The 57,671-nt window shown below is 47.7% G+C and carries 40 protein-coding genes (1 of these 40 cut by a window edge); 10 read left to right on the forward strand and 30 right to left on the reverse strand.

Annotated elements, in window-relative coordinates:
* Nucleotides 1-191: 191 nt before the first annotated feature.
* From X919_RS0107730 to X919_RS0107740, 3 genes are all read right to left on the reverse strand, one after another.
* Nucleotides 192-2,183, reverse strand: a complete 1,992-nt coding sequence (locus tag X919_RS0107730) for a glucosamine-6-phosphate deaminase (protein WP_028899620.1) — start codon at nt 2,181-2,183, stop codon at nt 192-194.
* A 33-nt stretch (nt 2,184-2,216) separates the two neighbouring features.
* Nucleotides 2,217-3,002, reverse strand: coding sequence for a glucosamine-6-phosphate deaminase (gene nagB / locus X919_RS0107735; RefSeq protein WP_028899621.1), 786 nt, complete (start codon nt 3,000-3,002; stop codon nt 2,217-2,219).
* A gap of 227 nt (nt 3,003-3,229) precedes the next feature.
* Nucleotides 3,230-3,994 (reverse strand): nitroreductase family protein, encoded by a 765-nt coding sequence (locus tag X919_RS0107740; RefSeq protein WP_028899622.1) that lies wholly within the window; start codon nt 3,992-3,994, stop codon nt 3,230-3,232.
* A 119-nt stretch (nt 3,995-4,113) separates the two neighbouring features.
* Here X919_RS0107740 and X919_RS0107745 point away from each other — a divergent pair, with 119 nt between their 5' ends.
* The gene (locus X919_RS0107745; protein ID WP_028899623.1) at nt 4,114-4,605 is read left to right on the forward strand and encodes an exonuclease domain-containing protein; all 492 of its coding nucleotides are present in this window, start codon (nt 4,114-4,116) and stop codon (nt 4,603-4,605) included.
* A gap of 144 nt (nt 4,606-4,749) precedes the next feature.
* On the opposite strand, the gene X919_RS0107750 is transcribed toward X919_RS0107745, so the two are convergent.
* The 4 genes from X919_RS0107750 to X919_RS0107765 form a co-directional block, all read right to left on the reverse strand.
* Nucleotides 4,750-5,607 carry an enoyl-ACP reductase FabI gene (locus tag X919_RS0107750; protein ID WP_028899624.1) on the reverse strand — a complete coding sequence of 286 codons (858 nt, stop codon included), beginning with the start codon at nt 5,605-5,607 and terminating at the stop codon, nt 4,750-4,752.
* Nucleotides 5,608-5,698: 91 nt separating this feature from the next.
* Nucleotides 5,699-6,328: a uridine kinase gene (gene udk / locus X919_RS0107755; RefSeq protein WP_028899625.1), complete on the reverse strand. Its 630-nt coding sequence runs from the start codon at nt 6,326-6,328 to the stop codon at nt 5,699-5,701.
* A gap of 45 nt (nt 6,329-6,373) precedes the next feature.
* On the reverse strand, nt 6,374-6,979 hold the full coding sequence (locus X919_RS0107760) for a uracil-DNA glycosylase family protein (protein WP_051502464.1): 606 nt from the start codon (nt 6,977-6,979) through the stop codon (nt 6,374-6,376).
* Complete coding sequence (locus X919_RS0107765) at nt 6,976-8,019, reverse strand: endonuclease/exonuclease/phosphatase family protein (RefSeq protein WP_028899627.1); 1,044 nt, start codon at nt 8,017-8,019, stop codon at nt 6,976-6,978. Before X919_RS0107765 ends, X919_RS0107760 begins: the two co-directional genes overlap by 4 nt.
* A 426-nt stretch (nt 8,020-8,445) precedes the next feature.
* Between X919_RS0107765 and X919_RS15665 the strand changes: the two genes are divergently transcribed.
* A complete protein-coding gene (locus X919_RS15665; RefSeq protein ID WP_155949700.1) occupies nt 8,446-9,540 on the forward strand; it encodes a DUF6261 family protein in 1,095 nt (364 codons plus the stop codon).
* 111 nt (nt 9,541-9,651) lie between these two features.
* Here the strand turns inward: X919_RS15665 and X919_RS0107775 are convergent, their stop codons facing one another.
* The 9 genes from X919_RS0107775 to X919_RS0107825 all read right to left on the reverse strand — a co-directional run bounded on the left by X919_RS0107775 (nt 9,652) and on the right by X919_RS0107825 (nt 23,184).
* The gene (locus tag X919_RS0107775; RefSeq protein WP_028899628.1) at nt 9,652-11,109 is read right to left on the reverse strand and encodes a TrkH family potassium uptake protein; all 1,458 of its coding nucleotides are present in this window, start codon (nt 11,107-11,109) and stop codon (nt 9,652-9,654) included.
* The gene (trkA, locus tag X919_RS0107780; RefSeq protein WP_028899629.1) at nt 11,106-12,452 is read right to left on the reverse strand and encodes a Trk system potassium transporter TrkA; all 1,347 of its coding nucleotides are present in this window, start codon (nt 12,450-12,452) and stop codon (nt 11,106-11,108) included. The genes X919_RS0107775 and trkA overlap by 4 nt, the downstream gene beginning before the upstream one ends.
* A complete protein-coding gene (gene dxs, locus X919_RS0107785) occupies nt 12,449-14,329 on the reverse strand; it encodes a 1-deoxy-D-xylulose-5-phosphate synthase (protein WP_028899630.1) in 1,881 nt (626 codons plus the stop codon). The genes trkA and dxs overlap by 4 nt, the downstream gene beginning before the upstream one ends.
* Nucleotides 14,330-14,481: 152 nt before the next feature.
* Nucleotides 14,482-15,177 (reverse strand): HAD family hydrolase, encoded by a 696-nt coding sequence (locus X919_RS0107790; RefSeq protein ID WP_028899631.1) that lies wholly within the window; start codon nt 15,175-15,177, stop codon nt 14,482-14,484.
* Between the two features lie 7 nt (nt 15,178-15,184).
* The gene (locus tag X919_RS0107795) at nt 15,185-16,438 is read right to left on the reverse strand and encodes a CobW family GTP-binding protein (RefSeq protein ID WP_028899632.1); all 1,254 of its coding nucleotides are present in this window, start codon (nt 16,436-16,438) and stop codon (nt 15,185-15,187) included.
* Nucleotides 16,439-16,525: 87 nt separating this feature from the next.
* Complete coding sequence (locus X919_RS0107800) at nt 16,526-18,052, reverse strand: ComEC/Rec2 family competence protein (RefSeq protein WP_051502466.1); 1,527 nt, start codon at nt 18,050-18,052, stop codon at nt 16,526-16,528.
* Complete coding sequence (locus X919_RS0107805) at nt 18,052-19,653, reverse strand: RagB/SusD family nutrient uptake outer membrane protein (protein WP_028899634.1); 1,602 nt, start codon at nt 19,651-19,653, stop codon at nt 18,052-18,054. Before X919_RS0107805 ends, X919_RS0107800 begins: the two co-directional genes overlap by 1 nt.
* A 5-nt stretch (nt 19,654-19,658) precedes the next feature.
* Complete coding sequence (locus X919_RS0107810) at nt 19,659-22,394, reverse strand: SusC/RagA family TonB-linked outer membrane protein (protein ID WP_028899635.1); 2,736 nt, start codon at nt 22,392-22,394, stop codon at nt 19,659-19,661.
* 382 nt (nt 22,395-22,776) lie between these two features.
* Complete coding sequence (locus X919_RS0107825; RefSeq protein ID WP_028899637.1) at nt 22,777-23,184, reverse strand: FMN-binding protein; 408 nt, start codon at nt 23,182-23,184, stop codon at nt 22,777-22,779.
* Nucleotides 23,185-23,391: 207 nt separating this feature from the next.
* On the opposite strand from X919_RS0107825, the gene ruvA reads away from it, so the two are divergent.
* The 5 genes from ruvA to X919_RS0107855 all read left to right on the forward strand — a co-directional run bounded on the left by ruvA (nt 23,392) and on the right by X919_RS0107855 (nt 34,082).
* Nucleotides 23,392-24,009, forward strand: coding sequence for a Holliday junction branch migration protein RuvA (gene ruvA, locus X919_RS0107830; protein ID WP_028899638.1), 618 nt, complete (start codon nt 23,392-23,394; stop codon nt 24,007-24,009).
* 55 nt (nt 24,010-24,064) lie between these two features.
* On the forward strand, nt 24,065-31,498 hold the full coding sequence (sprA, locus tag X919_RS0107835; RefSeq protein WP_051502467.1) for a T9SS outer membrane translocon Sov/SprA: 7,434 nt from the start codon (nt 24,065-24,067) through the stop codon (nt 31,496-31,498).
* A 12-nt stretch (nt 31,499-31,510) separates the two neighbouring features.
* Entirely contained in the window at nt 31,511-32,089 is a 579-nt protein-coding gene (locus X919_RS0107840; protein WP_028899640.1) for a GNAT family N-acetyltransferase, read from the forward strand.
* A 304-nt stretch (nt 32,090-32,393) separates the two neighbouring features.
* A complete protein-coding gene (locus tag X919_RS16115; protein ID WP_253270116.1) occupies nt 32,394-32,681 on the forward strand; it encodes a hypothetical protein in 288 nt (95 codons plus the stop codon).
* Between the two features lie 222 nt (nt 32,682-32,903).
* The gene (locus X919_RS0107855; protein WP_028899642.1) at nt 32,904-34,082 is read left to right on the forward strand and encodes a DUF6261 family protein; all 1,179 of its coding nucleotides are present in this window, start codon (nt 32,904-32,906) and stop codon (nt 34,080-34,082) included.
* Between the two features lie 123 nt (nt 34,083-34,205).
* Here X919_RS0107855 and mutY read toward each other — a convergent pair whose 3' ends face one another.
* A complete protein-coding gene (gene mutY, locus X919_RS0107860; RefSeq protein ID WP_028899643.1) occupies nt 34,206-35,210 on the reverse strand; it encodes an A/G-specific adenine glycosylase in 1,005 nt (334 codons plus the stop codon).
* Nucleotides 35,211-35,302: 92 nt separating this feature from the next.
* Here mutY and X919_RS0107865 point away from each other — a divergent pair, with 92 nt between their 5' ends.
* Together X919_RS0107865 and X919_RS0107870 are read left to right on the forward strand one after the other, a co-directional pair.
* Nucleotides 35,303-37,498 carry a helix-turn-helix domain-containing protein gene (locus X919_RS0107865; protein ID WP_028899644.1) on the forward strand — a complete coding sequence of 732 codons (2,196 nt, stop codon included), beginning with the start codon at nt 35,303-35,305 and terminating at the stop codon, nt 37,496-37,498.
* A gap of 11 nt (nt 37,499-37,509) precedes the next feature.
* A complete protein-coding gene (locus X919_RS0107870; RefSeq protein ID WP_028899645.1) occupies nt 37,510-37,911 on the forward strand; it encodes a hypothetical protein in 402 nt (133 codons plus the stop codon).
* Here the strand turns inward: X919_RS0107870 and dacB are convergent.
* The 3 genes from dacB to X919_RS0107885 all read right to left on the reverse strand — a co-directional run bounded on the left by dacB (nt 37,904) and on the right by X919_RS0107885 (nt 41,429).
* The gene (gene dacB, locus X919_RS0107875) at nt 37,904-39,166 is read right to left on the reverse strand and encodes a D-alanyl-D-alanine carboxypeptidase/D-alanyl-D-alanine endopeptidase (RefSeq protein ID WP_028899646.1); all 1,263 of its coding nucleotides are present in this window, start codon (nt 39,164-39,166) and stop codon (nt 37,904-37,906) included. The two genes, X919_RS0107870 and dacB, sit on opposite strands and share 8 nt — an antisense overlap.
* The gene (locus tag X919_RS0107880; RefSeq protein ID WP_028899647.1) at nt 39,163-39,552 is read right to left on the reverse strand and encodes a PH domain-containing protein; all 390 of its coding nucleotides are present in this window, start codon (nt 39,550-39,552) and stop codon (nt 39,163-39,165) included. The genes dacB and X919_RS0107880 overlap by 4 nt, the downstream gene beginning before the upstream one ends.
* An 83-nt stretch (nt 39,553-39,635) precedes the next feature.
* Nucleotides 39,636-41,429 carry an aminopeptidase P family protein gene (locus X919_RS0107885; protein WP_172642722.1) on the reverse strand — a complete coding sequence of 598 codons (1,794 nt, stop codon included), beginning with the start codon at nt 41,427-41,429 and terminating at the stop codon, nt 39,636-39,638.
* A 160-nt stretch (nt 41,430-41,589) separates the two neighbouring features.
* On the opposite strand from X919_RS0107885, the gene X919_RS0107890 reads away from it, so the two are divergent.
* On the forward strand, nt 41,590-42,582 hold the full coding sequence (locus X919_RS0107890) for a malate dehydrogenase (protein WP_028899649.1): 993 nt from the start codon (nt 41,590-41,592) through the stop codon (nt 42,580-42,582).
* Between the two features lie 698 nt (nt 42,583-43,280).
* On the opposite strand, the gene X919_RS0107900 is transcribed toward X919_RS0107890, so the two are convergent.
* The 10 genes from X919_RS0107900 to X919_RS0107955 all read right to left on the reverse strand — a co-directional run.
* Nucleotides 43,281-44,246, reverse strand: a complete 966-nt coding sequence (locus X919_RS0107900) for a hypothetical protein (protein WP_028899650.1) — start codon at nt 44,244-44,246, stop codon at nt 43,281-43,283.
* A gap of 104 nt (nt 44,247-44,350) precedes the next feature.
* Nucleotides 44,351-45,535, reverse strand: coding sequence for a uracil-DNA glycosylase family protein (locus X919_RS0107905; RefSeq protein ID WP_028899651.1), 1,185 nt, complete (start codon nt 45,533-45,535; stop codon nt 44,351-44,353).
* Nucleotides 45,536-45,979: 444 nt separating this feature from the next.
* Nucleotides 45,980-47,008, reverse strand: a complete 1,029-nt coding sequence (locus X919_RS0107915; RefSeq protein ID WP_028899653.1) for a threonine aldolase family protein — start codon at nt 47,006-47,008, stop codon at nt 45,980-45,982.
* A 416-nt stretch (nt 47,009-47,424) separates the two neighbouring features.
* Nucleotides 47,425-48,249 (reverse strand): N-acetylmuramic acid 6-phosphate etherase, encoded by an 825-nt coding sequence (gene murQ, locus X919_RS0107920; RefSeq protein ID WP_004379822.1) that lies wholly within the window; start codon nt 48,247-48,249, stop codon nt 47,425-47,427.
* 5 nt (nt 48,250-48,254) lie between these two features.
* Nucleotides 48,255-49,100 (reverse strand): BadF/BadG/BcrA/BcrD ATPase family protein, encoded by an 846-nt coding sequence (locus tag X919_RS0107925; protein ID WP_028899654.1) that lies wholly within the window; start codon nt 49,098-49,100, stop codon nt 48,255-48,257.
* Complete coding sequence (locus X919_RS0107930; protein ID WP_028899655.1) at nt 49,097-50,248, reverse strand: acyltransferase family protein; 1,152 nt, start codon at nt 50,246-50,248, stop codon at nt 49,097-49,099. The genes X919_RS0107925 and X919_RS0107930 overlap by 4 nt, the downstream gene beginning before the upstream one ends.
* Nucleotides 50,249-50,253: 5 nt before the next feature.
* Nucleotides 50,254-51,477, reverse strand: a complete 1,224-nt coding sequence (locus X919_RS0107935; RefSeq protein WP_028899656.1) for an exo-beta-N-acetylmuramidase NamZ family protein — start codon at nt 51,475-51,477, stop codon at nt 50,254-50,256.
* On the reverse strand, nt 51,478-52,818 hold the full coding sequence (locus X919_RS0107940; RefSeq protein ID WP_028899657.1) for an MFS transporter: 1,341 nt from the start codon (nt 52,816-52,818) through the stop codon (nt 51,478-51,480).
* 89 nt (nt 52,819-52,907) lie between these two features.
* A complete protein-coding gene (locus X919_RS0107945; protein WP_028899658.1) occupies nt 52,908-54,392 on the reverse strand; it encodes a glycosyltransferase family 2 protein in 1,485 nt (494 codons plus the stop codon).
* A 244-nt stretch (nt 54,393-54,636) separates the two neighbouring features.
* Nucleotides 54,637-57,671, reverse strand: partial view of a golvesin C-terminal-like domain-containing protein gene (locus X919_RS0107955; RefSeq protein WP_028899659.1) — the 3' portion only. 31 nt of this gene lie beyond the right edge of the window; 3,035 of the gene's 3,066 nt are visible here — the last part of the coding sequence; the start codon falls outside the window, past its right edge; its stop codon occupies nt 54,637-54,639.

A 57,671-nucleotide genomic window follows, 5' to 3' on the forward strand; every position in this document is an offset into this window, starting at 1 on the left:
TCGTTTGGGTTGGCGCGAGCATAAAGTTATGCCAGCGCTTCCTCGTTTGGGTTGATAAAAGCATAAAGTTATGCCAGCCGTTCCTCGAACAGGTTTATAAAACCACTTGCGAGTGGACTAACAGCTGGATTTAGGGTAAACAAAAACTGCCCTGCTGATGTAAAAATCAAGCAGGGCAGCAGTGGATTTGCTTATAAAAGTTTGTATTCTACAAAGGCTTCCATCGCTTCGTAGCAAGCTAAGCCCAATTTGTCGTAGAGCTCGGCTGTTCCGCGATTGCGATCTTCGGCGCGTTGCCAGAATAGGCGTTCGTCATTGCCCAAGAACGGTGCGCTCTCCATTTGCGATTGGTGCTTGAGGATGGAATTTCGCTTTGCACGAAGTTCTTCGGGGCTCATCGGCACGCACATTTCAATGTTCTCGATTTCCCACTCAGCCCATGCGCCGCGATACATCCACACGCGGCAGTCTTTGAGCCATTCGGCCTTTGCATTTTTCTCTAAATCCAAAGCGGCTAAGACGGCATCGGTGCATTTCTTGTGAGTTCCGTGTGGGTCGGCTAAGTCGCCGGCTACATAAATCTGATGGGGTTTCACTTCTTGCAAGAACTTTCTTACAATCTGCACATCCTTTTCGGTCATAGGATTTTTTTCGATTTTGCCACTCTCATAGAAAGGCAGGTCGAGGAAATGCACATGGTCTAATGGAATGTGGTTGAAGGTGCAGGCTGTGCGCGCTTCGCCTCTTCTGATTAAACCTTTGAGCGTGAGGACGTCTCTGGTGTCTAAATCGCCCTCCTTCTTGTTCTTGAAGAAGTTTTTAATCTCGTTGTATTTCTCAGAGATGGCCTTGTCCTTTGAATTGCCGAAGAGTTGGTTGAAACCGTTGATGAAGTGCATGAAACGTGTTACTTCTTCGTCGCCTACGGCGATGTTGCCACTGGTTTCATAGGCAATGTGCACATCGTGCTTTTGACTTACGAGGCGTTGGATGGTTCCACCCATAGAAATGACATCGTCATCGGGGTGAGGGGAGAATACAATCACGCGTTTGGGATAGGGTGTTGCACGCTCGGGGCGATAGGTGTCATCGGCATTTGGCTTGCCTCCAGGCCAACCCGTAATGGTGTGTTGCAGGTCGTTGAATATTTTGATATTCGCATTGTAGGCCGAGCTATAGAGTGCGAGGAGTTCGCTCAAACCATTCTCGTTGTAGTCCTTATTCGTTAGTTTTAGGATGGGTTTTTGAGTTTTCTCGCAGAGCCAAACCAAGGCCGAGCGTACTAATTTGTCATTCCATTGGCAGGATGTTACCAGCCAAGGATGCTTGATGCGTGTGAGTTGTGAAGCGGCTGACAGGTCGATGACCATCTTAGCGTTGTTATGGGTCTGCAAGAACGATGCAGGAACGCTGTCGCTAATCTTACCTTCAACAATTTCTTTCACCATCTTAGCTTTCTCTTCGCCCCAAACCGTGATGAAGATTTCTTTAGCTTGGAAGATGGTTCCGATACCCATTGTGATGCAGCAGGGCGGAACTTGTTCGCCACTGGCAAAACTGTTGGTCATTTCCTCGCGCGAAAGGTTGTCGATAAGAATGAGACGTGAAAGCGAAGAAAGACCAGAGCCTGGTTCGTTTGCACCGATGTTTCCGCTGCGTCCAATGCCAAAGAGTGCGATGTCTAAGCCACCAAATGTGCTGATGCGCTGTTCGTAGAGGCGGCAATAGCCTAAGACTGCATCTTGACTGATGGTGCCATCGGGTGAGAAGATATTTTGTGGTTCGATGTCCACGTGATCTAAAAACATCTTTTTGAGCTGAGAAATGCTCGTGCAGTTGCTATTCTTCGTAAGCGGATAATATTCATATCCATTGAAGACAACAACGTTTTTGAAGCTCAAGCCTGCTTTATGTCTTTTCACCAATTCATCGTAAACGGGGCGGAGCGACGTGCCTGTTCCCAAGGCCATGACGCAGAACTTTCCTTCCTTCTCTTTGTCACGAATGGTTGCTTCGATGGCGTTGGCAATGCTTTTGGCACCTTCTTCAATGGAGACGTGAATGTCGGTTGTGATTTTCTCCATGCGTGTAATTTCAGAACGCTCGAGAATGTTCTTGGGGTTGTAGAGCTCTTGTGGAATTTTGTTGAGCACAATTTGTGAGCTTAAATTCAATCTTACCATTTCTTATTCGTTTTAATTGATTTGTCTTTTTAATTATACCTTTTCTATATCCTTGAAGTAGCGATAGGTGCTAACCTTCAATTCGGCAACCGCTTGCTCGTCAGTTACGATGATGCTATGTGGATGGGTCTGCAAGGCACTGATGGTCCATTGTTGTGTTACAGGACCTTCGATGGCAGCTTGCAGTGCGCGCGCTTTGCCATAGCCATTGCATAGGATAAGCACCTCTTTGGCTTCCATCACGGTACCCACACCAACGGTGAGTGCATAGGCTGGCACTTTCTCAGGGTCGTTGTCGAAGAAACGTGAGTTTGCAATGCGTGTGTCGGTAGTGAGTGTCTTCACACGTGTGTGCGAATTGAGCGAAGAGAAAGGTTCATTAAATGCAATGTGCCCGTCGGGACCGATGCCACCAATGAACAAGTCGATTCCGCCAACCTCGCGAATGGCGCGTTCGTAGGCTTCGCATTCAGCTTGCAGATTGGTTGCATTTCCATTTAAGATATGAATATTCTCAGCAGGACAATCGATGTGATCGAAGAGGTTACGGCGCATAAAAGCATGATAGCTCTCAGGGTGCGTCTCGGGCAACCCCACGTATTCATCCATGTTGAAGGTGATGACATGTTTGAACGATACCTCACCAGCCTTATAAGCGGCCACAAGTTGGGCATACATTCCTTCGGGTGAAGAGCCTGTTGGTAGACCTAAAACAAAGGGATGTTCTGCAGAAGGTTGATGCTTTTTGATGGTGTCAATCACGTAACGTGCAGCCCATTTAGACAAATTGTCGTAATTTGATTGGATAATTACTCTCATATCGATTTTACTTTTATGATTAATATTCTTTATTTATGAGTGAAAGGCAACGTACTCACTATCAATAAGTGCGCTCCGATTGCTATTCGTTTGCAAAGGAATAAAAAAAAACACAATTAATGGTTTTCCAAAAATAATTATTTCCTATCCATTTCGAATAGTCTTTGATATATATCAACTTTTAGATTTGATGGAATTAGTGTTGAAATATTTTGGTGATAACGTGTCTATTCATCTGTTGATAACTGATTGGCGTTAAGAAAACCTTGTTGGTGAAGTGCTTTGAGTAACCCTTTGCTGAACGCTTCATTGTCGGCTTTGGTATAACGAATGTCGGTGTAGACTTGTGCTAAAGTTTCTTTATGATTGATGGTCACAAAGTCGCGATTGGCAGGCAATGTCTCTTTTTCAGCATAGCAATCGTCAATACGTTGTGGTGTATAGTCTATATAATGTCCGTTGTGCACGATAGCACGTTGTGGAAGCCGGTCGATTTGTTCGGGTGTTTCGGCTGGCCAGCCCAACGTGATGGTGGCGATGGGGAAGACTAATGCAGGGAGTTGTAGCGTATTGATGATGGCTTCTGTCGAATAAAGCGTTGTTCCAAGGAAGCACGTGCCAAGTCCTGCTGCTTCAGCGAGGTTGCAAAAGGTTTGGGTGTAGAGCAAAGCATCCGTTGCTCCATTGAGGAACGAAAGGAAATTGTCATAGCCCGGTGTGGCTTTACGCTGTTCGGCCCAGCGCGTTGTACGACGATAATCGGCACAGATGGTGAGCACCACGGGGGCTTGTGTCACCATGGGCTGATTGAAATGTGCGGGTGCTAAGGCTTGTTTCTCGGCAGCATCGCGCGTGATAATGACACTATAGAGTTGCAAATTACCCATGGTAGGTGTGCGCTCTGCTGTTTCGAGCAACTGATGGAGCAGTTCGTCGCTTACAGGTTGCGTGGAATATTGACGGATGGTGCGTCGATTTTGTATATCTTTCATATCTTCTTTATTTTGTTTGCTTTGCACAAAGTTACGGCTTTTTCAATGGCATGCCGTCGACCTTTATACATTTTTTGCTACTTTTGTAGGCTCAAGTATTCATATAATGTGAAAAAGAAATGAAAGATTTTGCAGCCATAGATTTCGAAACAGCCAATTTTGAACGGTGCAGTGTGTGTTCGGTTGGCGTAGTTGTGGTGCGTGGTGGCGAACTTGTCGATAGTTTTTATTCGCTCATCCAACCCGAACCCAATTATTACACCTATCGCTGTACGGCGGTGCATGGACTTACTTGCTGCGACACCGACGATGCACCTGTGTTTAGCGAAGTGTGGAAGCAGGTCGTGCCCCACATTCAAGGTTTGCCACTTGTGGCGCATAACAGCTCGTTTGATGAAGGCTGTTTGCGTGCGGTGTTCAAGGTTTATGGCATGGATTATCCCGAGTATCAGTTTTACGACACGCTCAGAGCCGCGCGACGAGCCTATCCTGAGCTGCCCAATCATCAGCTTCACACCGTGGCGCGCGTCTGTGGTTACAAGCTAAAGAACCACCATCATGCATTGGCTGATGCAGAAGCTTGTGCGTGGATAGCGCGCGAAATATTATAAGGTGGCGCACAAGCTGATTATATCATAAGGAGATACCCTATTATAGAATAAGGAGAGGCGCATAAAAAAAGCAAGTTGCGAAGCGAAGGATATGTATCCAGCTTTGCAACTTGCTTGTTTGATGTAGTGTCTCGGCGTAACGGATTAGCCGTAAATCACCTTACCTTGTTCGTCCTTATAGGCGTCAAGGTCTTTGCTGTATTGGTTCATAGCGCGCAGGCTCATACCCATGTTCGAGAAACCGCCATCGTGGAATAGTGTCTGCATGGTCACCTTACGTGTGAGGTCGCTGAAGAGTGTCACGCAGTAGTCGGCGCAATCGTCGGCTGTAGCGTTGCCTAAGGGCGACATCTTGTCGGCAAAGTCCATCATGTTGTCGATGTCTTTGATGCCTTTACCAGCGGTGGTAGCGGTAGGCGATTGTGAAACGGTGTTGATGCGCACGTTCTTTTCGCGGCCATAGATGTAGCCAAAGCTGCGAGCAATGCTTTCTAACAGGCTCTTTGCATCGGCCATGTCGTTGTAACCGAAGAATGTGCGATGCGAAGCTACATAGGTGAGGGCAACCACCGAACCATATTCAGCGATGGCATCGACCTTCTTAGCGGCCTGTAACATTTTGTGGAATGAGATGGCTGAGATGTCGAGCGTCTTGTTCAGCCAGTTATAATCGAGATCATCGTATGTGCGGCGTTTGCGCACGTTGGGGCTCATACCAATTGAGTGGAGCACAAAGTCAATTTTTCCACCGAGCAGCTCTTGCGCCTTGACAAACACATTTTCCAATTCGTCGTAGTTGGTAGCATCGGCTGCGATGATGGGTGCATTGATTTTCTTTGCCAAACCATCGAGTTCGCCCATGCGTAGCGCCATTTCCGTGTTGCTCAACACCATGGATGCTCCTTCTTCTGCGCAGTGTTCAGCCACTTTCCATGCAATCGACATGTCGTTGAGTGCACCGAAGATGATGCCGCGCTTTCCTTTCAATAAATTGTATGCCATAATTATTATTTAATAATGAATTAGGCTGCGAAGTTACTTCTTTTATGAGAAATAGCCAAGAAAAGGGGCGAGGAATTGCCTTGTTGCGATTTCATTCCTTGGGCACCAGACCCTCGATGTAGTTGCGCAGAATGGAGATGCCGCGCGTGTTTTCGCCACCTTGCGGAATGATGATGTCGGCAAAGCGCTTGGTGGGCTCGATGAATTGTTCGTGCATGGGTTTGAGCACTTCTAAATAGCGTTCGACGACCATGGAGACAGTGCGGCCGCGATCGATGGTGTCGCGCTGGATGTTGCGGATGAGTCGCTCGTCGGGGTCGCAGTCGACGAAGATTTTGAGGTCCATGAGGTCGCGCAGTTTTTTGTTGAGCAGCGTCATGATGCCTTCGATGATGATGACGGGTTTGGGCTCGACGTGGATGGTTTCGGGCAGCCGGTTGCATTGCAGATAGCTGTAGGTGGGTTGTTCGATGGCGCGCCCCTCACGCAGGTCGTTGACCTGTTTGTGGAGCAGTTTCCAGTCGAAGGCGTCGGGATGGTCGAAGTTGATGGCGTGGCGTTCTTCGTCGGTCATGTGTGACGTGTCGTTGTAGTAGGAGTCGAGTGGCACGACGGCCACATAATGGGGCGGCAAGGCCTCAACAATTTTCTTCACGACGGTGGTTTTTCCGCTGCCGGTTCCGCCAGCGATGCCAATGATGGTGGTTTTGTCTTCAAACATTTTTTTTGCGTTTTATGTTGTTAAGCGATGGCGATGCGGCGAGCGTTAGCGCAGCACATCGTCGAACATTTTCTGATAGAAAGCTGCCTTTTTCTCCACGGCCATGGGATAGGCGCGGCTGCTGCTCGGCACGCGATAGAGGCGCAGTTTGCGGCCTTCGAAGGTAAACTCGGCGAAGCATCCCATCTTGGGCATTTGCTTGATGCCGAAATGCTGCATAAACACCTGCGTGGCCAGTTGTCCGGCGGCCAGCACGCCTTTGCACTGGGGCAGTTGGCGCAGCAGTCCGTCGATGTCGGCTTGCTCCACGATTTCGAGGTCCTTGTCGGAGGCGTTGTTCTTCGTGCGGCGAATGCGCAGCCCCGTGTCGAAGATGGCCACGCCCGTTTCGGCGAGAAAGGTTTTGAGTGCCTCGAGGTGGAATGTCTTGTGCTCTTGGTCGACGAAATGCAGCTTGTCGCCGAAGAACACGTGGCCAAAGATGCGCCACATGTCGTTTTGAAAGTTGGGATAATACCACGCCATGCACCAACGTTTGGGTGCTGGCGGAAACGTGCCGAGCATCAGCAGCCGCGCATTTTTGGGCAGCCACGGCTCAAAGGGGTGCGTTTCGATGGGCTGTGGCGTGGGCGTTTCGATGGGCTGCATCATTGTAGCGTTTTGACGAGGTAGACACACACGGGCAGGTGGTCGGAATAGCCATCGAGCCACACGCCGCCGGCCGTGGTGCGCTTGGGCGAACCTTTATATTTGCCCTCGGTTTCGAAGAGATAGGGCATGCGTTGGATGCGCGCCTTCCAGAACTTCAGCGTCGAGAAGTCCTTTGTGCCCGGCGCATTGAGCAGGTTGGGCGAGAGGATAATCTGGTCGAACAGGTTCCACGCGCCGCGATATTGCAGCGTGCCCGTGCCCTGCTTGACGAGTATGTTATACCATGGGTTGTACATGTCTTGCGGTCCCACCTGCGCCTCTTCAGCCTTGGCCGAGAGACCTTGGCGCATGCTGTTATCGGTGGGGTCGTCGTTCATGTCGCCCATCACCATCACCTTCATGGCGGGGTTGAGCGCCAGGAGCGAGTCTTTCACGGCACGCACCTGCGTGGCACCCCATTCGCGGTAGCTCGGACCGCTGAATCGGCTTGGCAAGTGGCACACGATGAAGGCCACAGGATCGCCGGCCAGTTCGCCCGTCACGGTGAAGAAGCCGCGGGTGTAGAAGGCGCTGTCTTTGGCCTCGCGCATCACATAGGGCACCAGGCGCTCGGTTTGTTTTGTGAACAATTGCGGATTATAGAGCAGGGCGCAGTCGATGCCGCGGCGGTCGGGTCCCTCGATGTGGGCAAAGGCATAGCCACGCTCGGCCAGGGGCTGTTGCTGCACAAGGTCTTCCAGCACGCGGCGATTTTCCACCTCGCTCAGGCCAATGACGGCGCATCCCACATGCGGCAGTACGTCGGTGCCCATGTCGGCCAGTGCGCGCGCCATGTTGCGCAGTTTGTGGCCATATTTCAGCCCATCCCATTTGTAGGAGCCGCTGGGCAGAAAGTCGTAATCTTTTTTGCCGGCATCGTGGCAGGTGTCAAACAAATTTTCTTGGTTGTAGAAGCCCACGGCATAGACGCGCGCCTCTTGTTGCGCTGTGGCAACCACGGCGATGCACCATGCGAAGAGCAGAAAAAGCGATTTCTTCATTGTTGTTATCTCGATTGATGTTTTATTGTTCGAAACGGAATGTGCGCCAAGCCCTGCCGGCGCAAGTGCTTACAAAATTACGCAAATAATTTAAATAAGGTGGAGTTGTGGGGCGAGAAAAATAAAATTTCCCGTAACAACTGAGGGTGTTTTGCACGAGAAAAAAAATTTCCCGTAACAATCAAGGGTGTTTTGCACGAGAAAAAAAATTTCCCATAACAATCAAGGGTGTTTTGCACGAGAAAAAAAATTTCCCGTAACAATCAAGGGTGTTTTGCACGAGAAAAAAAAATTCTCGTAACAACTGAGAGGCGTTCTAATGCGAAAAATATGTTTCGCAGCAGATTTACTTATTTTGTGGTCAAAATATTTTTTCGTTCGCACATTTTTTTCTACATTTGCTTCATTATTTTAAAGAAAATAGACATGAAGAATTTTAAAAACCTGACAACCGACTATCTCGTGATTAATCGTGTTGCCGCAATGACCTTTGACAAGGCATTGCATTTAGATTATCAAAAACGTTGTTACGATTTTGTTGCTGCCATCGACAAAGAGAAATTGCGCTTGAGCGACGAGCTGTTGAAGCGCTGGAAGGCGTGCATCGACGTGGAAGTGGAGATTAACAAAGCCACCGCCGCCTCGCAGCACACGGCCAAATTGGCGCAGTTGGATGGCGACCGCGATGCATTAGTGAGTGGTATTCTTGGGACGTCCGAGTCGCAGTTAGCTTCACCTATCTCAACACGTAAGAAAGCGGCTGAAAAAGTGTTCTTCAATTTGCGCGCCTACCAAGGTATTCAGCGTGAATCTTATTCGGCCGAAAGCGCCCACATTCATGGGCTGCTGAAAGATGCTGAGAAATGCACGGCCGAACTGGCCACGCTGGGGCTGACCGAGGTGGTTGACGAACTGAAAAATGTGCAAGCGACATTCGACAAGGTGGCTGGGCAACGTGTGGACGAGGCTGTGGCAACCAATTTGGGCACGGCCAAAGAAGCTTGCAAAAAAACCGACGAGGTGTTCGAGCTGGTGTGCCGCACGATTGAGGCTGCCTACATCTTCCCCGATGCGAAGGGCGATCGCCAGGCCATGACGAAGCTCAGTGGCGAGCTGGACAAGGTGATGCGCGAAGAACTGTCTACCCATCGCACGCGGGTGACTGCTGGTCAAAGTGCCAAAGCCAAGGAATTGGAGCAAGACTCCGATCTCATTGAACCGCTGCTGGCCGCGTTTGCCGAAGGACGAGGTCTGGCTCCCGACAAGGTGAGTTTCGCGGGGCAAGTGCGGCGGTTGAGTAAAAAGAAATACTACGCTCTGTCCGTCGCCGGCAGCAAAGAATTGCTGTGGGTTGAGGTGCAGAAAGGTGCGCTGGTGGTGACGAAACGCAAGATAGAATCGGCCTCGAAAGAATCGGCTGCAAAACCCAAGAAACCCAAAAATGAGGGTGGTGCAGAGAGTCCGAAAACGTCTGATGAAGGCAAACCGCATGGCGAAGCCACGGTGACGCCAAAGAAATAATATGGTGTAATCAATTTTATCACTTAAAAAGAATGGAGTGGCCTGTGAAGGTCGCTCCATTTTGTTTTTGGTCTTGCGTTGTCGCGTATGCCGCGCTTGGGTTGTGACTTCTTAATTCTCTTTCCAAAAAGCGGGCGTGAAAATCACCAAAACCGTGAATATCTCCAAACGGCCGATGAGCATCAGTGCCGAGCAGAGCCATTTGATGCCCGCCGGCAACATCGACCAGCTCATCGTGGGGCCAATCTCGATGCCGAGCGTGGGGCCAACGTTGCCGATGGAACTCAGCACAATGGTGATGGCGTTGGTGTTGTCGACGCCGGCCTCGATGATGATGAACGACGAAACGAGGCACAACATCAGGTAGACGGCCAGGAACGCCAGCAACGTGATGCGCTTTTGCTGCGAAATGCTCGCGCCATCGATGTGCATCGGCAACACGGCATTGGGGTGGAGAATTTGTTTGAACTCGTTGCGAATGATTTTTATAATCATCAGGCTGCGAATGCTCTTAAAACCGCCGCTCGTGCTGCCCGAACAGGCGCCGAGAAACATGCAGGTGGCCAGCACCACCCAGGTGACGTGGGGCCACTTGGCAGCGTCGTCGTTGAACATACCGGTGGTGGTGATGAACGACACGACTTGGAATATGCCGCAACGAAAAGCCTTCTCCACGTCGTAGCCATTGTAAAGCATCAGCTCAATCATGATGAAAAGCGTGAAGGCCAGCACCACGAAGAGATAGAATTTAAACTCGGCGTTCTTCCACATTGGTTTCAGACTGCGGCGTAGGGCGGTGGTGTAGAGCAGCGTGAAATTCGCGCCCGAGAGGAAACAAAATAGCGTGGCGACGTATTCGATGGCGGGCGAACGAAAGAACTCGGCACTGTCGTTGTGGGTGGAAAAACCACCCGTGGCCGTGCTGCCCATGGCATAGTTGAGGCTGTCAAACCAGCCCATGCCAAAGGCCATGAACGATAACACGCAAGCGAGGGTGAGCAAGAAGTAGACGGTCCAAATCCATTTGGCGCTGGTGCTCAGTCGTGGATGGAGCTTCGAACTGATGGGGCCTGTGGCTTCGGCTGCAAACACCTTCACCGAGCCGCCCACAAACGACGGCAGAATGGCTGTGGTGAAGAACACGATGCCCAAACCGCCAATCCATTGTGTCATGCTGCGCCAAAAGAGCAGGCCGTGGGGCAGCGCGTCGACATTGTCCAAGATGGTGGCGCCTGTGGTGGTGAATCCCGACATGGTTTCGAAATAGGCGTCGGTGAAACTCGGAATGTAGCCGCTGATGACAAACGGCAGCGTGCCAAAGAAGCTGAAGATGACCCAAGAAAGCGACACCACGAGATAGGCGTCGCGGCGGCTCATGGTGTTGTCGGAGTGGCGCCCAAGATAGCGCAGCACGATGCCCGTGAGCAGCGTGAGCACAATGCTGATGGCAAACGGCATTTCATCGTCTTCGTCAAAACCTATGGCCATGACGAAGCACACAAACATGATGGCTACTTCGATGAACAGCAGCGAACCAATAATTTTAAAGACTGTGTCGCGGTGAATCATTTGTTGAACAGATTCTCAATTTTCTTCAAATAAATGTTGTGGCAGAACACCATCACCGAGTCGCCAGCCTGAATAGTGGTGTTGCCCGAAACGAGGATGCCTTCGCCATTCCTCACCAATCCGCCAATGGTGACGCCGGCTGGCAGCTTGAGGTCTTTCACCGCTTTTTGCGTGATTTTGGCGCCTTCTTGTGGAATGAATTCGGCTACGTCGGCGTCGGCATTCATCAAAAAGCGCACGTTGTGCACGTTGGCATCGAGCATCATTTGATAGATGTGGCTGGCGGCGATGGCTTTCTTGTTGATGATGGTGCCGATGTCTAAACTCTCGGCCATGTTCACATAATCCATGTTCTCCACCATCGCCACGGTTTTCCTTACGCCCATGCGTTTGGCGGTGAGGCAAGCCAAGATGTTGGTCTCGGCATTTCCTGTGACGGCCACAAAGGCTTGCGTGTTGCGGATGCCTTCTTCTTGCAGCAGTGCCAAGTCGCGTCCGTCGCCGTGAATGATGAGGGCACGGTTGTCGTCGAGCATCTCGTTGAGCTTGGTGCAGCGCTCTTCGCTGGCTTCGATAATCTTAATATCCAAATAATCGGGCATGGTTTTCACAGCGCGTACGGCGGTGCGTCCTCCACCCATAATCATCACGTTTTTCACATCGACATAATGTTCCTTACCCACGATTTTGCGTACGTAGGGAATGTATTGCCGCGTGGTCATGATGTAAACCATGTCGTAGAGCTTCAGTTCGTCGTTACCACCAGGGATGATGGTGTCGCCGTTGCGTTTGATAGCCACCACATGATAAGGGTCGTTGGGGCCGCTGATGTCCTTGAGTGGTTGGTTGAGCACCTCGCACGTCTCGCGCAGCTTGATGCCCAACATCACCAAAGCGCCGTCGTGCACGTCCCAGCGTTGGCGCACCCAACTCATCTTCAATCCGTTGATAATATCGGTAGCGGCCAACATTTCGGGATAGATAATGGAGTCGATGCCCAATTGGTCGAATGTTTGCACGAGCGTGTCGGTGGTATATTCGTAGTTGTCTACCTTGGCCACGGTTTTCTTTGTTCCGAGCGATTTAGCCAAGGCGCAGCTCACGATGTTTTTGCTTTGATCGGGTGTGACGGCGACAAAGAGGTCGGCATCTTCGGCACCAGCCTCTTTGAGTGCTTGCAGGCGGGTGCAAGGTGCCTGCATCATCATCAGGTCGAAGTCGGAGCCAAACTTTTCTAAGTTCTCGCTGCTTTCATCCATGAGCACGATGTCTTGGTTGTTGCGCGAGAGTAGTTTGGCTAAATAGGTGCCAATGGTGTAGGCGCCAGCAATGATAATTCTCATTTGTATGCTTGGTTTATGGCATCAACGATGCTATCGACATCTATGTGGCAGATGTGTTGCAGTTCATCGACGGTGCCATGTTCAATAAATTCGTCGGGGATGCCCATGCGTGTCACGGGCTGCGTGTAACCGTGGTCGTTCATCCATTCTAACACGGCACTACCCATACCACCTTGCACAGCGCCGTCTTCGAGTGTGATGAGGTGGTCGTAGTGTTGGCAGATGTCGTGCAGCAGCGCATCGTCTAAGGGCTTCAGGAAACGTAGGTCGTAATGTCCCACATTCAGTCCTGATTGTGCGATGGCTTTCGTGGCGTTGTTGCCGATGGGGCCAATGCTCACGATAGCCACGCGCTCACCTTGGCGTAAGCAGCGACCTGTACCCACGTTAATTTCGGTGAGCGGACAATGCCAGTCGGGCAACACACCGTGGCCGCGTGGATAGCGGATTACAAAAGTGCCTTTGTCAGGTAGTTGTGCGGTGTACATGAGCCGGCGTAGCTCATGCTCGTCCATGGGACTGGCAATGGTGAGATGGGGGATGGGACGCAGTGCAGCCATATCGAAAATGCCGTGATGTGTAGGACCATCTTCGCCCACCAATCCAGCACGATCAAAGCAGAGTACCACGGGCAGACGCAGTAGCGCCAGATCGTGGATGATGTTATCATAGGCACGTTGAGCAAAGGCGCTATAGATATTACAAAAAGGTTGCAGCCCGTCTTTGGCCATGCCGCCCGAGAAAGTAACGGCGTGCCCTTCGGCAATACCTACGTCGAAAACGCGTTGTGGCATTTCCTTTTGCATGATGGTCATCGAGCAGCCTGTGGGCATGGCTGGCGTGACGCCAACGATGCGCGGATTGCTTTGTGCGAGTTCTAACAGCGTGTGGCCAAATACATCTTGGAATTTGGCTGGCTGATTGGCGTTGTCTTGCACAATACGCTCGCCTGTATCAGCATTGAATTTTCCTGGTGCGTGCCACACGGTGGCCTGCTGTTCGGCAGGCTTATAGCCTTTGCCTTTGATGGTGTGCAAATGAAGCAGCTTCGGACCTTTCATGTCTTTGAGCTGTTGCAACACACGCACAATTTCAACAACGTTGTGGCCATCGAAAGGGCCGAAATAGCGGATGTTCATGCCTTCGAACACGTTTTGCTGATGGCTCAGCGCACTCTTCAGTGCATTGTTGAAGCGAATGAGTCCTTTGCGTCGGCTGTCGTTGAGATAACCTTTACTGCGCAGCCAACTGCTGGCTTTAAAGCGCAAACGATTGTAGGTTTCCGTGGTGTCCAATTGCAGTAGATATTTCTCCATACCGCCAACAGCACGATCAATCGACATGTCGTTGTCATTAAGCACGATGAGCAAATCGTTAGGTGTGCTCGATGCATTGTTGAGCCCCTCGAAGGTGAGTCCACCACTCATAGCGCCATCGCCTGTCACGGCCACTACATGACGCCCTGTTCCATTGGCTGCTACCGCCATGCCGAGTGCGGCAGAGACGGCATTGCTGGCATGTCCACAGGCAAACGTGTCGTATTCGCTTTCCATCGGTGTGGGGAAGGGGCAGATGCCGTGGAGTTTTCGGTTGGTGTGAAACTGTGCACGCCGTCCCGTCAGAATCTTATGCCCATAGGCCTGATGCCCCACATCCCACACGATGCGGTCGTTAGGTGTGTCGAACACATAGTGTAGAGCCACCGTGAGCTCCACCACACCCAATGACGAGGCAAAGTGTCCGGGGTTTTTCGACACCTTTTCTATAATGTCTTGGCGCAGTTCGTCGCACACCTGTGGCAACTGTTCTATGCGCAGTTTCCGCAAATCGGCGGGGAATTGGATTTGATTTAATAATGTAAAATCAGGATTACTCATTGCTACGATAGTCGCTAATGTTTAGCTTTGCAAAGGTAAGCAATATGGTGGGAAACGCAAAGAAAAGCCATTTATTATTTACTTTTCGTGGGGAACAGCGCTGAGAAGAAGTCGCAATCTCCTACGTGGGATTACAACAACTATACCGTTGATTACAGCAATTCGTTGAGGTTTTCAATCGTTGTGAGGCGTTCGTGATCGAAGGTTTCGGACAGTTCCATCTTCCAAGCCACACTGAAAGGCACGTGCACGGCGTGGGCACCGATGGCCAAAGCGGGTGCAATGTCCGATTTAAACGAGTTGCCAATCATCAGGAGTTGCGAGGGTTTGATGCCGCGTTCCACGCAGAGATGGCGGTATTCGGCTTCGGTTTTGTCGGCCACCACGCAGCAGTCGTCGAAGTAGTTGGCCAGTCCCGAGCGCTTGAATTTGTTGAGCTGATCTTGCAATTCGCCTTTGGTGAAGACTATCATTTCGAAGTTGTCGCGGTCGGCTCGTGCGTTGAGGGCTATGAGTGTGTCTTCAACACCGGGCAGGGGTGTGGTGGGAAAGGTGAGCAGTGAGCGTCCCATTTGCATCACTTCCTCGATGATGCGCGCACTCACTCGTCCGTTGGACACAGCGATGGCCGTTTCGATGAGCGACAAAGTGAAGGCTTTTGTGCCATAACCAAGGGTGGGCATGTTGCGTTTCTCGGTTTCAAATAGCGCCGTCGACAGCGTGTGGGCGTCGCCATATTCGGCCAGAAGTTGGCAGAAACTCTGCTCCACGCGGTCGAAATGTGATTGGCAATCCCACAGGGTGTCGTCGGCATCGAAGGCCATGAGTTTGATGTGTTGCAACGTCATGGCGGGATTAGTCAACGAGGATTTCGTCTAAATAGGCTGTGATTTTCTCGCGGTCGAGATGCTGACCAATAAACACGAGCTTTTGCATGCGGTCGCCATAGGTCTCGTTCCAATCTTTTCGCAATCCTTCGTTGGCGGCCAAAAGCGGTTTGAGTTCTTTCTCGGGCATGGTGGCATACCATTGTCCGGCGTTGCGCAAGCCCATTTGTTTGCCTGCTTGTTCGAAGACGTAGCAGGTTTGTGGCTCGTCCTTAAACCAGCAGATGCCTTTGCATCGAATGACCTCGTGGGGCCAATGCTCAGCAATGAAGCGGTCGAAGTTGACCAAGTCGAAAGGCTTGCGGCGATAATAAACAAAGGTGCCGATGCCATATTCCTCCACCTCGCCGCCGTCGTGATGGTGGTGATGATGATGGTGCTCGTGTTCGTGATGATGGTGTTCGTGCTCGTCGTCGTCGTGTTCATGGTCATCTTCGGGCTCATGTTCGTGATGATGATGGTGCTCTTCCTCTTCCTCCTCGTCGTCATGGTGGTGCTCAATGGCGTCAATCCATGCGGCCGATGTAGCCACTTCGTCGAAATTGAAGCGGTGGGTGTTGATGAGTTGGTCTAAATCCACTTCGCCATAGTTACATTCTAAGATGTCGGCCTTGGGCTGCAGGGCGCGAATGATGTGCTTGATGCGTTGCAGTTCGTGGGGTTCCACTTCGGCAGCTTTGTTGAGCAAAATCATATTGCAGAACTCAATTTGCTGGATGATGAGGTTGACAATGTCCTCTTCGTCGATGTTTTTCTGCATGAGATCGTCGCCCATGGCAAACTCATCTTTCATGCGCAGGGCGTCCACCACAGTCACAATGTTGTCTAAGCGGGCGATACCGTCTTTGATGTATTTCGGTCCCATGGTGGGAATTGAACAGATGGTTTGTGCGATGGGTGCTGGTTCGCAAACGCCGCTGGCCTCAATGACGATATAATCGAAGCGCTTCATGCGCATGATGTCGCAGAGTTGTTCCACTAAGTCCATTTTCAGCGTGCAGCAAATGCAACCATTTTGCAAGGCCACCAAGCTGTCGTCTTTCTGATCGACAATGCCTCCCTTCTCAATCAAGTCGGCATCAATGTTCACTTCGCCAATATCGTTTACAATCACGGCAAACTTCACACCGCGTTTGTTGGTCAGAATTCTGTTCACTAAGGTTGTTTTTCCACTTCCTAAATAGCCCGTTAATAGCAACACGGGAATTTCTTTTGTGTTCATTTTCTTTATCCTTTCTTTATAAGTTGCATGTGCAAAGGTATAAAAAACTGCCGACAAATGGTTGTTTTAGGATGCGATTATATGATGTTAAGCCAGCAGGGTGGCATCTTCGCGCTTGGCTTGCAACTTGTACCATGCGCCAACGAGTGCAAAGAGCGCCACATAGAGCAAAATTGTTTGCGACAGCGTGGTGTAGATGGCGGGCAGTTGCGCACCGGGAAGCTGTACGATGCCGCGCACACCGGCCGTCATGCCTTGCGCTATTTGCAGCATTAGGTGATAAACGATCAGTTGCAATCCGTGAATGGGGGTTGACACGAGCAACCCGATGGCGAGATAAAGCAAACCTGTGGTAGCAGGGATGACTACAAAATTGCTCAAAAGAAAATAGGGAGAGACGCGGCCAAAATAGTAGAGCACTAAAGGAAAGGTGAATAATTGTGCAGCGAGCGACACGCAGGTGAGTTCCCACGCCCAGCGCAAGGGGCGTAGTTGGGGCTTCCAGTAACTCGATAATGGGCTATAGATAATGGCAATGCCCAGCACGGCCATGAACGAAAGCTGAAATCCTGCATCAAACAAAGCGACAGGATTGGCCATGAGAATGATGCAAGCCGACAGGGCCAGGGCGTTAAACGGTTTGTCTTCGCGTTGCAACATGAAGGCGATGCAATACATGCTGAGCATGATGGCGCTGCGAACGGCCGAGATGGGCAGACCAATGAGGAAGGTAAATGCCCACAGTGCGATGATAGCAAGGGTGAGCGCGATGGTGCTCCGGCGAAAAATGCGTGTGAGCAAACTAAAGATAATACCGAGATGGAGTCCCGAGAGTGCCAGGATGTGGCTGGCTCCTGCCATGTTGAAATCGTCTTTGAGGGCGCGTGGTAGAGCGCGCTTCTCACCCAAAATTAAAGCCGTGATGAGGGCGTTCTCCATCGTGTTGGGTGCAAGGCCGTGCAAATAGCATAGCATTTTCGCTCTAATGCAGTGTAGTTTTAGCTGCAATCTCTGCCAAAAAGGTAAGGAAAGTGGTAGCTTTTGTGTGCGCAGTTGCCAATAGGGGATAAAAGTTTCGCCCACATAGCCTTGCCGTTTCAGCCACAGCGCATAGTTGAAATGCACTTGTTGCGGCGTTTCTCTGAGAGGTTCGAGCATGGCATCTGCCACGAGTCCCTGCCCAATGGTTAAGTGCATGTCGTGTTGCGGAGAGTTGAGAATGGAAGCCTTCAGCAGCAAAGGGTGTCGCAACAAATGGTTGTTGAGTCGCATGATTCGAATGTCGCAGCGACAGGTTTTTCCTTTTTGAATGGGAATATCGGTTATCACCGCTTCGAAATGGCTCTCACCTTGTGGCAATGTGGGCAGGTTTTGCGCCCTGCTCGTTCGCGCCAAAAAGCCTCCTAAAGCTATGGTTGCCCATAAAAGGCAGCCGCTTTTTGCAAGTTCGTGTCGCAGTAGGCGTGCCAATAGCATGCTCACAACCATAAACCCTATCCACGCCCAGGGAGTAACTTGGGATAGAAGCTGCGTCTCAATCGCAATGCCTATGCCCAAGGCAAGTGTGATGCGCAGCAGCGGATAGCGTTGGATGCTTCCGTTGACGTGAATCATTAGTGATAACCTGGATTTTGTTGCAGGGGTGTAGGACTCAGCTTGATGGCATTCTTCGGAATGGGAAACAGGCAGGTGAAGCCTGTACTCTCGCCCGCAATGGGCAAACGGAAGTCATAGGCTTGTTGGAATTTTCCAAAGCGGACGAGGTCGTTGCGGCGCCATCCCTCCCACATCAATTCCAAAAGTCGTTCTTGCAGCAGGTTGTCTAAGGTGGCTTGACGCGGTGGCATGCCCACACGTTGACGCACCAAATTCATCTCTGTATCGCCATTCTGTCCGTTTCTCACCAAGGCTTCGGCCTGTATCAGCAGCACATCGGCATAGCGAAACAGCACGATGTCGTTGTCGATGAGTCTGCCGTCGCTATAGGCCGTGCGGTCGACTTCATATTTTGCCATGCGTGCGCCGGCTGTTTTCTCGTATGGACTTCCCGTGAGTGAGATGCGGGCAGCCAAAGGTTCGTAAACCAAAGGTTGGCCGTTGCTGAGGCGAACGACCTGACCATCCACGCGCACGGTGCCGCTATAGAAGTTCATGGCAAAGCGTTTGTCCTCGTTCGGGGTGCCATAACCATAAGCATTGACTGTAGCGACTGTGGCACAGGTGCCGTTTTCGGAGGCCATGCCCAATGCGTCGCCGTGGCGATAGTGGCGGCTGCGGAAGAAATATTGATATTCATTGGCGTAGAGATGCTTGTCCATCGGGATGGTGAAGATGTTCTCATTTGAGGTTTCATTGTGCACCGCAAAGTTTTGTTTGTAGTCAGCCGAGAGCGTATAGCCTGCCGCTGTAATCTTTTGACAATAGGCAATGCAAGCCTCAAAAGCATTCATTTGCACGCCGTCGACCGTGAAAAGATGTGTGCCCGGCCCCATGTACACCTCATTGTTGAGCAGGATTTTGCAGAGCAAGAAATAGGCTACGGGCTGCGTGAAACGTCCATAATTGCGGCCTTGCAAGTTGCTATGGGCGGGCGAAAGATAGGGTACAGCGGCTTGTAGCTCGTGAATCAGCGTTTCGGCCACTTCCTTTCGCGGTGTTTGTAGGGCGTTGTTGGCCTCGGTTCCGTCGGTCATGCTGAGCGGAATGTTGCCCCACATGTCCATGATGTAGAAATAGAACAAGGCCCTCAGTCCGCGCGCCTCGGCCATATATTCGTCATATTGCGCAGGTGTGAGCAAGTCTTTGTTGCGGGTGATGGTAGCTAAAGCATGATTAGACAGCCCCACGGCCTTATAAAGATATTTCCAAGTGTTGTACAATGCTTCGTCGACTGGCGTCCAGGTGTGCAGATAAAGTCGCTGCCAAAAGCCACCATCATACCAGTCGCCACCACGAATGGGAATCATAGCCTCGTCTGTGGTGAAGGTGTTGAAGTCGTAAACGCCGCGATAAGTGCCTTGCAAGCCTTGGCTTTCTTGGTTGCTTCCAATCTGCAAATACAGATTACCGATGGTGTTTAGATAGAGATCGGTGGCGTTGGTATAGGCTTCGGTCTCTGCTATTTGGTCGTGTGGTGTTTCATTTAAGCATGCGGTCAGGCATAAAAGCAAGCCCAGTATGCTGTGACGGAACAGCGTAAGGATGATTTTTCTCATAGTTTTTAAAATTGAATACTGATGCCTAATGAATAGGAGCGATAGGGCGGATAGGAACGTTTGTCGTCAATGCCTAAGGTTCCGTCTACGACATAGTTATTAATCATGGGCGTTAAGCCATGGTAAGCGGTGAGTGTGGCCAAATTGTTGATAGCACATGCCACGCGCAAGGCACTAATCACTTTAGAACGTATTGGAATGTTCCAGCCCATGGTGATGTAATCAAGATTGAGATAGTCGCCGCGTTCCAACCAATAATCGGTTGCAATTTGGTCGTGAATGTTTTGTGCCGGAGCCTTGGCCATGACGTTATAATCAGGGAAACTGGTCATATTCATATAGGTGAGTGCCGTTCCGTTATAAATTTTATGGCCGAAAGCACCGTTGATTTGTAGGGAGACATCGAGGTTCTTAAAACGCAGACTGATGTTCGAACCCATGGTGCATTTGGGCATGGCCTGACCAGCAATGTAACGGTCGCCGCCATCTTCAAGATTAATGGTGCCGTTGTGGTTGAGGTCTTCGATGTCATAACGATAGCTTCCGTCGGCATTTTGCACTAAACCTTTGCAATGGGGCAGATAGAAAACGCCTAAGGGTTGTCCCACGATTTGGTAGACAATGTTGTTGTCGCCGCCATGAAAACCAGCACCATTGAGTTTTCCAATGGGCGTGATGTCGGCGGCCGAGAGCATTCGTCCTTTGTAATTGCCCGATAAAGCCAGCAGGCGATTGTGCTGAAAGGCGATGTTCATGTTGATGTTAAGTTCTAAGTCTTTTTTCTGAATGGGTGTGATACCAAGCCCTAACTCAAAGCCACTATTTCGGATTTTGCCCAAGTTGGCCAAGAATTTATCGAAGGTAAAGGGCGGTACGGGCACGTCATAAAGGTAGAGCATGTTGCGCGTGGTACTGTAATAGAATTCGGCTTTCACGATGAGTCGATTCATCCAAAAGCCCATGTCCATGCCCATGTTGAAGGTGCTGCGCGTTTCCCATTTCAAATCGGGATTGGTGTTGCGGTAGAGGCCCAACACCGTTTTGGGCAAACCTTGATAGCTGATGATACCTGTTGGACGCACCAGGTTGAGCGAATAATAGGACTCGATGCTCGCCTGATTGCCACTTGTGCCATAGCCCATGCGCATTTTCCAAAGGCTGAGGGTGGGGAAGAGCGTGGCGAAGAAAGGTTCTTTGTCGACATTCCACGTGGTTGAGACCGATGGAAACAGTCCCCATTTGTTGTGCTGGCCAAAGAGGCTACTGCCATCGGCGCGTAGATTGGCTTCCAATGTGTAGCGTTGCAACAGGCTATAAACCGCACTTCCCAACACAGAAACTTGTGTGGGGTCGTTGAAGTCGGAACCTGTTCCGCCGTAAGGACGCAGCGAACCAGCGGCCAAATTATAATAACCAAAGTTGTTGTTGGTAAACCCTTTCACCATCGTCCAAAAGCGTTCGTGACGCTCTTTCAGATATTCGGCCATGGCGGTCAGCTTTAAATCGTGGGCTTGCCATTGGCGGCGGTAGGTCAGAGTGGCATTTCCCACCCATTCCTCTGATTTGTGTTCCAACCGATTGGCTTGTCCTTGTGCCCAGATGAAAGTGGGGTGAAATATGGCATCTTCCATCGAGCTGAAACTATAGCTGCCGAAAGCTTTAGCTTGTAGCGTGGGCGTGAGGTTGAAGTCGAGTCCCATGTGGGTGTTGAAGTTGAGTGCTTTGTTGTCGTATTGTTCCAGCAGCACGGCCAACGGCGAGGTGAGTTGGCTGGCTGTTGCGTTGCGATCCCATCCGCCTTGCGCATTTTGGTGGTCGGGGAAGGTGGGGTTTTGCGCCGCCGCACTATAAAAAAGTTTCTGCGGGTCTAAGATGAAATGATTCTTTTGCGATGAGCCAAACACACCAAATTCGATGTTCAACAGATTGTTGAAAGCTTTTTGAAAAAGGTCGAATTTGGCCGTGAAATTTTTCGTAGCATTCACCTTCACCACCATTTTGTGTTCCATCACGCCGATGGAAGCACGATAGTTGCTTTGCTCGTTGCCGCCACTAAGCGCCACATGATGATTTTGTACGAAGCCCGTTCGCAACAGCGCTTTCTGGAAGTTGGTGTCATAGCCCCCGTTGACCACCGGCAGATGGAGGGCGTTGGCCGTCGCCACATAATCGCCAGCCGAAAGCATCGGGATGGTTTTGTGGCTCGTTTCAAATCCGATAGTGCCGTCGTAGCTCAGATGGAATGGGCTGTTGGTTCCTTTCTTTGTGGTTACTTCGATGACCCCCGAAGCCCCACGCGAACCATATTTCGATGTCTCTGTGGCATTTTTCAAGATGGCAAAACGCTCAATGTCGGCCGGATAGATGGTGGCGAGCGTAGCCAAATCACTGTACATGCCGTCGATGATGACCAGCGGATTGTTGCCTCCTGTGAGCGAAGTGGTGCCGCGCACACGCACACTGTTGAGCTGTGCCATGCGGTCTTCGCCGGTTGCAATGTTCACGCCCGCTGCCTGTCCGCTCAGTGCATTGAGCGAATTGGTGACCAAGCCTTTGTTCATTTGCTTTTGTGTCACAATGTCAATGGCGGCCCATTGCGTAGTGGGTGTGAGTCGTTTGACGGCTATGCTGTCGATGGTCTTCGTAACGTTGGGCTTCTTCTTGCGCACCATTTTGCGTTGTGCCAGCATCGTTGTTGCTGGGAAAAAGCAAACTATTAAAAGGACTTTCCAATGTTGCATATCATGTAATCGTGGATGTTGCGTGGCACAAAGATATAAAAAAGAGGGGCTTTTTGGCTCCTCTTGGCTTGTTTTTTATGGAAGATGGGCCTTTAAGACCTCATTTTGGCTCAAAAGACGGCCTGCATTCCGTTATTTTGGGTTGGGCGTTGCTGCGTGAAGCGGCTTTGCTCACTATCTCATGAACGATGATGAAACTCCCCCGGTATCTCGCTTGTTTTTATCAAAAATAGCTGAGAACCCCCTGGTGTTTCGTTTGTTTTTATTAAAAATAGCTGAGAACCCCCTGGTGTTTCGTTTGTTTTTATTAAAAATAGCTGAAACTCCCCTGTGGTTTCACTTGTTTTTATTGAAAACGAATGAGTACGCCCTACGGTTTCGCCTATTTATGCTTTTGGTAGTATTCTAAACCTAATTGCACATTCTTTTTCAAGGCTTTCGACGAGAATGTGGCGCCCGTAACGCCGTCGACATCGGCCTTTGCAGCTTTGGCAACGCGCATGCCAGCGAATTTCTCGAGCAGGGCTTTCGCCTTGTTAAAGTATTTTGGCGTTTCTTGATTGGGCAATGTCTCAATCTTTAGAATCTTGTTTTTTTCGATATAAATTTTCACGGGTGTGGCACCTTTGAAGCCTTTCACCGCTTGACTCAACGAGGTGGTGTTGACGATGGTCACGCCGTTTTCTCTACTCATCACCTCTTCGGCGGGCATGGCGCTCATCATGACAGCCACCATGGCCAGCGTTGTGCAGGCCGTGAACAGGCCTTTCGCGAATGTTTTTTTCTGCATCATTTCCTCAATACAATTTGAATGTTGGGCGCAAAGATAGCGTTTTAGCCCATAAGCGTGGCGCATGCGCGGCGGGAATTATTGTTATTTAACCTTGTTTTGCCGCCGCATATTCGATAGAAACCTATAATTTTGCACCACAAGAGCGCTGGCAATAAATCGGTTGGGTGCTCGTTTTAAAAGTGTAGAAACGAAAAAGAAGAAACAATGATTGAATACATCAAAGGAGAATTGACCGAGCTCACTCCCGCTTTGGCTGTGGTTGAGGCGGCCGGCGTGGGCTATGCACTCAACATTTCGCTCACCACTTACACGGCTTTGCAAGGCAAGCACCAGGTAAAGCTCTATGTGCACGAGGTGCTTTCGGCAGGCGGTCGCGACGACAGCTTCACGCTTTATGGCTTTGTGGCCAAGCAAGAACGTGCACTCTATCGGCTGCTCATCACTGTTTCGGGAGTGGGTGCCAACACGGCGCGCATGATGCTCTCGTCGATGAGCCCTGCAGAACTCTGCAATGCCATAGCCAATGGTGATGAACGCCTGATTAAATCGGTGAAAGGCATAGGCTTGAAGACGGCGCAACGCATCATTGTCGACTTGAAAGATAAAATCATGGCCAGCGGCATTGCCGACGAATTGCATGTGGCGAGTGGCAGTTCGGCCACTTCGGTCAATAGTGAAGTGCGCGACGAGGCCGTCTCTGCGCTCACCATGTTGGGTTTCTCGCCTGCACCAACGGCCAAAGTTGTGGTGGCCATTTTAGAAAAACAACCCGACATGCCTGTTGAACAGGTGGTGAAGGCGGCGTTGAAACAATTAAAATAGTGCACAATAAACGGATTTGAAACAACAAAGGACATTTCTGCTTTTGGGGCTGCTAATGCTGGTTGTCATTAGCGATGCTTTCGGCATTTCCTTTCCGTTGCAAATCCATGATGTACAAAAGCAGGCTGTCCAGCGTCGCGATACGCTTGTTGTTCCTCAAAAGGTGAAGCCGCGTTGGCGCATTCAACGCACGCAACCTATCGACTGGAGCGATTTGGATAGCAGCAGTTTGGATTTGCAGACGCCCATTGATCTGCGTCCACAAGTGACGTTTAACGACACGCTTCAGCGCTACATCTTCGGGCAAAAATTAGGCGGAACCTATTTAGGGGCACCCCTGATGATGACGCAAGACGAATATCTGCGGTGGCGCGATCATCAGCAATGGAATGCCTTCTTTCGGAAAAAGAATGCTGAGATCTTTGTGCGCAAGGGGAAAGATAAGTTTGATTTCAGCGACATGCACTTTGATTTAGGACCGGCCGAGAAGATTTTTGGTCCAGGCGGTGTGCGGATTCGCACGCAGGGAACAGCCGACTTGCGCATGGGGTTCACGCATCAGAACTTGGAAAATCCAGCACTTACGCTCAATCGCCGTCGCACAACCACGATGAATTTCGATGAGAAAATCAACCTCAACGTGAATGGAAAGGTGGGCGACAAGGTGAACATGAACCTGAATTATAACACCGATGCGACGTTTGATTTCGATGCACAAAACCTGAAACTCAAATACGAAGGCAAAGACGATGAAATCATTAAGCTGGTTGAGGCGGGCAATGTGTCGTTTCCCAGCAACTCCTCGCTCGTCAGTGGCGCCATGTCTTTGTTTGGTCTGCGCACCGATTTGCAGTTCGGGAAATTAAAGATGCAACTCGTGGCCTCGCAGAAAAAGAGTTCCACCAAAAGCGTTTCAACGCGGGGACGTGTGCAATTAACGCCCTTCGATATTGACGTTTCTGATTACGAAGAGAACCGCCATTTCTTCCTTTCTCATTATTTCCGAAGCCATTATGCTGAAGGCATGTCGAAGTTGCCTAATCTGATGACTGGCGTACAAATCAATCGTGTGGAGATTTGGGTGACCAATAACACGGGAACTACGACCAACACGCGCAACATTGTTGCCTTAACCGATTTGGGAGAGCCGGTGACTTTGTTACGCCCTTCGCTTTGGTCGGTGTCGGGCATGTCTGTTCCGGCCAATCAAGCCAACACCGAATATGCAGTCATGAGCACTACTCATGGTGCGGCGCGCAACGTCAATCAAACTTCTTCGGTGCTCGATGGTACAGGTTTGGTGGGCGGTGTTGATTATGAAAAGTTGGAGAATGCGCGGTTGCTCAGTAGTGCTGAATACAGCGTTAATCAGGCTTTGGGCTACGTGAGCCTCAATGTGGGTATCAATACCGATCAGGTTGTGGCCGTAGCCTATTCCTATACCTATGGCGGTGTGACCTATCAAGTGGGCGAGTTTGCCGGCGACAGAACCAATGTCAACGAGGCGTTGTTTGTGAAAGCGTTGAAGAACACGGATAATAATCCCTCGCAAGGTAACTGGAACTTGATGATGAAAAACGTCTATCGTTTGGGCGATCGGGTGGAACGCGAGCGTTTCCGTTTGGATGTGAAGTACCAAAGCAACACCGATGGCGTAGATTTAAACTATATTCCCGAACCACAAGTGCGCACAAAACCATTGGTAAAGCTCTTAGGAGCCGACCGATTAGACAACAACAACCAGCCCAATAGCAATGGCTATTTCGACTATGTTGAAGGCTATACTGTGAGCAATGGACGAGTTTATTTCCCCTCACCCGAACCTTTTGGAGCCGATCTTTTAGCTGCACTTACATCACGTAGTGTGAGTGTTGCTGTGGCACAAGGTTATGCTTTTACCGAGCTTTATCATCGCACAAAGACTGCGGCCAAGCAGATGGCAGAGAAGAATAAATATCATTTGGTGGGGCAATTCCGCGGCTCTTCAGACAATGTTATTGCTTTAGGCGCTTATAACATTCCGCAAGGTTCGGTGCTGGTTACGGCGGGAGGCGTACAATTGACAGAAGGTGTAGATTATAGTGTAGACTATAATGCAGGCGAAGTGACCATCCTAAACCAAAGTATTTTGAATGCTGGAACGCCGGTGAATGTGTCGCTTGAAAGCAACAATAATTATGGCATGCAGCGCAAAACCATGTTTGGTTTGAATTGGGAATATGACTTTTCGCATGACCTTCAGATCAGCGGAACCTTTCAACATCTCTCCGAGCAGCCCTTGATGAATAAAGTTGTAATGGGAGAAGAACCGCTGAACAACACACTTTGGGGCTTAAATCTGAATTGGAAGAAAGAGAGTCAGTGGCTTACCGACATGCTCAATAAATTGCCTTTCTTACATGTCACGCAGCCCTCTTATCTGCGATTTACGGGTGAGTTTGCGCAGCTTCTTGCGGGCAGCAACCACGATACGCAAGACAATGCATCCTATCTTGATGATTTTGAAAGTGCAGCCAGCAAGATAGATGTCTCCACACCCACCTCATGGATGTTGTCGAGTGTGCCGACAATGTTTCCAGAGAGCATAGACAAAACCACATTGAGCAGCGGATTTAACCGCTCGCAAATGGCATGGTACACCATCGACCCGCTATTTACGCGGCGTAGCAGCTCGCTCACACCGGCACATATTCGCGGTGACCTCGAGCAGCTCTCCAATCATTATGTGCGCGAAATAGCCACGCGCGAACTCTATCCCAAACGCGATGTGAGCAATTACAACGGCACACTCTCAACACTGAACGTGCTCAACGTGGCCTATTATCCAGAGGAGCGCGGTCCTTATAACTTCAATCCCGGGCTGAATGCCGATGGTACGCTGCCCAATCCGCAGCAACATTGGGGAGGCATGATGCGGAAACTTGATACCAATGATTTCGAACGTGCCAACATAGCCTATTTGGAGTTTTGGCTCTTAGACCCTTTCATTTATTCGCGCACGCAAAGTAATGCCAATACCTATGGCGGCGATTTGTATTTCAATTTGGGCGAAGTTTCTGAAGATGTGCTCCACGATGGACGGAAATTCTATGAGAGTGGCTTGCCCGTTGATGGTTCGCAGCAGTTTACCACCTCGCAATGGGGCAAGATTCCCACGTCTACAACCATCAACTATGCCTTTGCTACATCGCCCGGTGCGCGTGTGCTGCAGGATGTAGGGCTCAATGGTCTGAACGATGATGAGGAGCGTCGTTTCCCTTCTTACCAAAACTTTTTAACGACAGCGCAAAGCATTGTACGTGCCGATGTGTGGAATGCCATTCAGCACGACCCCGCTAATGATAACTATCATTATTTCCGCGGCGAGGATTATGACCAGATGCGTGCCGATATTTTGCGCCGGTATAAGTATATCAACAATCCACAAGGCAATTCGCCCGACAACGAATCGGCTAACACGCGCTACGATAACGCTTATAAGGCCACACCCGATGTGGAGGATATCAACCAAGACTACACGCTGAATGAATACGAACGCTATTATCAATACCATGTCTCGTTGCGCCCCAACGATATGGTGGTGGGCAGCAATCATATTGTGGATAAGCGCGAGGCTAATGTGCGGTTGCGCAATGGGCAGACCGAGACGGTGACTTGGTATCAGTTTCGTATTCCGCTAAGCGATTATGAGCGTCGCGTGGGAGGTATCTCCGATTTCACCAGCATTCGTTTCATGCGCTTGTTCCTCACGTGCTTTCAGCATCCCATTGTCTTGCGTTTTGGCAGCTTAGACCTTGTGCGGGGTGATTGGCGAGTCTATGAACACAACCTTGATGCCAGTGCAGGAACGGGGACATTGGCGGTGAGCACTGTGAGTGTTGAGGAGAATGCCGAGAAAACGCCCGTGAATTATGTTATTCCGCCGGGCATCAATCGCGAGCAGGATCCTACGCAAGCGCAACTGATTGAAAGCAATGAAGCCGCGTTGAATATGGTTGTTGACCATTTGAGCCATGGCGAATCGAAGGCCGTTTACAAAAACACCACGCTCGATTTGCGTCGTTACAAGCGCTTGGAGATGTTTGTGCATGCCAACGTCTTTGCACAAAATGCCACCGCGCTGACTGATAACGAGCTGGCTGTTTTCATACGGTTGGGTTCCGACTATCGTAACAACTATTATGAATATCAAATACCCTTACGTCTGACGCCTGCGGGGCGTTACCATTTAAATGTGCCCGCTGATCGGCAAGCGGTGTGGCCGATAGAAAACATGCTCGACATCCCCTTGTCGGTATTCACCGATTTGAAGCGCCAACGCAACATCGCCAAGGCGCAGGGCTTAGCTTCATTCACCAGCGCCTATTCGGATTATGATGCTGAGCATCCCGCCAATTTAATGACCATCATGGGCAATCCGTCGTTGGGCGAGGTGCGAACGATCATGATCGGTGTGCGCAATCTGTCGACAGGTAGCAAGAGCGGCGAGGTGTGGGTGAACGAGTTGCGCGTGAAAGACTATAATCAAAAAGGTGGCTGGGCGGCCAATGGCAATCTGAACATGCAGCTTTCCGACCTCGGCTCCGTCAATCTGCAAGGACGCTATGTGAGTGATGGCTTCGGCGGATTGGAGAGTACGGTGAGCGAACGCACAGAGAATGCCGTTTCGGCCTATAGTCTCACCACCAGTTTGGAGTTGGGAAAGTTCTTCCCTCGCAAAGCCCGTGTCACCATTCCGCTTTATTATTCACGTACGAATGAATCGAGCAAGCCGCGCTATAATCCTCTTGACACCGATGTGTTGTTGCGCGATGCTTTGCAAACGGGCACACCCCAGGAACGCCAAATGCTTGAAGCCATTGCGGTGACGAAGCAGGTGCAGACCCATTTCTCGGTGGCCAATGCGCGGGTAGGCATTCAGAGTTCACGCGCACCGATGCCCTATGATCCTGCCAATTTCTCGTTCTCTTATAGTCATGCCCATCGCCATACGCGCGGAGAAACCACCGTTTATGAGAACGAGGACAGCTGGCGAGGGGCCATGAGCTATGCCTGGTCGCCCGTCTATCAGCCGTGGGAGCCTTTTAAGCACTTGCGCAATGCTTCGCGTTGGCTGGATATTGTGCGCCGCTTTGGCTTGAATTGGTTGCCCCAAAATCTTGCATTCAACACCGAACTCACGCGCAATTATTATGAGTATCAAGAGCGAAATATCGATGCGCCCACAGCGTCGCCATTGCCTGTGACCTTTAATGAGCAGTTCTTGTGGAATCGTGACTTTGCGCTTCGATGGGATTTGACACGCAACTTGCATTTGAATTTCCAAAGTGCCACACGCGCGCAGATTGAAGAGCCCTACACACCCATTAATAAGTCGCTCTACGCCGATCGCTACAAGGCGTGGAAAGATTCGGTGTGGACGAGCATCAGGCATCTCGGAACGCCCTTGGATTATCAGCAAGCCTTCACACTCTCTTATCAAGTGCCACTCCAGCTCATCCCCATCTTCGATTGGACCAGCCTGCAGGGGCAATATCATGCCACTTATTCGTGGGTGCGCGGCACGGAGACTACGACGCATCAGAGTTTGGGCAACATCATCACCAACAACCGCAGCCTGACGTTCAACGGTTTGTTTAATCTCGAACGGCTCTACAACCACATTCCGTTTTTGCGTAAAGCCAATGAACGTTTCAACCAGCTGCGCGAGGACAATCGGCGTTCGTCGCAGCTAAAGACTGTGCAAAACGCATCCCGTCCTGCTGGCAGCGACGGCCGACAGCAACGAGAGTTTACGCAAGAAATAGTGCTCAAGCCCGACACCATGCTCGTCGTCACGCATCATTTGCGTAGCAAGCGTTTACGCATTGTGGCGCGCACCGAAGATGGACGCCTCTATCCGTTGAAGTATAAGTTGCTCGATGAAAATCGACTCCGAGTGACAAACAAGGTGGATTCGGTGCAGAAACTCATGCTGATTGTGCACGAAACTGCGCCATTTGAGCCCACGAAATGGTATCAATCGGCGCAGGCTTTGGCGCGCGTGCTGATGATGGTGCGTAGCGTCAGTATCAGCTATCGGCAACAATGCGCAATGACCTTGCCCGGCTTCATGCCCACCATCGGCGATGCCTTTGGTCAACGGCACGACAATGGATTATTGGCGCCGGGCTTAGGTTTTGCCTTGGGACTGACCGACAACGGCTACATCGATAAAGCGTTAGATAGGCAATGGCTGCTCCTCAACCCAGCGATTGCCACGCCCGCTACCACACAACGCACCGAAGACCTGCAAGTGCGCGCTGTGATAGAGCCTTTCCGCGATATGAAAATCGATCTCAATGCCGCCCGAAACACCACACGCGCGCAGCGCATTCAATACATGTATGCCGACAAGCCCACTCTCGAGAGCGGCACGTTTTCCATGACAACCCTCTCGCTGCGCGGCGCTTTCGAAGGCATAGGCAATGCCCGCAGCGGTTATCAGAGCGCATCCTTTGCAAGATTCTGCAATTTGTTGGATGCCTATCGCAGCCGCATCGAAGAACACTATCAAGGTCTGCACTATCCGGCCGGTTCGCCCATGGCTGGCCTGCTTTTCAACCCGGCCAACGGAACCGTCAATCGCTACAGCGCCGATGTCATGGTGCCGGCATTCCTCTCGGCCTACACCCACATGGGCAACGCGCATCTGAACCTCTTTCCCACCTTGGCACATCTCTTGCCCAACTGGACTCTGCGCTATGCAGGTTTGGCACGACTGCCGTGGTTCAACGAGCGATTTAAACGCTTCGACATCAATCATGCTTATCGCAGCATCTACTCTGTTGGCTCCTACTCCTCGTTCAGCAACTATTGGGCGGCAGAGCGTGGCATGGGCTTCATGGCCGATGTCGAAACGGGAAACCTCATTCCGAGTAGCCGCTTCAACGTAGCGATGGTGAGTCTCAACGAATCCTTTTCGCCACTCATCGGCATCGACATGATGTTTGAAAGTGGGCTGACGGCCAAGCTCGAATATCGCACCATGCGCAGCATTAACCTTAGCCTCACGAGCATTCAGCTCAACGAGGCGCAGAGCAAAGACTGGGTGGTGGGCGTTGGCTATCGCATCAACGATTTCAACCTGCTGGGCATGGGCAAGCGACGCCCGGCAAAAAGCCGTCGCACTGCGAGAGCGAAAGCCGCTTCATCGGCTCCGTCGAATGAACCATCACGCGAGGTCAACCGCGACCTCACCCTCAACCTCGACATGAGCTATCGACGACAAGCCTCGCTGTTGCGCGACATTGCCACACAAATCACCAACGCCAGCAGCGGAACCACGGCCTTGCGATTCAATTTCATGGCCAGCTACACCCTCTCGCGCATGCTCACCATGACGTTTTTCTATGATTTTCAAAACAACACACCCTTGCTCAGTGGCAGCAGCTATCCCATGTCGACCCACGACTTTGGGCTGAGCATCAAATTCTCGCTCACTCGTTAACACCTTTCTCGCATGCAACAAAACCAAATTACGATTACCCACGCACAGCCCTCGCAGGCAGCCGTCATTGCACAGCTCATCATGCAAGCCATGACCGACGAATGCTGTCTGTCGTTCGTTGGCTCGGGTCAGATGCTCGACGATTTTCGCCAGCTCATGCACACATTGGTCGCCCTTCCCAACACACAATATTCCTTTCGCAACACCTGGGTGGCCCTGCATCGGCAAACGGTCGTGGGGTGTTGCGTGGCCTACGAGGGCAGTAGGCTCCACGCCCTACGCCAAGCCTTCATCGATGGTGCTCGGCGAGCTTTTGGGCGCGACCATTCCTGCATGCCCGACGAGACACAGGCAGGCGAATTCTATGTGGATAGCTTGGCCGTGCTGCCCGCCTATCAAGGTCGCGGCATCGCCACGCAACTGCTGCAAGCTGTGCAACAGCAAGCGTGCGCGTTGCAATTGCCCGTGGGCTTGTTGGTCGACACGAGCAACCCTGCGGCCGAGCGGCTCTATCGTCGCCTCGGTTTCCACCACGTTGGCGAAGCAGCCTGGGGCGGTCATGTCATGAAACACATGCAATGGCGCGGCTGAAAAGCATCACACCATGGAAAACATAGCGTTGCCTCATGATGCCGCATGATGGACAATGCGCGCGTGCATGATTTACATATATAATAAGGTGGCGGAGGATGTAGATTTTTCGTTAACCTATTCTATAATGCCTCGATGGTAGGTGGAAACGCCTCATTTGCGGGTAGAGACGTGCTCTTTGCAGATGGAAACGCCGCTGCGCGGACGTTCGGGCGGGCACACAGGCGCCGCCCCTACCATTTCTCATGTTGCTCCATGTCCAAAGGTTGCCGGCGAGGTGCTCGCCGATGGACTAAAATGAGAAATGGTTACCGGCGATGATCTCGCCAGCAACTTTAATCAAAAAAAAGTATTCGGCGATGGTCTCGCCGACAACTTCAATCAGAAAAAAGTATTCGGCGAAGGGTTCGCCAGCAACTTTAATCAAGAAAAAGTATTCGGCGAGGGTCTCGCCAGCAACTTTAATCAAGAAAAAGTATTCGGCGAGGGGCTCGCCAACAACTTCAATCAGAAAAAAGTATTCGGCGAGGGTCTCGCCAGCAACTTTAATCAAGAAAAAGTATTCGGCGAGGGTCTCGCCGAATACTTTTGATATAGAAGAATGGAGCAACAATACCTTGCCCATATGGCGAGGATGCAATAAATCGTATGAAATGAATAAATTTTTTATCTAAAATTTGGTTTTATATGCAAAAAGGTATATTTTTACAGCGTTGTTTGTAATGGGTCATAAAAAACAGCTTTTGCTGATAACCTTTTGCAAGAACAATCTATTAGCGTCGCTATTGGCGCAAACCATTTAAATTAAACCGATATGGAAAATATCAACAAAAATCTTCCCCGTTACGTGCGGGTGAATGCTGGGATTGCAACGCATACCAGCGCGATGCACACCGAGTTGCACCAACGTCTTTATGATTTGGTTTCAGAACCCGACAAATTGAAACTACACCTCACTGATGGGCTGTTGAAAGGTTGGCGTGTGCTGATTGACCAAGAGTTGGATTTAAACCGTGCGCAAAGGGCTTCAGAACTAACGGCGCAAATGCGGAAATGGGATGACAAGCGAAATGGACTTCTCACCCAGTTGTTTACAGACATTCGCAACAATGCCCATTCGCCCATTACAACCTTGCGCGAACCAGGCGAGAAGTTGTTGACCTTGGTGCGCTCCTACAAAGGCATTCAAACAGAGATGGTTGAGGCCAAGAGTGCGCATGTGGATGGGCTGCTGATGGATTTAGCCAAGTTTCCCACAGAGACAACTACTTTGAAACTCACAATGATTATCGACGAGTTGAAAACAAGCAATGGAAAGTTTGGCGAGCTCAGTAAACAGCGGGTGGTGAACAGGAGCAAACGAAAAATTTCGGCTATGAAGCAGTTGCGCCCCATGACAGACGAAGCATTTTATGAGATTCGTGGTCACATTGAGGCTGCCTATATTCTCGCTACCGACGATGCCGACCGCAGCCTGATTATGGAGCTTGTAGATGCCATCAATCGCCTGTTGGCAAGCTATGCCACTACGCGCAAATCGAGCAAGGCACAGCAGAACATTGCTAAGCAAATGGAATTGGAAAGCAACCACAAACTCATTGATCCCTTGTTACCCAAATTGGCTGCATCGGTGGGTCTCAGTACAGATGGCCTTACGTTTACAGGGCGAACAAAGTTGCACAATAAGGAAACGCGTTATGAAATGCAAGTGAACAGCACGGGCAAAAAGCAGTGGGCACGGCTTGTGGGCGGTGAACTGATTTTTGTGAAAACGCGCACAAGCGGAAGAGGTAACGGCAAGGCCAAGATAAAGCCTAAGGATAAAAAACAACCCCATGATGGCAACCTGCCTTCGGAAGGCAAGCAGCTCAACGAGGAAAAAAGGCCTGCCAGTGACAAGAGCAATGACGGTAATAGCGATGCGTCAAACCATGAAGGAAAGCCCAATGATGGAAAAGGGCATGGCTCGGCATCGGTGACACCAAAGATATAAAGTTTTTTTTGCAGATTTGGCTTTTTAGTAATGGGGCAGGAATGCGCGATGCATTTCTGCCCCACAATTGTTTTTGGGAGAGTTGATGAAGCGTGTTTTTGGCAGGTATGCTTGGGCGTGGCACTAAGCCAAGCTCTCGAGGAGCATTTCCATGAGGCGGGGAATGGCGTAGTGGTCGATGTCGGCTTCGTCAATCCAAATGAAGTCTGCGGGGAGGGTGGGGCGCTCATGGCATTCAAGCCGATAGAAGTTGGCGTGGATAACGCGATGTGTGAGCACGTGTTTCACATTCGATTTTAGCAGCGTGGCTTGTTGGCGAAGTGAGGTGGAGAGGTGGTCGGCCTCGGGAACTGTCCACAGCCCTTGCCAGATGTCGCCGGCAGCGCGCTTGTGGAGTGCTATCTGCCCCTGACAATGCACATAAAAGCAATCCATTTGGCGCTGTTTCACTTTGAGCGTGCGTAATTTCACGGGCAACTGGTCGACGCGGTCTTCGCGAAAGGCCGCGCAGGTCTCTTGCAGTGGGCAGGCGGAGCAGGAGGGTGCTTTGGGTGTGCACACCGTGGCTCCGAAATCCATGATGGCTTGGTTATAGGCCGAAGCCTGGTGGGGCGGCAGATAGTGCTGTGCCATCGTGGCAAACAATTGCTTGCCTTGAGGGGTGTTGATGGGCTGGCTGAGGCCAAAATAGCGGGCGAAAACACGATAGAAGTTGCCGTCGACGGCAGCATGAGGTTGATGGAAGGCCATGCTGGCGATGGCAGCCGCCGTATAGTCGCCCACGCCTTTCAGCCTGCGCAGGTCGGCATAGTTATTGGGGAATGTGCCTTGTTGGACGATTTGTTGGGCGGCATGATGCAAGTTCCGCGCACGCGAATAATAGCCTAAGCCCTGCCACGCGCGCAGCACTTCGTCTTCGGTAGCGTGGGCGAGGTCATTCACTGTAGGCCAACGCTGCATGAAGCGCTGCCAATAGGCTGTTCCTTGTGCGATGCGTGTTTGCTGCAAGATGATTTCGCTCAGCCAGATGGCGTAGGGGTCTTGGGTGTGTCGCCAAGGCAAATCGCGGGCATTCTGTGCAAACCATGTTAATAAAGTGGGGGTGAAAATGTTGTTACTCTGCTCCATACCGCTGCAAAGTTAACGATTTCTGAAATAAAACCTTTAACTTTGTAGAGCTTTATCAAGTCATTTTGTTTCATCATTCAAGCAGCATAAGCGTGGAAAAAGAAAATAAGGAATTGAACTATGCGTGGGATTTTGTAGAGCACACGGGCACGAGTGTCTTTCTCACGGGCAAGGCCGGCACGGGCAAAACCACCTTCTTGCGGCAGTTTGTAGCCGAGACACAGAAGCGTTTTGTCATAGTGGCGCCAACGGGCGTAGCGGCTGTCAACGCGCGCGGAGTGACCATCCATTCGTTCTTTCAGTTGCCGTTCTCGCCTTATGTGCCCCACATGACCTACAAGGAGAAATTTGCTTTTTCACAAATCAAACGCAACATCCTCAAGACGCTCGACCTGCTTATCATTGATGAAATCAGTATGGTGCGCAGCGATTTGTTAGATGCTATTGATGCCGTGCTGCGAAGGTTTCGAAATCCGTTGCAACCTTTTGGTGGCGTGCAGTTGCTGATGATAGGCGACTTGCAGCAGCTTACGCCCGTGGTGACCGACGAAGACGCCATGCTGCTGAATCGACATTACGCCACGCCCTACTTCTTCGATAGTCACGCTTTGGCAAAGGTTTCTTATGTGACAATTGAGTTGAAGAAGGTTTATCGGCAGCAAAATAAAACCTTCCTGCGAATTTTGAATCATGTGCGTAATGGCGAGACTACAGCTGATGATCTTGCGGCATTGAACGCACGCTATCAGCCCGACTTTGTTCCGCCGAAGGACGCGGGCTATATTCGGTTGACGACGCACAATGCTATGGCCGATCATTATAATGAGCAACAGTTGGCGGCCATAGAAGAACCCGCATTTTGCTTTGCAGCCGAGATAAGGGGCACGTTCCCGGAGTATAGTTATCCCACGAGCGAGCAATTGGTATTGAAGAAAGGTGCGCAAGTGATGTTTGTGCGCAACGATGCTTCGCCGGCTCATCAATATTATAATGGGCGCATTGGTCAGGTGAAGGCGATTGATGATGATTGCATCTTGGTGCATTGTGAGGGCGACGAATTCGATATTTCGGTGGAACGGCAAGTGTGGGAGAACACGCGGTATGTGATTAATGAGAGAACCAAAGAGATTGAACCCGAGGTGCAAGGTGCTTTTACGCAATATCCGCTGCGCTTGGCTTGGGCGATTACCATTCATAAGAGTCAGGGGCTCACTTTCGAACATGCCATTATTGATGCGGGCGCTTCGTTTGCTTCGGGACAGGTTTATGTGGCGCTCAGTCGCTGCAAGACGCTCGAAGGATTAGTGTTGGCTTCGCCCTTGCACGCCAATGCCATCATGAATGACCATCGGGTGGATGCCTATATCGAACAGCAAGAGCATGCGGCCGAAGAAAGCATTGTGAAGTTGCCTTACCTGAAGCAAGATTATTATCGGCAGCAGTTGTTGGAACTATTTAATTTCCGCGATCTCATGCAGGCCGAGGAAGCGCTCAATCGGGCGGCTATCGAATGGTTGCATGCCTATCCCAAACTGCAAATGCTGCATAAAGCCACATTGCAAAGCATGCAAACGCAGGTGGCTGATGTGGCTGCGAAGTGGCTGAAATTTATCGCCCAACAGTCTTTCGATGCCTTGCAAGATGAGGCGTTTGTAGAGCGCATGCAGAAAAGTGTCGGCTACTTCATCGCGCAGCTCAATACTTATTTGCGCCCGCTTTTGGCACAGACGAAAGAGGCAAAAGTGGGAAATAAACAGGGGGTGGAGCGTTTGCAGACGACTTATGCCGAACTGCGTGTGGCTTACCTAAGCAAATATTATTTGTTGACGGCTATTCTCAAAGCCGGATTTCAGGCGGAGAGCTATTTGAAGTTGCGTCAAAAGTGTTTCTTGGAGGCGCTTGACGAGGTGGAGTCTTCTCCTGAACCAACCAAGAGGCGGCGGCAGCGCACAACTGAAAAGCCGAAGAGGGAGAAGCCCGCAAAAGTGAATACGCGCGAAATCACGCGACAGTTGTTTGAGGAAGGAAAGACCATTGGCGATATTGCCGTGGAGCGCAGCCTTACGGTTTCGACCATTGAGGGCCATTTGGCCCATTATGTGGCGCAGGGGGAGTTGTCGGCAGTTGCGATCATCGGGCAGGAACGTTACGATTGTGTCAATCCTGTTGTTGAACGCTTGGGCACATCGACGGAGCGCAAGGTGCTCAAAGAGCATTGTCCCGAGCACATCACCTATGGTGATATTCTCATTGTGCTGGCCGAAAAAGAGTTTCGCGCAAAGAAATGAATTGAACAGATATGAAAAGATTATTAATAGGTTTTACCGGATTTCTCTTGTTGATGTGCTCAGCCGTTTCGTGCCGCTTTGCAAAAGAGGAACAGTTGGGCGATACGGTTGCAGCACAAGTGTTTGAACCAGTTGTTGCCGCGAAAAAGAAAGTCGTTTTGCGCGATTCTGCAGCCACCATTGCGCATGACAGTGTTGATATTTTCTATGTGGGCGATGGCAGCACAAAGCATCTTTTGCAATTAGTGTCCTATCCGTCTCGGCGCGACACGTTGCTGTTGGGAAAAGCTGTGCATCTGCGTGTGCGTGGCAATGCCGACTTTGGGCATGTCATTCGCGTGGGCTTCTTCCATCTGCCTACGGGTGATTCTATCGTGAAAACCATTGATGAAATTCCCCAGAACCTTAATTAGGAGCGCAAAGGATGGTGCATACGCGATTTTGGAAGTTCTTGGCGTTGCGTGCATGCATCACACCTTGATTGATGATGGCAAAACAGAGCCAATGTCCATTGGCCGCCTTGCAATAACCAGCCAAACTGCTAATGCCCGTTAGTGTGCCTGTTTTTGCCCTTACATTGTTACGTGCAAAGGTGCTGCGCATGCGTTTCTTCAGTGTGCCGTCGACACCAGCGATGGGCAAGGCTTGATAAAGGTGGTGGAAAATATTGTCGTTTTGGTAGGCGTAGCGCAATAGTTTCACTTCGGCTTCGGCCGACAGATAGTTATAGAGCGAGAGTCCTGAGCCATCGGCCAATCTATAGTTCGCCGGGTTGAGTCCCACCTTGCGCAAGAGCACTCTTTCAGCTTCGCGTGCATGTTTGGCTGTGGCGGGGCGACTTCCTGTAGCTGCCGCTAATTGATAGTACATGGATTCGGCGTAGAGATTGTTGCTATCTTTGAGCATGCGCATGAGAATTTGGTCCATCGTGTGAAAACGATTCACAATGCAGTAGGCATCGTTTGGTTTTGTTTTCTCGTCAATAGGTGCATCGACAAAAATATTGGCAGCCATGAGTGCATTGAGAAAACGACTCATGAACGTGTCTTTACCACTAATTAATAGGGGTGAGAGCACTGGATTTTTATCGTCCCAGCACCAGCCCTCGCCAAAGTCTTTCGCTTCTTTCATGCTTTTGTCTGCGTAGAGGTGCCCCTCAATGGTGTCGATGCCCATTTTCTGAATGGCCTCAACAAAAGCATGCAAATCGTCGGTGTTGAATCGTGGGTCGAACCCTCCCACACAATAAATGTCGCCCGTTAACTTTCGATTCTCAATCTTCCCCGTGTAGCACAACTCTGTTTTAAACTGGTAGTCACCTCCCAAATGGTCGATGGCTGTAATGGCTGTAAGCAGTTTCATGGTGCTGGCAGGGCGCATGAGTTGGCGCTCATTGTAAGCAAAGAGTGTGCTGTCGGCAGTGAGGTCGTAAACCATCAGTCCCACCTGCGAGGTTTGTAACATGTCACTTCGCATGAGCTGTTGTAACTGATGTTGTACACTTTCGGGCCAAGGACGCACGATAGAGTCGGGGACAAGCATGTTGAGCAGTGCCGAATCGGCGTGCTGAATGATGTCGTCTTCTTCAATCGAATCGTTGTCTACCTGAGCGAAGGTAGGGATGTGGGCGAAAAGAAAGAGTAGAAGGAGATAGGCTATGCGTTTCATTGTCGCTTCTTTAATTCTTGAATAAATCCTTCCATATCATCGGGCTGCACACTTTGCAGATGGTGGGTGCCATAGTGTAGCAACAGATAACGACTAAGACCGAAGGCTGTGCGCATAGGTGTTATTCTCACGATGTCCGAAACGCGGATGATGCGGGTGCGTGAAAGGCGCCCATGGCTTATGATAAGTTCTTCTACACCTGAGCTGTTTTGTGCAAAGACATAAGTTGTATGGAGCACACGTTCAGTGGCGAGCACAGCAATGAGTGTTGCTATGAGGCCATAGAAAGGCTGCTGTATCCAAAAATAATAAACTGCCAGCAATACAAATAGTGCCAATGCAGCTTTGGCTACTGGGGTAATATGATGATGGAATATACGTTTCACTTGAACGTTTTTTATTTACAATGGCTGCAAAATTACGGAAATTTCATTAGGCAAGCCCAATGTGCAGTACTATTTTTAATAATTTAGCAAACTGAAATAGGTGCTGTTGCTTGGGCTAACCATGCTTGTTCATCATCGTTGAGAGTAGGAGAGAGGGCTTTGTAAACTTGTTGATGATAATCATTGAGCCATTGCAGCTCCTCGTTGGTGAGTAATTGTTTGCAAATGGGCCGCGTGTCGATAGGGCATAATGTGAGGGGCTTGAGACAAAGGAATGTGCCGAAAGACGTTTGGTTGTGTTGTTCTATGAGCATCGTGTTCTCAATGCGCACGCCAAAAGCATTTTCTACATAGATACCTGGCTCGTTAGTGATGGTCATACCTGCTTCTAAAGGTGTCGCATTATATTCCATTCGCACTTGTTGTGGACCTTCGTGTACAGAGAGATAGGCTCCTACGCCGTGCCCTGTGCCGTGAAGGAAATTGTAACCTGCACGCCAAAGTGGCTCGCGTGCTAAAGCATCAATTTGTGTACCGCAGGCGTATTGAGGGAATACAGCAAGTGAAAGTTGAATATGAGCCTTCAATACGAGGGTGTAAATACGTGCTTTTTCGTCGGAGATAGGACCAAGAGCGATGGTGCGCGTGATGTCGGTTGTCCCATCTTGATATTGTGCACCGCTGTCAATCAGCACGAATCCATGGGGCATTATGTGCGCGTTGCTTGTGGCTGTAGGCGTGTAATGCACGATGGCCCCATGCGCTTCGTAGGCTACAATCGAGTCAAATGAGATATCTTTAAACAATGGTTGTGCTGCACGTAGCTCGTGAAGCTTTTGGCTGAGTGAAAGTTCTGTGAGTGTTTCTCGGGCAACATTTTCGTCAACCCATTTCAAAAACTTCACCATCGCCACACCATCTTTGCGCATCGCTTCGTGAAAGCCGGCTATTTCGGCCGCATTTTTAACAGCCTTCATCCGTGGAATAGGGGATGGACGAAAAACAATTTTCGCCACATTTAACTTTGCACAGGCAACAAGATAACTATTGGTTTCGTGTGGATCGAGTAGCAGGTTATAGGTGAAATAATCTTTCTTGAGGTAGCTTGCAATAGCATCATAAGGTTTCACATCGATATGTTCGCTCTCAAGGTAGGCACGTACTTCAGGACTTAGTTTCGAATCGGCCACAAAGAGTGTGGTCTTTTCATTTTCGAGTAGCAAGTAAGCTACAAAAACAGGGGTACAGTGCACATCTGTCCCGCGGAGATTCAACGTCCAAGCAATGTCGTCTAAGGCCGAGATGAGCATGCCGTCGCAATGCAACTCTGCTAACTTCTCTCGTATTCGTTGTAGTTTTGAAGCCGTAGTCTCACCAGCATATTGTAGAGGTTGGCACACGATGGGAGCATTAGGCAGTGTAGGACGGTCTTTCCAAATGCGCTGCAATGGGTCGAAATTCACGCGCAGGGTCATGCCGCCAGCCGCACGTAAATCGGCTATGAGCTGCTCGGTGTCAGCATAACTCCACACCGTTCCGTCAATACCAATTTCACTTCCTGGCAGACATTGTGTGGCTATCCATGCCGTCATCGTAGGCGTTTCGGGCTGACGTAGGCGCATAAGCTGAATGCCTGTGCCTGCTAATTGCTTTTCCGCAGCAATGAAATAACGCGAATCTGTCCAAAGTGCTGCAGCATTTTGCGTCACTACAATGGTGCCTGCAGAGCCCGTGAACCCAGAGATCCATTGCCGCCCTTTCCAAAAATCGGCCACATATTCACTTTGGTGCGCATCGGTGCTGGGAAAGATAAATGCACCGAGATGTTCTTGTTGCATCACTTCGCGCAATGCCTGTAATCGTTCTGTTATTGTCATAATCTTTTTCTATTTTGCTAATTCTACTTTGCAAAGGTATGGCTTTTAAGAATTAACAACAAATAAACCCATAAGAAACAACATCAATCGTCATTTTTTTTATTAACTTTGCGACAAGCAAAAGGATAAAATTTTATCTCAATAAATATCAAATTAAATTATGAATTATTTATCAAACGACAAACTTGTCATCGTAGGAGCTGGTGGAATGATTGGCTCAAACATGGTACAGAGCGCTTTAATGCTCGGTCTTACACCTAACATTTGTCTTTATGACATCTTCGAACCAGGTGTGCATGGCGTGTATGATGAAATGGCACAATGTGCATTCCCAGGTGCTAAGCTCAGTTACACAACTGACCCTGAGAAAGCTTTTACGGGTGCTAAATATATTATTTCTTCAGGTGGAGCACCTCGTAAGGAGGGTATGACGCGTGAAGATTTGCTGAAAGGTAACTGCAAGATTGCGGCTGAGTTTGGCGATAATATTAAAAAGTATTGCCCTAATGTAGAGCATGTAGTCGTAATCTTCAATCCTGCAGATGTAACAGCCTTAACAACTTTGATTCATTCAGGTTTGAAACCCAACCAACTCACTTCGTTAGCTGCTTTGGATTCAACCCGTTTGCAGCAGGCTTTAGCCGAAGAGTTTGGTGTACAGCAAGACAAAGTAACTGGTGCACACACCTATGGTGGTCATGGTGAGCAGATGGCTGTGTTCGCTTCTCAAGTGAAAGTTGATGGCAAGCCGTTGAGTGATATGAATCTTTCTGCTGAGCGTTGGGAAGAAATCAAGCACCACACTGTTCAAGGAGGTTCGAACATCATCAAACTTCGTGGCCGCAGCTCATTCCAGAGTCCTGCTTACAATGCTGTAAAAATGATTGAAGCAGCAATGGGCGGTAAGGAATTTACATTGCCCGCAGGTTGCTATGTAAACAACGATAAGTTGGGCTTCAAGAATGTTATGATGGCTATGCCAACTACAATTGATAAGACAGGCGTACACTTTGTTGATCCAACAGGTACAGAAGAAGAGATGGCTGGTTTGCAAAAGTCTTATGAGCATCTTTGCAAAATGCGCGATGAAATCGTAGAATTGGGCATCGTTCCTGCTGTTGATCAGTGGAAAGCAATGAATCCTAACCTCTAATTGTTGCGCAAATATACGCATCGTGCACAATTAGGTAGCACGTAAATAATGAAAAGAGAACTGCAACATAAAGCTGCAGTTCTCTTCTCTTTTGTCTTCGATGATGATACGAACTTGGGATAACTCTACTATGAAAATCGTTATAGCGCTTTGATTATTTAACACAAATCGGTAGATCTCAGGTTCATCATCTTGCCTTACATCTTATCTCCCTCTTCTAAAATAATCATCTTGTCTGTATGTGTAACCAGCCTGTCAAGGCTTATTTTGGTTACTGAGGGCAGCTCCTTATAGGTGAGGTCCTTCTTCATCTTGGTCACATAGCATATCTCTTCTGTAAGTCGCTGGGACTATACATAATGAACGTACGGGGTATACTTTATGGAATGAAAACTTTTACTATTTCAGATACTCCAAATAAAAGTCTTTGATTTCCAAAATGATTATGGAAAGTTATCTTCTTATACTCCACTTTATCACTCTTTGGAAACACCTTATCCCACTTCTGTGTCATCTCAAGTTTGACTGTCTCTTGTATAGGTGCCTATTTGCTATTTGTCTGTGCATTACTCATCATTGATATACTTAATAATGTTGTTAAAATTAAGCTCTTCATATCCTTAATACTTTATATTTAAACTGCTCTTACTAACCCCTCTATAACAATCGTTTTTAATTTATTCCTAAGCCATTTTATGTTACATGTCAAATGCTGCATAACATATTGCTGCTTGTTCTTTCAAAGACTTGTTTTGCGCAAATAGGATTTTATAATCTTTAGTATTACAACGCGATAGTAATTCCTTTAACCTACCTTTTTGTTTTTCTTCCAAAGCAAGAGAATCTTTATCAAGAAGCACCAATAATATGAGATTACTCATTTGTGGAATCATATTATATTGCCCTATTATATTGCAAAGGTAATCAATATCAGCTCCATTGGAAGAATAAGATGGTATAATTGATGTTTTAAAAGCTGTTGAGTTAAATATTTTACATAATTCTTGAATAGTGATATCTGTTTCTTTCAGCGTTATAAAAGGAAAAAGTAAAATTATAAAATCAGAAATAGCGACCATTCGATCATAATGAAGTTTCATTAATTCTCTACGGAACTCTCGTTTATGCTTGCTCCGATTACCTTTATTTATTAAAACTTCATTAATAGCAATTTTTTTAAGCTTTTCTTTTACGATTAGTGGTAATTGATTAAATGATGGAATCGCGCCTCCATACTTTCGGATGAGCACTCTATTATATTCTAATTCTTTACAAGCGTTATAACCAAACATATCTCTAAAGCACTCTTCTTTAGTTTCTGGTGTAAATCCATAAAATGAAGAATGCCACAAACAACAAGCTGCAATTTCTGGTAACGAAGCCTTTACCTTTTTATCTATAACAATCTCTTTTGCAAGAGCACATTCCCATACTTCTCCTTCCAAAGAGCAGGCAGTAAGATATGTTTCGCCATCTTCTTCATCTAACACAATGGTAATTTCTCCATTATCAGCATTAGTATGACTTTTAGATCCTATCATATGTAACATATCATAGTGTACCTTCATCCAGCCCATAGAGGATTTTAATGAAGGATACATTTTATATAGCCATGGTTCTATCTCTGAGAAAGGTATGCTTTCAAGTAATTCTTTATAAATCATCTTGCAATCTTAATTCTTCGACTTATCTTCTCGCAGATTTTATTAAGAGTAATGCTAATACACATGTCAACTTTTTCAACATGCTTGTGACTAAATCTTTTAGATTAAAAATCTAAAAGGTCAAATAGGATATCTATTTCTTTCATGACTTTCTGTTCTATTTTCTCCTTGGTGTTGCCAAAGTCTGTAAGTTTTCGAAAACCAAGCCATCCTTTACAACCTTTATACTCTTTTTTCTTTAGCTTTTCTATAACAATGTTATCATTAGGATTTATTTGAGGTTTCTTATATTTATCTTCATAAGCTTGGCGGACATAAATACAACTATTAGCAATTGTAATCCCATATCGTGCATTTTCATCTTTGCGTATCCTATTCCCATTATTGTAAATGTAGGATTCTTTTCTTTTAAGGATAGACTGTTCTATATTTTTTGTATCAATATTGTTTTTTATAGAAACAACTTTCTTTCCATTTAAACGCTTATGATATGCTTGAATTTCATTTATACAGAAAGACTCTAGGCTATTAAGGTCTATCTCTTCAATACTTTTATAATTAAAGACATAAGAAAAGAATTTTGCAATTAGAGTCCTTTCTTCTGTTGTTAGAGGTGCAGAAGGATGTGGAACTCCAAAACATGGTATACCGTTGAATGTACCCATATATATACGCGCCATTATAGGATTATGTTTCTTATCATATTTGAAAGAAAGACCATCCATTGGCATAGAAGACAATCTGTAAAACGCCTTCCTTCCACTTAGCCATACAATCATTTTAGGCTTAATTCTTCTGACTAAATCTATAGTCTGTGGAAGTGTAGCCTTTAGCAATGATTGGCTCAGTTCATTCTCCTTAACAGTGTTGAAGAAAGAGGCATTTGTTAGAACAAATCTACTTTCGTCGTCAAGAATATTAGGTTCCTCTATCTCTTTAAAGAATCTCTTTAGTTTCATGAAATAAGGCCAGGTGTGATGACGACTCCAATTTGTACAGTTCCCATACTGAAGATTTCTACCAAAATTCCCTGATATTAATTGTTCTGCCGTCATCCCTGTAGCTGAGTTTATTCCCCAATTTGGATTCTCAATCATTTGTTGGTAAGTACTGCCAGAACCTGGGTTAATACCAGCAATTAAAATATCAACAGAATTTACTCCTATAATTTTGTTTAAATCAGATTGAGTATAGAATGCTGGAGTATTTTCTCTACTACGATTGTCTGCTATCTTATTATACAGCTGAACCGTTTTTTCTCCCCATAGCAATAATTCTTCTTTTGTCATGTTTAAAGTATTTGTTCTCTGTAATAATTAATCCCATTTTGCTACCCGCTATAGAAAATCTATAGTCTTACGAGGTAAGCGTAACGCGCTTCTTCTTTTTCCAATGATGTCATGTATTTCTAAACACACAACAAAATTAATATTTTTATTTTATTTATATTGCTGCCTGATAAGACTTTTATCTTCCAATCTGTGTAAGAGAGATTATCTTTAATATGACATATTTTGACATTAAATCTTAAATATAAGCCATTTTCTAATAAAAACAAGCATTTTGATAATGCGTACTATTTGTAACTGGAATACAAGCCCCATAGCGTAAAAATTTCTGTATAGCCCATAGGCAAACAGATTACAGACTTTCAATTTGTTTTTACCGGACGGCAATATTTTAAAATGAAATGTGGGATTGCCCATGTAAAAACAATCCCACAAAGTTGATGCTTAACCTAATAATCTCTCCAATTCAGCTAGCTCTTCTTCTGTCGTTGCCCACGAAGTAACAAACCGACAGATTGTGTGATGCTCATCATATTTTCCCCAATGGGTGAAAATCACTTCTTTTGCAAGGCGATTTACCTTCTCATTCGGCAGGACAATGAACTGCTGATTGGTTGGGGAATCAATATAAAACTCATACCCTTTACGTTTAAAAAGCTGTTTCATGCGTTCTGCCATCTTGTTGGCATGACGCGAAACAGTGAAGTAAAGGTCGTCAGTAAAGAGTGCTTCAAACTGACAACCAATCAGTCTACTTTTCGCCATGAGCGCTCCGTGCTGCTTAACAATATTGAAAAAGTGCTCGTGAGCATTGTTATGTGTGAAGACAACTGCCTCTCCACAAAGCGCTCCCTCCTTTGTTCCACCAATATAAAAGACGTCACAATGGCGTGAAAGGTAAGGAAGCGTGATGTCACTCGTAGGAGCTGTCAGCCCGTAACCAAGTCGGGCACCATCAACATAGAGTGCAATATGATATTTTTGACAAACCTGATAGATATCATCCAAATCCTTCGCGCTGTAAAGCGTGCCATACTCTGTAGGCATAGTGATGTAAACCATACCTGGATAGACGGAGTGTGCAGCATTATCATCATGCAGAAAATCATCCATGAGCAGGTCTAATGTCTTAGCTTCCATCTTCCCTTCCTTACCAGGAATCGTGATAACCTTATGCCCTGTGAACTCTATTGCACCAGCCTCATGCGTTGCAATGTGCCCACTATCCACAGCTATCACTCCTTCATAAGTGTGCAGAATGGAGTCAATGACTGTAGCATTGGTCTGCGTACCACCTACAAGGAACCATATTTGTGCGTCAGGATTCTCACAAGCAACCTTGATTTTCTCTTTAGCAGCATCGCTATATTCATCATACCCATACGAAAGAGTCTTTGTCTTGTTTGTATCTATGAGCCTTTTCAGCACTAATGGATGGGCACCATTGTTGTAGTCGCTTTCAAATGATATCATATTTTTTCTCATCTTAGGTTGCGAAATTAGAGAAAATCTCCTAAACCTCAAAGCGAAACAGCAAATATTTTCTTTCTCCTATATCTTATTCCCAACAAATATCATTCGTAATATTTCACTTGCCGGTTGACGCTTTCATTAATAATGCTCGCAGTGCTACTGCAAGCGTCAAAACATAAAAAATAACGCTCGCAGCGTTGCTGCAAGCATTAAATCTTAAGGAATGTTACTTGCAGCGTTACTGCAAGCAATAAAACCTTTTCTAATAGAACAAAAAGAGCTGGGCGAAAGGCTGAGGGCTGAGCGAATAGGTGTTTTATAAATCATTGATTCCAACTATAGCATTGCAAAATAATAGCGAGATGACCAACTTTTTAGAAAACGTTCTTGTCTCAAGCTCGTTTAAGAATAAAACGCTATGCCTGATTTTCGTGGCGCACTTGCTCCATCGCTTTTTTCACTGAGCCATACATGAGAAGCAATCGTTTTGCATGGTCGTAGTCAAGACCTAATTCATCAACGAGCATACGTGTGCCTCTGTCGATGAGTTTTTTATTGGTCAGTTGCATGTTCACCATTCTATTGCCTTTCACACGTCCCAACTTAATCATGATACTGGTGGAAATCATGTTGAGAATGAGTTTTTGCCCGGTTCCCGATTTCATGCGTGAACTACCCGTAACAAACTCGGGACCGACAATCATCTCAATAGGAATATCACACGCTTCGGCCATGGGCGAGTCGGGGTTGCTGGTGATACAGCCCGTGAGCATACCATGTTGACGAGCTTGTTTCAATGCTCCTACGACATAGGGCGTGGTGCCCGACGCTGCGATACCTACCACTGTGTCGAGCTTTCCAATGTGGAAGGCCTCTAATTCCTCCCATCCACGATATTCATCGTCTTCTGCATTTTCAACTGCATTGCGCAAAGCAGTGTCTCCACCTGCAATCAAACCAATAATATGGGTGGGCGGAACACCAAAGGTTGGAGGTATCTCTGAAGCATCAAGCACACCTAAACGGCCACTTGTTCCTGCACCCATATAAAAGAGTCGTCCACCTTTTTGCATTCTCGGAACCACGGCTTCTACTAATTTTTCTATCTGGGGAATGGCCTTTTCCACCGCCAACGCAACCTTTTGATCCTCTTGGTTGATGTCAACCAACAACTCATGAATGCTCTTTTCCTCTAAATGGTCGTAGAGAGAGGGTTGTTCTGATATTTTAACGAATGCCATATTGATTACTCATTTGTTGTGTGGTATGCAATAAGTCCTTCCATCGGTGCTTGGATAATCTTGCCCATCGTCATCTGCTCCGCTTGCAAAGCCTTTGTCAATGGTGCTTGGAAATAGTGTGCAATAGAGCCAACAAAACCAATAGGCAGTTGTTCCCAGCCCACATATTGTTTGACATTCCGCACTAAGAAACGACGGAAATTGCTTTCTACTAAATCGAAGATAGCTTGGTTGTCGAGGTGTTTTGACAAGAAAGGTACGAAACTTGCTAAGAATCGGTTGGGAAATTTCTGACGATATACGCGGTCAATAAATTCGGCATTGGTCAGCGAGTATTCGGCATGGAATGCATCGATGATGTCTTGTGGCAATTGGTTTTTAAGCACATCACCTACTAATGTTCTGCCCAAGACGGCACCACTCCCTTCATCTCCTAAAATAAAGCCGAGCGGAGAAACGTTGGCTACAATGTCTTTTCCGTCGTAAGCACACGAGTTACTGCCTGTACCTAAGATGCAAGCAATGCCTTGATGATGGCCACATAAGCTACGTGCAGCAGCCAACATGTCTGTTGCCACTTCGCAAACACCAGTAATGTTGAGTTGTTGGTGTAGTGCATCAGCCACGATGGGACTCTTTTCTTTGGTGCAACCCGCTCCATAAAAGTACACTTCTTCAAGATTCTTCGTGGGCAGATGTGGTAGTAAATTCGTTGCCAATTCATTTGCAATCTCCTCCGTTGTTTGGAAGAAAGGGTTTGTTCCGGCTGTTTTTACGGTAGCCACTACCTTACCATGATCCACCAAGCACCAATCGGTTTTGGTCGATCCACTATCAGCTAATAATATCATAGTTTAATAAATATATGTTTCTTATAAAGATAATAACCACAAATCCAGGTTAAGACCACAAACAGCAATGCCCATACCAAAGCGGCATTCTGCGTGCCTATGCAGGGTTGCATCACGTCTGTAAAGAGCCATCCCTGCAAGGTTACGCCCCGAATGGAGGCGATGGAAAGAGGAATGAGCAATAAGTCGGCCCACACATAGAGTGCTAAAGGATTGACACCAAACACTCTAAAGAAGGTAATAGCACGGCTCTTGACACCTTGTTTGTCAATCACCCAGCTCAATAGGGCTAAGGTTGTTGAGGCCAATCCACAAGTGACAAGTGCAAAAGTAGGCGTCCAAAGTTTTTTACTGATGGGGCAACCATAACTTAATAGAAAGCCTAAGAAGGTGAGCACTGCACCATAGATGAAAAGCCTTTCAATTTTGTCATTGAGGGAATCTGCTGACATCACAACGCGTCCCACACAAAATCCTATCAGCACATGACCTAAAGCGGGCAATGAACTCAATAGTCCTTCGGGGTCAGGAATATCCCATTTGTAGAGATGTTGACGACCTAAGATGGCCTCGTCTATCACATTACAGATGTTGGATGCATCGTGTGCAAAACCATTTCCTAAACATAACACCACGAAATAACCGATAAAAACAGCTGCAATCAGCCATGGAATGAATCGGTGCTTGACACTGAGTGCCACGACGGAGGCAAACACATAGCAGAATGCTAAACGCGGAAATACACCTACCAAGCGGATATGGTCAAAGACATTGGCTGCTGCAAATAAATGGGAGAAGAAAGGAAGCGTAGCGTAATCTTCATTAAACAGGCCACGACAAAACATCATCAGCCAGCTAATTGCAATGCCAATGGCATAGAGAAGCATGCCGCGTTTGATGATTTTCTTTGCGCAAGGCCAAGACCATTCAAAGTCATATTTGCGTAAGGAGAGATAGGTTGTGATGCCCATGATAAACATAAAGAATGGAAAAACTAAATCCGTTGGTGTCAGTCCTAACCATTCAGCGTGTTCCAAGGGCGTGTAAACAGGCTCTCCGCCAGGATTGTTAACCAAAATCATTCCTGCGATAGTTATACCTCTTAGAATATCAACCGCCTCAATTCGGCTTGTCTTTTGTGTAGCCATTTGTTTTATTTATAAAGGTAATATTTCTTAGAAAGTTTCTTGAATGCCTCCACGTCCTTTGCCCAATAAGGCTGAACATCGCTCCATTGATGATGCTTTAAGAATAATTCTCTAATCTTTTTGGAGCCGCAAACCTTGTTAAACATATCGGTTCGATTGCCCGATTCGTTCAAAATATCATGAGAAGGATTCAATTTATAAAGTTCTTGCAGTATATAAAACTGCACGTCACAGAGCTGCGCACGCGTGTAATCTGTGATATAGACCTGTACACCCTGCACTTGTTGACCTTTGAATTTGCTATAGAATGGTGCATAGTATATTGGTCGAAAACAATAGCCCGGCAGATGAAGTGCATTCATTCGTGCGGTTAATGCATCGGCATCAATCCATGGTGCACCAAACACTTGGAACGGAAGCGTGTACCCTACACCAATATTTAAGCTGTCTAATTCGCCAACGATGCCTGACATCGCATAGAAAGGAGCAATCTCTGCTTGTGGAATGTGTGGTGAGGCTGCCACCCATTTTAATTTTGTAGTAGCATAGTCCATTTTCCTTTTCCAGCCTTTCATCTTCACAACTTCGAGCGAACAGGGATTTCCTAACATGTGCTCGCCATTCAAGAGTAGTGCCAACTCACCCACAGTGAGCCCATAGATGTAGGGTATTTTAAATGCACTTACAAATGAAATGCAGTCATCATCTGTAACATTCCCTTCAACCTTCAATCCTCCCAAGGGGTTAGGACGATCTAAAACAACCACTTGTATATTGTGCTTCGCTGCAGCTTTCATGATGTTTCCTAAGGTGCTGATATAGGTAAACGAGCGACAACCAATATCTTGAATATCATAAACCAGCACATCAATATCTTTCAACATCTCGTCTGATGGTTCGCGATTTGCACCATATAGTGAATAGATGGGCAAGCCTGTTTGTGCATCTTTGGCATTCCCTACATGATCTCCTGCGTGTGCATTCCCGCGAACGCCATGTTCGGGACCAAATAATGCAACTAATTTGACATTTTTGGCATCATGCAGAATATCAATGGTAGAGCGCAGTTCTTGGTCTACACCTGTAGGATTGGTGACTAATCCCACACGTTTTCCGTCTAAAATCTTAAAGTTTTGTTGTTTTAAAACTTCTAAGCCTGTTTTCACTTTCGCATTTAAGAATCCTGTAAAACAAAGACCTATTGCGAGGGAGAAGATAAATTTTTTCATCTATTTTTTTTCAATTACCTTTCGTCCATAGTTTGCATTGATTTCTTTTTTTACCACAATGGTCACAGCAACCGTAGCTACACAGCAGACCATCACCATCCAAAAGAAGCCCTCATAGCCCAGCCATTCTTGCAGATAGCCTGCAAACATTCCAGGAATCATCATGCTTAGTGCCATAAAAGCCGTACAGATTGCATAGTGAGCAGTCGTAAATTCACCTTCAGAAAAATACATCATGTAGAGCATGTAAGCCGTGAATCCAAAGCCATAACCAAATTGTTCGATGGCGACACAGGTACTGATTATCACTACATTTGTGGGATGGAACATGCTCATATAAACGAAGGTGGCACAAGGAAGGGTCATAAAAAGAGCCATGGGCCATAGTGCTTTCTTCAATCCCCAGCGTGAAGATGCCACACCACCAATGATGCCTCCCAATGTAAGGAAGAACACACCGATGGTTCCATAGATAATACCTACTTCGTCAGTTGCTAAAGCTAAACCACCTTTGGACTGAGGATCAAGTAAAAAAGGATTAACCATTTTGAGCAAGAAGGCCTCAGGAAGGCGATAAAGCAACATGAAAACGATGGCTAAAAGTACGCCAGGTTTTCGTATGAATGTAACAAAGGTGCGTGCAAACTCTTTCCAGATAGCTTGTGCTTGCTGCTGTTGACACTCTTCTATATGGCGCATTCCATCGGTTTTAGGCTTTGGAAGAACAAATGTGTGGTAGAGGCTTATAAGGGTGAAGATTACGGATGTAATAGCCATAGTGAGTGTCCACGAGAGCGGGATGTTATGGGAAGTACGCTCAATGTAGCCAGCAATATAGACCAAAACACCTTGTCCGAAGATAGAGGAAAGACGATAGAAAGTGCTTCTGATACCTACAAAAAAGCTTTGTTGTTGCTGGTTGAGTGCCAACATGTAAAAACCATCGGCGGCGATATCGTGTGTAGCCGAAGCAAAGGCCGTTACTATGAATAAGATTAATGTGAACGTAAAGAGTGAAATCGGTGTTGCCTGTGATGTGATGGTTGCTACATCTGGATGTGGAATACTCAGCGTGGTGAGGATAAAGGCCACACTCATGAGGATTTGCATGGACAGAATCCACCAACGTTTTGTTTTTAAAATGTCAACAAAAGGACTCCATAGCGGTTTGATTGTCCATGGAAGATAGAGTAAACTGGTGAAAAGAGCCATTTCACCATTGGGTACTCCCATCTTTGTAAACATAGTTACCGAAATACTATTAACGATAAAATAGGGTATTCCTTCTGCAAAATAAAGCGTAGGAATCCACATCCAAGGTGAGGGTTGATTAGCTTTCATGCGACTTTGTTCTTGAAAAGGTGGATGGGGTGTAGTAAAAGGAAGCATTGTTGTGTGGCGCATCCTTTTACTACGTCCACCCATCTCTTTTATACTTCTTTATTCATTTTTAAACGAGCCAATAGCTCCCAAGTGCGAATGCGATCTTTATAAGTGTTGTTTCGATTTTCTTTTTCAATGCTCAGTGCGGCATCTGAATTGTCATCCCAACGTCTGCAACAATACAAAACGTCATAAATTCGACCTATCTGATAGTAACGAGAGATGGCCAAGCCTAATGCATAGTCCTCACCATAGTTAACATTGGGAAGTTTCACTTCGCGCAGAATGGGGGTGAAGAAAGCACGAGGTGCACCTAAGCCATTGATGCGGAGTGCATTGTTTCGACCATTCTCAGGAGTCCATTCTCTATGATCTATCTTGCCAGGAGGAAGCATATTCTTGTGAATGTCTGTCAACATATAGCTACCTATCACCATAGCGCATTGTTGTTCATAAAAAGCATCGACAAACTTTTGTAAAGTGTGTTCGTCGCTATACACGTCGTCGCTGTCTAATTGCACGATAAACTGGCCGCATTGAGGATGATGTGCAGCCATATTCCAGCTGTTACCAACACCAATATCGCGTCGGTTGGGGATGAGGTGAATCACTCTTTCGTCATTCTTATATTCATCGATGAGCTCTGTCGTTCCATCGGTTGAATGATAGTCGGGACCATTTTCAACGATAAAAACATTAAACTTGAAGTTTGTTTTTTGACTTAAAGCACTTTCGATAGCATCACGGATGGTGCGAATTCTGTTGCGCACAGGAATCATGATAGAGGCTTCGACATCGAAGGGTTCAGCTTTTAAGTCAACCGATTTGAAAGTGGGTTTAAGATAGGCACCAATTGCTTTGAGGTGTTCTGTAGCTGCCGCTTCCATCTCAATCTGTGATGCCCGGTTACGTGGGTCAACATAATCGAAGAGTTTCTCGCCTGTTTTTCGGTTGTCGAGTTCCACCTCACTATAGAGGAATTCATTAATATGTTCAAATCTTTCACTGATAGATAATTTTAATCTTAGGTCATAAAAACCTGCAGCTTGATAGGATTGTGTCATGTTGGCAGCTGCCTTTTTCAGTGCATCGGTGCGGAAAAGGAGCACAGAACCAAAATCAAAATCATCGCGTAAGCTGCCTTGTTGGTAATCAATCACGGGTGCTTCACTACGCACACCCTCAGCAGAAATGTTGTAATGATCGGCATAAACCATGCCCGCTCCTGTGCATTCAGCAATGCGTAGCATGCGTTCCAAGGCATAAAGACCCATTTCCATGTATTGCTCTTTCATGTAGACGAGCGTGTAAGGAGCTGTTGCTGTGGCTGCAATCTGACGCATTGTTTCACTACTTTTCAGAGTGTCGATGGTCAATGTGCAATCAACTCCAGTAACATTCTCTGCTTTCGTTTGTAAAACAACGATTCGATTTACATGGTCATCACCTTGTAAACTGGCCAATGTTTTATTCAGTGCTTCGGCAGCTGCCATAGGAATAAAACAATCTACAACTTGTTTTTTGTTCTGCATATCAATTTTTTATTTTTGTTTTTTATTTTGTTTGTATTTATTTTTTTTATAGTCTTCAGCGCCATAGCTAAAGATGTTGTAATGTCTTGTTGTCTATTCTGTAGGGAAAGCATAGAGATTGCAGTATAATATGGTGCAAATCGTAATGCAATGTGGTACAGATTGTTGCATCATTTGGTATGGATTTCAACGATATGATTGATAGACACTTTACGTTTCTGCCTACAAATGTAGTACAAAGATTTTAAAAAGCGGCGGGTTGAAGCAGATAATTTAAAATCATTTGCATCAATTTTGTTCGACGAGGTGTCTCAATAATTGTTTCGAAGGGAATAGCTAAGACTATCGAACGCCAATGGTCGGTTGCATTTCCACCGAAGACAACCCCTGCACTTTTATTGTTTTCAGGATAGCGGAAGGCTGTATAAGCACAGGAATCTGCTGGTTCTATGGCATCTGGAGACTCAACTGCATATACAGAAGAATTAGGTACAGAGGCATAAGTCAATGTCAAGGTGTTGGCCGATAAGGGAGATGTTACAGTAGTAAACTTGCCTGTTATAGCTGCTTTATCATTGCGCCATTGATATTTTAAGATGTCCTTTGCGAAATTAATATCTTCTTTTTGGGATGCGGATAGGGGGTTGCACCAAAGGTCTGTGCCGAGATAAGCACCAGATACAAATAGGTTTCCTCCAGCTTTGCAATAGTTTGTGATGGCTTGTTGTAATGCGGATGGGAAGGTTTTGAAATGGAGTTCTCGTTGTGGTTGTATGCGCCCTAATTTACTTTGTTTATTTTTTCCAATGATGATGTCAATCGCAGCAAATCGCTGTGTGTCGAGCATTCCTTGTTGGATAGCTGCATCTCGTCCTGCAGAAACGAAGCTATAGCCTGCTTTTAGGATGGCATCGCCATGTAAACGAGGATAATCAAAGGTGTTACCTGCAATAGCTATGCGCTCGAAATTAGCCTGACTATCACCAAAACCTGAAGCATCATCGTCCGTCCATGGAATGGAACGGCGGAACTCTTTTTGCTTGCCTACGAATGAAATTTGTTGTAGATAAGGCACACCATTGTCGCTCTCAGCTAAGAAGCCAGCCCATTCGTCGTCGCTGCTGCAAAAGTCATCGGGCGCACTAATGCGGTCAAAGGCATTTATAATTAAGATGGGTTTAGCATTTGAATGAGGTGCTATGCCCACGCTTAATATTTCGGAAGGGAAGCTGATGCCACCATCATTCAAGGCACAAACCTTAAAACTAATGATGCTGTCTGTTGGTATTTCGGTTACGAAACTGTTTTTGTGCACCACAGTCCCATTATCAAAACCGCCATTTCCAATTCTCTGATACACGACGTAGTGTTTTGCTGTAGCAGTAGGTTCTAAAGAGTCTGGAGTTGCTTCCCATTGTAACAATACACGATTATTTTTCAAAAGCTGTGTAGAAAAGTGCTGTACGGGTAGCGGTTGAACTACATAATTATAGCCATAGGAGTTGCTCAGGAAGCGTAAGATTCCTTTATAGATGGCGCGACTTACAGCAAACTGAAAGCGAGGGTCGTGCCCATAACGCATGTCTGCAAAGTTCTCATGTGATAAAAGTTCGAGTAGCATCGCAGGTACGCGTGGTGTCCAAGCTTCGAAATAGCGTTGATCCCACATGCCACGACGACTCCATTTGGGTTCGAAGCAGGTGCGAATATCGTGGACAATAGAAGACTGTACGAGATCGCAGAGGTCTCTATTGGCCTGTCGACTGCTACCATCGGCAAAGTGTCCATTATAGGTCTGGGTATCATAGATGCCTAAAGTGCCGATGATGGAGTCGCCATAAACGGTTCCTGCATCACTATGAAAAGCAAAAGAAAGGTCAATGGGAATGTTTAGCCCTTTGCCTTCGGGCCATGCTTTAGTGCCTGCAGCAAGATAATTTACCCATTGACCACGTGATTTGTAGTCGTCTCTATAGTCATCTAAACCATGGGAAGGAGAGTAAATGCTATCGGGAACACCTGCCCATTGCATGGAATAGCGTGCCGCTTCTAAATATCTTGGGTAGCCACTTACTTGGTAGGGATAGACCATTGCGGGTTGATAGGCATTTCGAGGCTTACGTCCAATTTGTCGATCAATCTTTCCATCATAGGCAATGCTGTCGCCATTGGTTGTGCGTGCGATATTGCCTTGCCCACCACCTAAGCGGAGTGCATCGGCCGTGATGACGCTATTGTTTTGTTTAGAATAGTTGGTGAGTACAACTTTCGCTGTCTTCCCTTGTTGAAAAGGGAAGGTGCCGAGATAAATCCATGTACCACCCCCCATGCTTTGGTTTACTAATAAGGTGGTTGTACCACCGCTATGATGGATGGTATAATGGGCATCTGTGGCGCTGTTGGGTAGCGACTGGTAGGCCACATAAACGGCATAATCGCGCGATTGTGGAATATTTGGGCGCCAGCAGATGCTACTTACCGCCTTTTTATTGCGTGTTGTGGTGGCAACACGATAGGTTCCTTCATGAAAAGGGTTCTCGAAATCGTGGTATTGTGGACGCAGATAGGCAAAGCCTGGTGCCTTTCCTGTAGTCCAAGGCTGTGCACCAGTAGTCTCAGTGTAATCTTTCTGTGCTACGCCTCCGTCATTATCAACGATAACTTCGAAAGGGTTTACGTCACGTTCACGTGGGGTGAGGACGTAGGCTCCGGCATTTTCGAGCATCGGAATGAGATAAGGCAGCACGTATTGTTGGGTATATTTGTCTTCAACGGTTTGCAACATACGTGCTCGTTGCCATTGCCATCGGTTGCGTCCAGCTTCGAAATAAAGTCCATGGCTTTGCCACATTGCGATGTTTTTGCCTTCAAGTCCGTGTGCAATAGCGTAGGGACGATTTTGATTTTTCACCAATGGAACCGTAGGATTGTAGGTGAAAACCGTGGGCTTATCAGCTTTCTTGCGATAAATTCGGGGTATTAAATCATAGATATTTTGTTGTCCGGCCATCACAGATACTACACGGTGCTGAAGAGAATCGGGCAAGATGGCTTTGATTTTCTGCAGAATTTCGTCACATTTTGCGGGGGTAAACGAAACGTAGGAGAAGTCACTTGTGACATAAATATGCAGCGATTGAGCATTGTTGTGGATGGAATCAATGTGTAAGGGACGCATACTGATTCCTGAAATGTACTGATTGAGTATTTTTTCGAGGGCAGTTTGCTGATTGTTTGAAAGCGATTGAGCCGAACTCTCCGCTGAAAAAAGGAATGCGA

The sequence above is a fragment of the Prevotella sp. HJM029 genome (genome assembly GCF_000599605.1).
Classification (GTDB): Bacteria; Bacteroidota; Bacteroidia; order Bacteroidales; family Bacteroidaceae; genus Prevotella.

Excerpts from the sequence above, each read along its gene's own strand:
- X919_RS0107730 (WP_028899620.1), bottom strand. The coding sequence starts at position 2,183 with ATGGTAAGATTGAATTTAAGCTCACAAATTGTGCTCAACAAAATTCCA.
- nagB (WP_028899621.1), bottom strand. The coding sequence starts at position 3,002 with ATGAGAGTAATTATCCAATCAAATTACGACAATTTGTCTAAATGGGCT.
- X919_RS0107740 (WP_028899622.1), bottom strand. The coding sequence starts at position 3,994 with ATGAAAGATATACAAAATCGACGCACCATCCGTCAATATTCCACGCAA.
- X919_RS0107745 (WP_028899623.1), top strand. The coding sequence starts at position 4,114 with ATGAAAGATTTTGCAGCCATAGATTTCGAAACAGCCAATTTTGAACGG.
- X919_RS0107750 (WP_028899624.1), bottom strand. The coding sequence starts at position 5,607 with ATGGCATACAATTTATTGAAAGGAAAGCGCGGCATCATCTTCGGTGCA.
- udk (WP_028899625.1), bottom strand. The coding sequence starts at position 6,328 with ATGTTTGAAGACAAAACCACCATCATTGGCATCGCTGGCGGAACCGGC.
- X919_RS0107760 (WP_051502464.1), bottom strand. The coding sequence starts at position 6,979 with ATGATGCAGCCCATCGAAACGCCCACGCCACAGCCCATCGAAACGCAC.
- X919_RS0107765 (WP_028899627.1), bottom strand. The coding sequence starts at position 8,019 with ATGAAGAAATCGCTTTTTCTGCTCTTCGCATGGTGCATCGCCGTGGTT.
- X919_RS15665 (WP_155949700.1), top strand. The coding sequence starts at position 8,446 with ATGAAGAATTTTAAAAACCTGACAACCGACTATCTCGTGATTAATCGT.
- X919_RS0107775 (WP_028899628.1), bottom strand. The coding sequence starts at position 11,109 with ATGATTCACCGCGACACAGTCTTTAAAATTATTGGTTCGCTGCTGTTC.
- trkA (WP_028899629.1), bottom strand. The coding sequence starts at position 12,452 with ATGAGAATTATCATTGCTGGCGCCTACACCATTGGCACCTATTTAGCC.
- dxs (WP_028899630.1), bottom strand. The coding sequence starts at position 14,329 with ATGAGTAATCCTGATTTTACATTATTAAATCAAATCCAATTCCCCGCC.
- X919_RS0107790 (WP_028899631.1), bottom strand. The coding sequence starts at position 15,177 with ATGACGTTGCAACACATCAAACTCATGGCCTTCGATGCCGACGACACC.
- X919_RS0107795 (WP_028899632.1), bottom strand. The coding sequence starts at position 16,438 with ATGAACACAAAAGAAATTCCCGTGTTGCTATTAACGGGCTATTTAGGA.
- X919_RS0107800 (WP_051502466.1), bottom strand. The coding sequence starts at position 18,052 with ATGATTCACGTCAACGGAAGCATCCAACGCTATCCGCTGCTGCGCATC.
- X919_RS0107805 (WP_028899634.1), bottom strand. The coding sequence starts at position 19,653 with ATGAGAAAAATCATCCTTACGCTGTTCCGTCACAGCATACTGGGCTTG.
- X919_RS0107810 (WP_028899635.1), bottom strand. The coding sequence starts at position 22,394 with ATGCAACATTGGAAAGTCCTTTTAATAGTTTGCTTTTTCCCAGCAACA.
- X919_RS0107825 (WP_028899637.1), bottom strand. The coding sequence starts at position 23,184 with ATGCAGAAAAAAACATTCGCGAAAGGCCTGTTCACGGCCTGCACAACG.
- ruvA (WP_028899638.1), top strand. The coding sequence starts at position 23,392 with ATGATTGAATACATCAAAGGAGAATTGACCGAGCTCACTCCCGCTTTG.
- sprA (WP_051502467.1), top strand. The coding sequence starts at position 24,065 with ATGCTGGTTGTCATTAGCGATGCTTTCGGCATTTCCTTTCCGTTGCAA.
- X919_RS0107840 (WP_028899640.1), top strand. The coding sequence starts at position 31,511 with ATGCAACAAAACCAAATTACGATTACCCACGCACAGCCCTCGCAGGCA.
- X919_RS16115 (WP_253270116.1), top strand. The coding sequence starts at position 32,394 with ATGGTTACCGGCGATGATCTCGCCAGCAACTTTAATCAAAAAAAAGTA.
- X919_RS0107855 (WP_028899642.1), top strand. The coding sequence starts at position 32,904 with ATGGAAAATATCAACAAAAATCTTCCCCGTTACGTGCGGGTGAATGCT.
- mutY (WP_028899643.1), bottom strand. The coding sequence starts at position 35,210 with ATGGAGCAGAGTAACAACATTTTCACCCCCACTTTATTAACATGGTTT.
- X919_RS0107870 (WP_028899645.1), top strand. The coding sequence starts at position 37,510 with ATGAAAAGATTATTAATAGGTTTTACCGGATTTCTCTTGTTGATGTGC.
- dacB (WP_028899646.1), bottom strand. The coding sequence starts at position 39,166 with ATGAAACGCATAGCCTATCTCCTTCTACTCTTTCTTTTCGCCCACATC.
- X919_RS0107885 (WP_172642722.1), bottom strand. The coding sequence starts at position 41,429 with ATGACAATAACAGAACGATTACAGGCATTGCGCGAAGTGATGCAACAA.
- X919_RS0107890 (WP_028899649.1), top strand. The coding sequence starts at position 41,590 with ATGAATTATTTATCAAACGACAAACTTGTCATCGTAGGAGCTGGTGGA.
- X919_RS0107900 (WP_028899650.1), bottom strand. The coding sequence starts at position 44,246 with ATGATTTATAAAGAATTACTTGAAAGCATACCTTTCTCAGAGATAGAA.
- X919_RS0107905 (WP_028899651.1), bottom strand. The coding sequence starts at position 45,535 with ATGACAAAAGAAGAATTATTGCTATGGGGAGAAAAAACGGTTCAGCTG.
- X919_RS0107915 (WP_028899653.1), bottom strand. The coding sequence starts at position 47,008 with ATGATATCATTTGAAAGCGACTACAACAATGGTGCCCATCCATTAGTG.
- murQ (WP_004379822.1), bottom strand. The coding sequence starts at position 48,249 with ATGGCATTCGTTAAAATATCAGAACAACCCTCTCTCTACGACCATTTA.
- X919_RS0107925 (WP_028899654.1), bottom strand. The coding sequence starts at position 49,100 with ATGATATTATTAGCTGATAGTGGATCGACCAAAACCGATTGGTGCTTG.
- X919_RS0107930 (WP_028899655.1), bottom strand. The coding sequence starts at position 50,248 with ATGGCTACACAAAAGACAAGCCGAATTGAGGCGGTTGATATTCTAAGA.
- X919_RS0107935 (WP_028899656.1), bottom strand. The coding sequence starts at position 51,477 with ATGAAAAAATTTATCTTCTCCCTCGCAATAGGTCTTTGTTTTACAGGA.
- X919_RS0107940 (WP_028899657.1), bottom strand. The coding sequence starts at position 52,818 with ATGAAAGCTAATCAACCCTCACCTTGGATGTGGATTCCTACGCTTTAT.
- X919_RS0107945 (WP_028899658.1), bottom strand. The coding sequence starts at position 54,392 with ATGCAGAACAAAAAACAAGTTGTAGATTGTTTTATTCCTATGGCAGCT.